The organism is Enterococcus sp. M-BR2 (assembly GCF_056612775.1).
This window is the reverse complement of the sequence record NZ_JBWQXK010000001.1, coordinates 57,672-115,342: the sequence shown is the minus strand read 5'-3', so window position 1 is coordinate 115,342 and position 57,671 is coordinate 57,672. Positions and strand designations below refer to the sequence as shown.

50 protein-coding genes and 8 pseudogenes (1 of these 58 only partly in view) are annotated in these 57,671 nt (G+C 34.7%); 11 read left to right on the top strand and 47 right to left on the bottom strand.

The features are described from left to right. The 10 genes and pseudogenes from AC1F25_RS12930 to AC1F25_RS12885 form a co-directional block, all read right to left on the bottom strand. Positions 1-819: the 5' portion of an extracellular solute-binding protein gene (locus tag AC1F25_RS12930; protein WP_002290371.1), read on the bottom strand. The gene continues 441 nt to the left of window position 1, outside the view; the window shows 819 of its 1,260 coding nt (coding positions 1-819); its start codon is at positions 817-819; its stop codon lies beyond the left edge, outside the window. Positions 820-966: 147 nt separating this feature from the next. Next, positions 967-2,277, bottom strand: coding sequence for an alpha-glucosidase/alpha-galactosidase (gene melA, locus AC1F25_RS12925; protein ID WP_002329911.1), 1,311 nt, complete (start codon positions 2,275-2,277; stop codon positions 967-969). A 31-nt stretch (positions 2,278-2,308) separates the two neighbouring features. Next, entirely contained in the window at positions 2,309-3,133 is an 825-nt protein-coding gene (locus tag AC1F25_RS12920) for a carbohydrate ABC transporter permease (RefSeq protein WP_002290373.1), read from the bottom strand. 15 nt (positions 3,134-3,148) lie between these two features. Next, a pseudogene (locus AC1F25_RS12915) lies at positions 3,149-4,045 on the bottom strand (carbohydrate ABC transporter permease). An 82-nt stretch (positions 4,046-4,127) separates the two neighbouring features. Beyond that, the gene (locus tag AC1F25_RS12910; RefSeq protein ID WP_239658567.1) at positions 4,128-4,289 is read right to left on the bottom strand and encodes a hypothetical protein; all 162 of its coding nucleotides are present in this window, start codon (positions 4,287-4,289) and stop codon (positions 4,128-4,130) included. A 62-nt stretch (positions 4,290-4,351) separates the two neighbouring features. Continuing rightward, positions 4,352-5,392 carry an extracellular solute-binding protein gene (locus AC1F25_RS12905; protein WP_239658566.1) on the bottom strand — a complete coding sequence of 347 codons (1,041 nt, stop codon included), beginning with the start codon at positions 5,390-5,392 and terminating at the stop codon, positions 4,352-4,354. A gap of 137 nt (positions 5,393-5,529) precedes the next feature. Then, positions 5,530-6,555 (bottom strand): LacI family DNA-binding transcriptional regulator, encoded by a 1,026-nt coding sequence (locus AC1F25_RS12900; RefSeq protein ID WP_002338088.1) that lies wholly within the window; start codon positions 6,553-6,555, stop codon positions 5,530-5,532. 244 nt (positions 6,556-6,799) lie between these two features. After that, a complete protein-coding gene (locus AC1F25_RS12895) occupies positions 6,800-7,633 on the bottom strand; it encodes a LacI family DNA-binding transcriptional regulator (protein ID WP_306297425.1) in 834 nt (277 codons plus the stop codon). Positions 7,634-7,636: 3 nt separating this feature from the next. Beyond that, positions 7,637-8,084, bottom strand: a pseudogene (locus tag AC1F25_RS12890) (P-loop NTPase family protein); the annotation flags it as partial. 270 nt (positions 8,085-8,354) lie between these two features. Beyond that, entirely contained in the window at positions 8,355-9,302 is a 948-nt protein-coding gene (locus AC1F25_RS12885) for a VOC family protein (RefSeq protein WP_104879219.1), read from the bottom strand. A gap of 2 nt (positions 9,303-9,304) precedes the next feature. Between AC1F25_RS12885 and AC1F25_RS12880 the strand changes: the two are divergent. Next, positions 9,305-9,787 (top strand): annotated as a pseudogene (locus AC1F25_RS12880) (tyrosine-type recombinase/integrase); the annotation flags it as partial. A gap of 172 nt (positions 9,788-9,959) precedes the next feature. Here AC1F25_RS12880 and AC1F25_RS12875 read toward each other — a convergent pair. Then, positions 9,960-10,514 (bottom strand): tyrosine-type recombinase/integrase, encoded by a 555-nt coding sequence (locus tag AC1F25_RS12875; protein WP_002290383.1) that lies wholly within the window; start codon positions 10,512-10,514, stop codon positions 9,960-9,962. A gap of 1,229 nt (positions 10,515-11,743) precedes the next feature. Between AC1F25_RS12875 and AC1F25_RS12870 the strand changes: the two genes are divergently transcribed. Continuing rightward, positions 11,744-12,703: an IS30-like element IS6770 family transposase gene (locus AC1F25_RS12870; RefSeq protein WP_002293280.1), complete on the top strand. Its 960-nt coding sequence runs from the start codon at positions 11,744-11,746 to the stop codon at positions 12,701-12,703. Between the two features lie 203 nt (positions 12,704-12,906). On the opposite strand, the gene AC1F25_RS12865 is transcribed toward AC1F25_RS12870, so the two are convergent. The 4 genes from AC1F25_RS12865 to AC1F25_RS12850 all read right to left on the bottom strand — a co-directional run bounded on the left by AC1F25_RS12865 (position 12,907) and on the right by AC1F25_RS12850 (position 15,152). Then, positions 12,907-13,446, bottom strand: coding sequence for a hypothetical protein (locus tag AC1F25_RS12865; RefSeq protein WP_010728942.1), 540 nt, complete (start codon positions 13,444-13,446; stop codon positions 12,907-12,909). A 139-nt stretch (positions 13,447-13,585) separates the two neighbouring features. Then, on the bottom strand, positions 13,586-14,266 hold the full coding sequence (locus tag AC1F25_RS12860; protein ID WP_060789901.1) for an IS6-like element ISS1N family transposase: 681 nt from the start codon (positions 14,264-14,266) through the stop codon (positions 13,586-13,588). Between the two features lie 321 nt (positions 14,267-14,587). Continuing rightward, positions 14,588-14,809, bottom strand: coding sequence for a hypothetical protein (locus AC1F25_RS12855; protein ID WP_002311006.1), 222 nt, complete (start codon positions 14,807-14,809; stop codon positions 14,588-14,590). Between the two features lie 97 nt (positions 14,810-14,906). Then, entirely contained in the window at positions 14,907-15,152 is a 246-nt protein-coding gene (locus AC1F25_RS12850; RefSeq protein ID WP_008271463.1) for a hypothetical protein, read from the bottom strand. A 72-nt stretch (positions 15,153-15,224) separates the two neighbouring features. Between AC1F25_RS12850 and AC1F25_RS12845 the strand changes: the two genes are divergently transcribed. Then, positions 15,225-16,366 (top strand): IS3 family transposase gene (locus tag AC1F25_RS12845; protein WP_100970418.1). Its coding sequence is split into 2 segments (ribosomal slippage): positions 15,225-15,453 and positions 15,453-16,366, totalling 1,143 coding nucleotides; the frame shifts between segments, so codons are not numbered across the junction. 414 nt (positions 16,367-16,780) lie between these two features. Next, positions 16,781-17,395, top strand: a complete 615-nt coding sequence (locus tag AC1F25_RS12840; RefSeq protein WP_016627744.1) for a recombinase family protein — start codon at positions 16,781-16,783, stop codon at positions 17,393-17,395. A gap of 369 nt (positions 17,396-17,764) precedes the next feature. Here the strand turns inward: AC1F25_RS12840 and AC1F25_RS12835 are convergent, their stop codons facing one another. The 3 genes from AC1F25_RS12835 to AC1F25_RS12825 form a co-directional block, all read right to left on the bottom strand. Continuing rightward, complete coding sequence (locus AC1F25_RS12835) at positions 17,765-18,766, bottom strand: DUF4062 domain-containing protein (RefSeq protein WP_002344895.1); 1,002 nt, start codon at positions 18,764-18,766, stop codon at positions 17,765-17,767. A 158-nt stretch (positions 18,767-18,924) separates the two neighbouring features. After that, positions 18,925-19,191, bottom strand: coding sequence for a helix-turn-helix domain-containing protein (locus tag AC1F25_RS12830; protein ID WP_002344896.1), 267 nt, complete (start codon positions 19,189-19,191; stop codon positions 18,925-18,927). After that, positions 19,181-19,537, bottom strand: a complete 357-nt coding sequence (locus AC1F25_RS12825; RefSeq protein ID WP_002344897.1) for a type II toxin-antitoxin system RelE/ParE family toxin — start codon at positions 19,535-19,537, stop codon at positions 19,181-19,183. The genes AC1F25_RS12830 and AC1F25_RS12825 overlap by 11 nt, the downstream gene beginning before the upstream one ends. 134 nt (positions 19,538-19,671) lie before the next feature. Between AC1F25_RS12825 and AC1F25_RS12820 the strand changes: the two genes are divergently transcribed. Further along, on the top strand, positions 19,672-20,352 hold the full coding sequence (locus tag AC1F25_RS12820) for an IS6-like element IS1216 family transposase (RefSeq protein WP_039098859.1): 681 nt from the start codon (positions 19,672-19,674) through the stop codon (positions 20,350-20,352). A 90-nt stretch (positions 20,353-20,442) separates the two neighbouring features. Here the strand turns inward: AC1F25_RS12820 and AC1F25_RS12815 are convergent, their stop codons facing one another. The 3 genes from AC1F25_RS12815 to AC1F25_RS12805 are packed head-to-tail and all read right to left on the bottom strand — an operon-like array spanning position 20,443 to position 26,423. Then, positions 20,443-23,592 carry a type I restriction endonuclease subunit R gene (locus AC1F25_RS12815; RefSeq protein ID WP_375812026.1) on the bottom strand — a complete coding sequence of 1,050 codons (3,150 nt, stop codon included), beginning with the start codon at positions 23,590-23,592 and terminating at the stop codon, positions 20,443-20,445. Between the two features lie 13 nt (positions 23,593-23,605). Further along, positions 23,606-24,838 (bottom strand): restriction endonuclease subunit S, encoded by a 1,233-nt coding sequence (locus tag AC1F25_RS12810; protein ID WP_375812028.1) that lies wholly within the window; start codon positions 24,836-24,838, stop codon positions 23,606-23,608. Then, positions 24,828-26,423 carry a type I restriction-modification system subunit M gene (locus tag AC1F25_RS12805; protein ID WP_192960880.1) on the bottom strand — a complete coding sequence of 532 codons (1,596 nt, stop codon included), beginning with the start codon at positions 26,421-26,423 and terminating at the stop codon, positions 24,828-24,830. The genes AC1F25_RS12810 and AC1F25_RS12805 overlap by 11 nt, the downstream gene beginning before the upstream one ends. Before the next feature lie 320 nt (positions 26,424-26,743). Between AC1F25_RS12805 and AC1F25_RS12800 the strand changes: the two genes are divergently transcribed. Further along, the gene (locus AC1F25_RS12800) at positions 26,744-26,890 is read left to right on the top strand and encodes a hypothetical protein (protein ID WP_010731430.1); all 147 of its coding nucleotides are present in this window, start codon (positions 26,744-26,746) and stop codon (positions 26,888-26,890) included. A gap of 54 nt (positions 26,891-26,944) precedes the next feature. Continuing rightward, a pseudogene (locus AC1F25_RS12795) lies at positions 26,945-27,430 on the top strand (ISL3 family transposase); the annotation flags it as partial. A gap of 177 nt (positions 27,431-27,607) precedes the next feature. Here AC1F25_RS12795 and AC1F25_RS12790 read toward each other — a convergent pair. Both AC1F25_RS12790 and AC1F25_RS12785 read right to left on the bottom strand, forming a co-directional pair. After that, entirely contained in the window at positions 27,608-28,210 is a 603-nt protein-coding gene (locus AC1F25_RS12790; RefSeq protein ID WP_002405179.1) for a hypothetical protein, read from the bottom strand. A gap of 30 nt (positions 28,211-28,240) precedes the next feature. Further along, entirely contained in the window at positions 28,241-30,016 is a 1,776-nt protein-coding gene (locus tag AC1F25_RS12785) for a DUF262 domain-containing protein (RefSeq protein WP_129150482.1), read from the bottom strand. Positions 30,017-30,231: 215 nt separating this feature from the next. On the opposite strand from AC1F25_RS12785, the gene AC1F25_RS12780 reads away from it, so the two are divergent. Further along, positions 30,232-31,358 (top strand): IS3 family transposase gene (locus tag AC1F25_RS12780; RefSeq protein WP_143163675.1). Its coding sequence is split into 2 segments (ribosomal slippage): positions 30,232-30,460 and positions 30,460-31,358, totalling 1,128 coding nucleotides; the frame shifts between segments, so codons are not numbered across the junction. A gap of 181 nt (positions 31,359-31,539) precedes the next feature. Here the strand turns inward: AC1F25_RS12780 and AC1F25_RS12775 are convergent. From AC1F25_RS12775 to AC1F25_RS12735, 9 genes and pseudogenes are all read right to left on the bottom strand, one after another. Then, positions 31,540-32,236, bottom strand: a pseudogene (locus AC1F25_RS12775) (Fic family protein). A 48-nt stretch (positions 32,237-32,284) separates the two neighbouring features. Then, the gene (locus AC1F25_RS12770; RefSeq protein ID WP_073490868.1) at positions 32,285-32,884 is read right to left on the bottom strand and encodes a tyrosine-type recombinase/integrase; all 600 of its coding nucleotides are present in this window, start codon (positions 32,882-32,884) and stop codon (positions 32,285-32,287) included. A 494-nt stretch (positions 32,885-33,378) separates the two neighbouring features. Further along, positions 33,379-34,494: an IS256 family transposase gene (locus AC1F25_RS12765; RefSeq protein ID WP_479994380.1), complete on the bottom strand. Its 1,116-nt coding sequence runs from the start codon at positions 34,492-34,494 to the stop codon at positions 33,379-33,381. A 168-nt stretch (positions 34,495-34,662) separates the two neighbouring features. After that, positions 34,663-35,538, bottom strand: coding sequence for an ROK family protein (locus AC1F25_RS12760; protein ID WP_216387788.1), 876 nt, complete (start codon positions 35,536-35,538; stop codon positions 34,663-34,665). A 15-nt stretch (positions 35,539-35,553) separates the two neighbouring features. Next, the gene (locus AC1F25_RS12755) at positions 35,554-36,990 is read right to left on the bottom strand and encodes a glycoside hydrolase family 32 protein (protein WP_235042930.1); all 1,437 of its coding nucleotides are present in this window, start codon (positions 36,988-36,990) and stop codon (positions 35,554-35,556) included. An 18-nt stretch (positions 36,991-37,008) separates the two neighbouring features. Then, the gene (locus AC1F25_RS12750; protein ID WP_260458257.1) at positions 37,009-37,863 is read right to left on the bottom strand and encodes a carbohydrate ABC transporter permease; all 855 of its coding nucleotides are present in this window, start codon (positions 37,861-37,863) and stop codon (positions 37,009-37,011) included. 11 nt (positions 37,864-37,874) lie between these two features. Next, positions 37,875-38,741 (bottom strand): carbohydrate ABC transporter permease, encoded by an 867-nt coding sequence (locus tag AC1F25_RS12745; RefSeq protein ID WP_235042931.1) that lies wholly within the window; start codon positions 38,739-38,741, stop codon positions 37,875-37,877. Positions 38,742-38,827: 86 nt separating this feature from the next. Continuing rightward, on the bottom strand, positions 38,828-40,099 hold the full coding sequence (locus tag AC1F25_RS12740; RefSeq protein ID WP_260458258.1) for an ABC transporter substrate-binding protein: 1,272 nt from the start codon (positions 40,097-40,099) through the stop codon (positions 38,828-38,830). 38 nt (positions 40,100-40,137) lie between these two features. Beyond that, entirely contained in the window at positions 40,138-41,481 is a 1,344-nt protein-coding gene (locus tag AC1F25_RS12735; protein ID WP_413122504.1) for a NosD domain-containing protein, read from the bottom strand. A gap of 572 nt (positions 41,482-42,053) precedes the next feature. Between AC1F25_RS12735 and AC1F25_RS12730 the strand changes: the two genes are divergently transcribed. Next, positions 42,054-43,034, top strand: a complete 981-nt coding sequence (locus AC1F25_RS12730) for a LacI family DNA-binding transcriptional regulator (protein ID WP_479994379.1) — start codon at positions 42,054-42,056, stop codon at positions 43,032-43,034. Between the two features lie 93 nt (positions 43,035-43,127). On the opposite strand, the gene AC1F25_RS12725 is transcribed toward AC1F25_RS12730, so the two are convergent. From AC1F25_RS12725 to AC1F25_RS12655, 15 genes and pseudogenes are all read right to left on the bottom strand, one after another. Further along, entirely contained in the window at positions 43,128-45,248 is a 2,121-nt protein-coding gene (locus AC1F25_RS12725; RefSeq protein WP_479994378.1) for a type IA DNA topoisomerase, read from the bottom strand. 22 nt (positions 45,249-45,270) lie between these two features. Beyond that, the gene (locus AC1F25_RS12720; RefSeq protein WP_413122505.1) at positions 45,271-45,627 is read right to left on the bottom strand and encodes a hypothetical protein; all 357 of its coding nucleotides are present in this window, start codon (positions 45,625-45,627) and stop codon (positions 45,271-45,273) included. 17 nt (positions 45,628-45,644) lie between these two features. Continuing rightward, positions 45,645-46,484: a conjugal transfer protein TrbL family protein gene (locus AC1F25_RS12715; protein ID WP_413122506.1), complete on the bottom strand. Its 840-nt coding sequence runs from the start codon at positions 46,482-46,484 to the stop codon at positions 45,645-45,647. A gap of 16 nt (positions 46,485-46,500) precedes the next feature. Continuing rightward, positions 46,501-47,808 (bottom strand): VirD4-like conjugal transfer protein, CD1115 family, encoded by a 1,308-nt coding sequence (locus AC1F25_RS12710; protein ID WP_479994382.1) that lies wholly within the window; start codon positions 47,806-47,808, stop codon positions 46,501-46,503. Positions 47,809-47,832: 24 nt separating this feature from the next. Continuing rightward, positions 47,833-48,513, bottom strand: a pseudogene (locus AC1F25_RS12705) (IS6-like element IS1216 family transposase). A gap of 53 nt (positions 48,514-48,566) precedes the next feature. After that, complete coding sequence (locus tag AC1F25_RS12700; RefSeq protein WP_413122518.1) at positions 48,567-48,866, bottom strand: hypothetical protein; 300 nt, start codon at positions 48,864-48,866, stop codon at positions 48,567-48,569. A gap of 259 nt (positions 48,867-49,125) precedes the next feature. After that, complete coding sequence (locus AC1F25_RS12695; RefSeq protein ID WP_002292681.1) at positions 49,126-49,674, bottom strand: hypothetical protein; 549 nt, start codon at positions 49,672-49,674, stop codon at positions 49,126-49,128. After that, complete coding sequence (locus tag AC1F25_RS12690) at positions 49,675-50,532, bottom strand: ParA family protein (protein WP_002292680.1); 858 nt, start codon at positions 50,530-50,532, stop codon at positions 49,675-49,677. It abuts the gene before it with no gap. 285 nt (positions 50,533-50,817) lie between these two features. Beyond that, positions 50,818-51,105, bottom strand: coding sequence for a type II toxin-antitoxin system RelE/ParE family toxin (locus AC1F25_RS12685; RefSeq protein WP_002300557.1), 288 nt, complete (start codon positions 51,103-51,105; stop codon positions 50,818-50,820). After that, positions 51,095-51,424 (bottom strand): AbrB/MazE/SpoVT family DNA-binding domain-containing protein, encoded by a 330-nt coding sequence (locus AC1F25_RS12680; protein WP_002292678.1) that lies wholly within the window; start codon positions 51,422-51,424, stop codon positions 51,095-51,097. The genes AC1F25_RS12685 and AC1F25_RS12680 overlap by 11 nt, the downstream gene beginning before the upstream one ends. 76 nt (positions 51,425-51,500) lie before the next feature. Next, positions 51,501-51,566: pseudogene (locus AC1F25_RS12675) on the bottom strand (Txe/YoeB family addiction module toxin); the annotation flags it as partial. A 53-nt stretch (positions 51,567-51,619) separates the two neighbouring features. After that, complete coding sequence (locus AC1F25_RS12670; RefSeq protein ID WP_002335393.1) at positions 51,620-52,300, bottom strand: IS6-like element IS1216 family transposase; 681 nt, start codon at positions 52,298-52,300, stop codon at positions 51,620-51,622. Positions 52,301-52,375: 75 nt separating this feature from the next. Next, positions 52,376-53,304, bottom strand: a pseudogene (locus tag AC1F25_RS12665) (IS3-like element IS1485 family transposase); the annotation flags it as partial. A 510-nt stretch (positions 53,305-53,814) separates the two neighbouring features. After that, complete coding sequence (locus AC1F25_RS12660; RefSeq protein ID WP_002301358.1) at positions 53,815-54,357, bottom strand: PBECR4 domain-containing protein; 543 nt, start codon at positions 54,355-54,357, stop codon at positions 53,815-53,817. A 312-nt stretch (positions 54,358-54,669) separates the two neighbouring features. Further along, positions 54,670-55,221, bottom strand: a complete 552-nt coding sequence (locus AC1F25_RS12655; protein ID WP_002307628.1) for a tyrosine-type recombinase/integrase — start codon at positions 55,219-55,221, stop codon at positions 54,670-54,672. 316 nt (positions 55,222-55,537) lie between these two features. On the opposite strand from AC1F25_RS12655, the gene merR reads away from it, so the two are divergent. Then, entirely contained in the window at positions 55,538-55,936 is a 399-nt protein-coding gene (gene merR, locus AC1F25_RS12650; RefSeq protein ID WP_002301360.1) for an Hg(II)-responsive transcriptional regulator, read from the top strand. A gap of 13 nt (positions 55,937-55,949) precedes the next feature. Then, complete coding sequence (merA, locus tag AC1F25_RS12645) at positions 55,950-57,590, top strand: mercury(II) reductase (RefSeq protein ID WP_002316044.1); 1,641 nt, start codon at positions 55,950-55,952, stop codon at positions 57,588-57,590. Positions 57,591-57,671 lie beyond the last annotated feature (81 nt).

Here is a 57,671-nt window from a genome sequence, read left to right as displayed (position 1 = left end):
TGAACCATTCGGCATAATCAACGCATCACCTTTTGTAAAAGTAACTACTGTATCGTTATAACCGGCACCTTGCCAGTTGTTTTGCAAAGCTTTTGGTTCTCTTAACAAATCTAATCGATTAAAATCTTTTTGCATTTCTTTGCTTTCAGCATTAATTCCATTAACTTCTGAGAAACGCCAAACATTGTTCGCTTCCTCTTCACCACCAGCAGCAGTCGCTATAGCTAGTTGGTGATAACCATTTAAAGTCCAGCCTTCTGCTCCTGCAATCGCAAACGGTACTTTGTTTTGATCTTTAATCTCAGCTACTATTTTTTCAAATTCTGCCCAAGTTTCTGGTGCTTGAATCCCCATTTCCTCAAAAGCAGTTTTGTTATAGTAAAAACCATAGACATTAGCGGTTAATGGTATGCTATATACACGATCCTCAATAGCAAAACGTTGTGCATATCCATTTTTGATATTCTCTAAATACGGTTCTTCGGTTAAGTCCTCTAAATAACCAGCTTTCGCCCATTCTTTCAATTCTATACTTTGAGGATAAAGATTAATGACATCTGGTACATCGCCTGCAAGCATACGTGTTTTAATTACTTCACCAGCATTCGGTACATCCACAACTTTTACATGAATATCAGGGTTTTTTGCTTCAAAATCTTTAGCAATCTCCTGAATCGTTTGAGTCATTTCTTTTTTTTGATTAAAAAACTCTATTTCTACCTTACCGCTTGCATCTTCCTGATTTTTTCCACAAGCAGTCAAAGAGATCGTTGCTCCTAGTGCTATACAAGCTAAAATAATTTTTTTAGACCACTTCATTTTATGCTCCTCCTTATACAATTTGAATGCGTTTTCTTTTTGTTAACACTAATGTAACTGTTTACTAAGTGTTTTGTCAATATTTTTACTAAATTTAACTAAGAAAAGAGTAAGGAATTGAAAATTCCTTACTCTTTCAGCTTCTTTTTAATTATATTCAGGTAAATAGTCCCCATGTGCTTCGATTAAATCATCCACTAAATTTTTGATATCTGTTAAAGACAATTCAGATGATAGATGTGGATCTAAATACGCTGCTTGATAAATTTTTGATTTATCTAGTGTTAAAGCGGCTTCTACTGTCAGTTCTTGAACATTGATATTCGTCCGATTTAAAGCAGCTAATTGTGTTGGCAATTCACCGACATAGGTTGGTTGCACGCCATTTTTATCGACTAAACAAGGTACTTCCACACAAACATCTGTCGGTAAGTTTGTGATTAAGCCTTTATTTAAGACATTTCCTGCAATCACTGACGGAGTTCCTGTCGTAATAGAATCCATGATATATGAAGCATATTCACGGCTTCTCGTATGTGTTAACTCCCCATTATTTACAATGTCCTCTCGCATGCTTTCCCAATCATTAATTTGTTGTTCACAACGACGTAAGTATTCATCCAACGGAATCCCTAATTCGTCAATCAATTCTGGGTATTTTGATTTAATAAAGTATGGATGGTATTCTGCATTGTGTTCACTTGATTCTGTAATATAGTAACCAAAACGTTTCAACAATTCAAAACGTACAGAATCTGGATGTGGATTTGGTTTTTCTGCAGCTAACTGACGAATTGTTGGATAGAAATCTTCCCCATTTTTTGTAATTTCCAACAAGAATGCCATATGATTAATGCCTGCAATTTTCCATTGAAAGTCATTTAAGTCATATTGATCGGCTATTCCTAAATGCTCAAACAATTCTGGTACGCATACTTGAACGCTATGACATAAACCAACAGTCTTAATACTCGTCGCTTTTAAAACACCCATGGTTAACATCGCCATCGGATTTGTATAGTTCAATAACCAAGCATTTGGACAAACTTCTTCCATTTCTTTAGCAAAGTCTAACATTACTGGTAGTGTCCGTAGGGTTCTAAAAATCCCACCAATCCCCATGGTGTCACCAATAGTTTGTCGCAACCCATATTTTTTAGGAATATCAAAATCAATCACTGTTGAAGGTTTATAACCACCCACTTGAATAGCATTGATAACAAAATCAGCCTCTCTTAACGCTTCTTTGCGATCATAATAAGAAACAATATCAGCACGATTTTCATTCGAATTTTTATTAATATTTTTAAGCATTAAATTTGATTCTTTTAGTCGTTTTTCATCAATATCGTACAATGCAATATGTGCATCTTGTAGACTTGGAGTTAACATCGCATCGCCTAATACGTTTTTTGCAAAAATAGTACTTCCTGCACCAATAAATGTAATTTTTGTCATGTACTTACTCTCCAATCACTAATTAATAGTTTTATAATTTACCACCTGTTGTAGCAATTCCTTCAATGAATTTTCTTTGGAAAACGATGAATATCACAACTATTGGCCAAATTGCTAATAACGAACCTGCCATTAATTGTGGGAAGTTCGTGGCATATTGTCCTTGTAAGTTTGCTAATCCCGGAGCTAAAGGCATCTTATCAATTGAAGTATTGACAATCAATGGCCACATTAAATCTTTAAATGCAAACAACGCTGTGAATATTCCAAGTGCAACCAATCCTGATTTAGCAAGCGGCAACATAATTTTGAAAAAGATCGTCCAAATATTGGCACCTTCTAAATAGGCCGCTTCCTCCAATTCATCAGGTAAACCTAAGAAAAATTGTCTTAATAAAAACGTACCAAACGCACTAACTACCCCTGGTAATATTAATGCTGGAATTGTATTTAAAATACCCAATTTTTGTGCTAATAAATACTGTGGAGTAATAAAAATGGAACCGGGAATCATCATTTGAATAAGTACTAAGCTGAAAAGGATATTTTTCCCTGGAAAACTTAGACGCGCACAAGCATATGCAGCCATTGCTGAAAATAAAACCGAGCCAATCACTCGTCCAACAACCATTAAAAATGTATTGATATAAAAAGCCATGAATGGTAATAAATCAAGTACTTGTTGATAGTTACTTAGCTGAAATTTCTCAGGGAAAATTGTAGGTGGAATTTGGGTAGATTCAACCAACGTTTTCCCTGAAGTTAAAATCATCCAAATAAAAGGTAATGCCATTGCAATACCACCTAAAATAAGCATGATATGGATTGGCGCATTTGAAAAAAATTTATTTTTCATAATTTGATAGCCTCCTTAATAGTTTACCCACTTTTTCTGCAACTTCATTTGAATTGCAGTAATAATTAATATAATCACTAAAAGGAACATAACGATTGCCGAACCATATCCCTTGTCATTTAAAATAAATGAATGTTTATAGAATAAATAGGCTAATGATTGTGATTTAAACATGGCGGTACTATTAGGGGTAATCATCATAAAAATAACATCAAATACTTGGAAAGCATTGATAACTGTTGTTACAACTACAAAAAATAATGTTGGTGTAACTAATGGTAACGTAATGTTGAAAAACTGCTGGATTGGACTAGCACCATCAATTTCCGCTGCTTCATAATAATCTTTAGGAATTTCTTATAAGCCGGCTAGTAATAACACCATGTTATAACCAATAGCACTCCAAACTCCTACAATGATAATAGAATAAATCGCAATCGATGGATCCGTTAACCATGCTGGTCCATCGAGACCTATTTTAGCCAACATGTTATTAATCAGTCCATAATCATTATTGAACATCCAGCGCCAAATCATTGCGACTGCGGATGGTGCAGCAACGACTGGTAGAAAATAAATTGTCCGATAAATCGACAACCCTTTAACTTTTCTATTCATTAAAACTGCCACCAACAAGGATAATACAACAATACTAGGTATCGAAACCACTGCATAAATTAATGTGTTTAATAAAGACTGAAAAACTTCACCGTCTGCAAACATTTTTTGGTAATTTCTTAATCCGACCCATTCAGTATCACCGAACCCTACCGTTTTTTGAAAACTTAAAATTGCTGTTTGAATTGCTGGCCATATATTTAATAAAATTAATCCTAATGCCGTTGGAAAAATAAAAATATAGCCCCATATCACTTGATCTTTACGATATTTTCCAAAAATTCGATTTTTCATAATATCCCCCTTTTTGGTATTCATCCATTAATATACAGACGAAATAGAATCCTTTCGCCTGTATATTGTATAATTAACTAATTTAATTTCCGCTCAATATCGCATTGACTTCTTTTTCAATTTGAGCGGTTCCATCTTCAACAGTTACTTCACCAGACAGAATACGGTTAATAATTTGAACTTCTGCTTGTTCAGCTCGTAATCCATCTTTATTGTATGGACGAGGGACTCCATACTCCAACATTTTTCCAAAAGCACTCAAATCAATTGTATCTGAAGAAGCAGCCCACTCGTCTTCAAAGCCTTTTAGTGCTGGGATTGATGCCCCGTTTCCGCTTGGATTTTATTGGCGTCCTCACTAGCTAAAAATGCCATTAGTTTTTTCACTTCTTCTGGGTATTTTGTATTCGCACTGGCAGCCCAACCAAGTCCATTTGTAATTGTTGCATTAACTTTTCCCTTAGGTAACACGGCAGAAGCAACATTTTCAACTAGATAGTCATTTTTCAAAAATCCCGGTGCAAACCAGTTTCCTTCAATCATCATTGCTAATCTACCTGATTGAAAACGACTTAACTTATCAGGATCTTGTAATTCTGTAATTGTTGGTGAAGCATGATCAACAAGTGCAATATCTCGATAAAAAGCTAAAGCTTCTTGTGCTTCTGGGGTATTCAAACCTGATTTTGTATTGTCATCGGCAAATACTTCTCCCCCATTTTGATAAATAAATGGCCAGTAGCCAGTCTCTGTTCCAATATGTGATGCAAAACCATAGATGCCTTTTGATTCATCTGTTAAATCAATTGCAGCTTGTCTGAGTGTTTCCCATGTCCATGTTTCATCTGGATAATCGACACCTGCATTATCAAATAATTCTTTGTTGTACCATAGCCCCACTACAGAAGCATCTTTAGGGATTGCGTATAGTTCGTCTTCAAGCGTATAGAAATCAGCAATTCCTTCAGTAAAGTTTCCCATGTCAATATCATTTTCTTTGATAACATCATCAAGTCCCATCAAAGCATTCTGTGACATATATTTATAGGATTCGCTAGAGTGCATGGTTACTACATCTGGCATATTACCTCCCGTTGTTGCAGCTTCTAATTTAACCCAATATTGATCCCAAGGCGTTGTCTCCATTTCTACTTTGATATCAGGATTTTGTTTTTCAAATTCATCTAACATTTTTCTTAGTCCTGGAGCTTGGTCAGTATCCCAACTCGCATAGCTTAAAGTTACTTGCCCGTCTTTAGAATTACTATCTCCCCCACCACATGCTGCGAGTAATGTCCCAGTTAAAACAGCTATCCCTGTTAAAGCTATTTTTTTGAAATGTTTCATCTTAATTCCTCCTGTTTTGAATGCGTTTTCTTTTTGTTAACAACACCATAACTGTTTACTTAATGTTTTGTCGAGATTTTTTACTAAAAATATTAGTAAACAAAAAAGTAAACACCCTTTTTTGGATGTTTACTTTTTTAATCGATATTTTTTTCACTTTCTCTAACAATAATATTATTAGAAACAATCACTTTGATCGAAACATTTCTAACTTCTTTTATTCGTTCATTAACCATGCGAACTGCTAGTTTTCCAATTTCTTCTGTATTCACATTCACCGTATTTAATGCAGGTGTTAAAAATTCAGCAACTTCAATATTATCAAAACTCACAATCGAAATATCTTCTGGAATATGTAGACCATTTTTTTGAAGTGAACGATAAACCCCCACAGCAATAGGATCATTTCCTACCATGATAGCAGTCGGCAACTTATCTTTAGCATGTTTTTTCAAAAGTAAATCTGCTGCCTGCATTCCGTCAAGTGTGGTCCAGCCTTCTAAATAAATTTGACTATATTTTTCTAATCCTTTTTGTTTCATCCACGTCTCATAGGCTATTTTTCGATAATCATCATCTGACACGTGTTTATTTCCTTGGCTATCTAAACGAACACGTCCTCCTCCGATAAACGCAATGTTTCGGTGTCCTTTTTTATACAATCGATCTAAATGCTGATTCGTTGCTTTTGTTAAATCAGTATAAACTGCATCTACTTCAGCTTCAATACTAGGGTCATCAATCACTACGACATTCGAATTAATTGCTGATACTTCTTCAATCACAGAAGATAGCACCTGCCCAATAATCAACACACCTTGACATTTTAGCAAATCGTCTTGCTCCAACGGTGTTTCTGACAAACGAATAATTTTCTTCAAATTGACTTTGCTTTGTTCTGCTTCGACTTGAATCCCTCTGCGAATCGTTCGAAAATAGGGATCTTCCAACTCATCTACTTCAGAAACTGTCGTTATTAATGCAATATTTGTTAAATTTTTTGCAACGGGACTTTTTTTGACATAATGATAAAAATTAACCGATTCTGCAATCTTTCGTTTGGTTTCATCGGTTACTGAAAGTGTCGGATCCTCATTTAGCACGCGCGATACTGTTGCAATGGACACACCCGCCCGTTTTGCAACATCCCTAATTCCTACCATAATAGCTCCTCTTTTCATATTTGAAAGTGTTTACTAACATATAATCATACATTTTGAAAATAAGCAAATTTCGTTAAAAATAGGCACTGTAATCATAATTAAAAACAAGAAAAAATATCCGAACAATTTAGAGTAAATAATGCTAATTCTAGTGAATTTGCGACGAGGAACTGCTAGATCACAGTTCATTCTCTCTATCGTTCGGATATTTTATTGTTAACTATACTTATTTCACAGAGCTTTTTTATTTGATTTTGTGAACAGAGTCTCGAGAAATCAATTCTCCCTCTAATAGTAGTACTTGATTTTTTATTTCTTCTTGTTTGGCCAGTCCAATCAGTTGGTGAAAAGCAATCGCCCCCTTGTTACCTGGATTTAGTCGTATTGTTGTCAACGCAGGATCCATTAATTCTGCAAAAGTAATATCATCAAATCCAATAATCGATAATTGTTCCATCACTCGTTTATTCTTATTTTTTAAAAATTTTACTAATTTAGCCGCTAAATAATCTCCAGTAACAACAATTGCAGTAAATTCAGCTAATTCTTGATAAATTCGCTCAAATTCAGAGTTGTTATATATCCAATGCGATTTAAAGGTTAAATGATATTTCTTTAATGTATCGATATAAGCTTGATGTCGTTCTTGAATAACACTTGGTTCACCTACAATGTAGTCAAAAGAAAGAAACGCTATTTTCTCATGACCATAATGAATCAAATGTTCCACTGCCAATGTACTAGCTTGGTAATCATTTGTATTTACAAATAAACGATTCATTTGTTGTTCAAGTTCTCTTAATGTCTCTTTTGAAAGATGCGTATCAATATAAACAACAGGACCATCAAAAACGTTATTTAATTCCAAAAATTCTTTTACACGTACACCAACAACAATGAACCCCTCAAAACGCCAATTTCTCTGAATAGTTTTAACATCTTCTGCTGAATTAACATTATGCACCAATACAAAATAACCATGATTCTTTGCCTGTTCCTCAATTCCAGACAAAACTTCTGCGGTAAATGGATCAGAAAATACAAAATCAGCATTATCAATAGCCGAAAAATAAAGCAATCCTATTAAAAATGCAATCGTCTTACCGATTCCCTGACAGACAGAACACATTCCACTAGGATCATTAAATGAATAAGCATTTGCATATCCTAAACTAGGTGTTGCAAAACATGAAAACAACACACGAAATAACGCATTGATGTTAGTAATCGTCCCTAACGTTGAGCGCGCACTGCCACCAATCTTCTTTTGATTGACCACAATCGCCGTAGAAAGATTATCAATCTCATCAACCTCTGGACGACTGTATTTAGGTAAAAATAAACGGGTAAAACTATCATAGGTGTCATTCAGTTGACGACCAGCTTCTTGGGTAATAGTATCAAAAACAATCGATGATTTTCCTGAACCAGATACGCTGGTAAAAATACTAATTTTATTTTTGGGAATTTTGAGACTGACATTTTTAAGTTGTTTCTCTTGCGTGGATAATTTCAATATACTCGTTCATTTGGTACTCCCCTTTATTTTGAAATAGTTGAGAATGTTTCAATGAGACACGGTATTTTTGGCAGATGTTTAGTTTACCTAGAAAGAGGTATAAAAATCAAGAAAAAAAGAGAGGCTGACTCATAAGTAGTTTTATTAGTCGAAAATGATAGTTTATAAAAATAGGAACCGCATCAAATCAACATTCTTTAGAATGGATTTGATGCGTTTTTCTTTATTTTTTGACTTATGAGTCAACCTCTTACTCTTCGTCATGGATTTGATTAGCTAATTATTGCTCCACTTGTTCACGAATGAAATTTAAGTACTGCGGTAAAAATAAAGGAATTTCTTCAAAGCGTGGACTTTGATTTTCATACGCTTTTGCATCTAGGTTTCCTTCCCCTGTAGCAATTTCAATCAATAATTGATTTGGGTCACGATAATAAAGTGATACAAAAAATTCACGATCTTTTATTCCTGAATTTATAAAATTGCACTCTTGTAATTGTTTGTCGATGCGTTGTAAATCAGATTTATTTTCTACGCCAAACGCAACATGATGGACGCTACCAATCCCTTCAATGGCAACTGGATTCTCACGATCTTGAATAATCTGAACTTCTTGATAGAACTGAGTGTCTTGATTTTCTAAGATTGTCACTCGTTGATGACCCGAAAAGAAACTGACGTATTCTTTGTGCTGCCAGCCTACCGACAATAACTCTCGTTCAGTCGCATCGGAATATTGTACGCGTAGTTGAATGGCATCAATTCCTAAAATGGCATGCTCTGTAGGGATCTGGTCTGTGACATACGGGAAATAATCATCAATATCTTCAAATTCGCGTAAGGGAACTAAAGCTAATTGTGTTGCATCTGGCCCTTCAAAACGTAAGATAGGTCGTCCAGAAAATGATTCGATTCCATAATGGCAAACGCCTTGTATTTCAAAATATATTTCCCAAAAATGCAATGATGCTTCGGAAGGAACTTTTAGTATCGTTCGTTCAATCGTATTGGTTCCAAAAAACTGGTTGTTCCCTTCTTGTACTTCAAAAAAAGTCAGTTCAGTTCCCACACGGTGGTGATTATCTGAAAAAAACAGGTGATACATGGTATGATCGTCTTGATTAATTGTTTTCATTAGTAATTTTAAACCGAGTATATTATGATAAAAGTCAAATGTCGGTCGAATAAAGCGATTCACAATAGAAATGTGATGAATACGTGCGGGCATAATATCTAAAAATGAGAATCAAACCTATAAAAGATGGTGAACAACTTTTGTTTTCATCAGAAGAAAATAAGCCCCTTTATTTAGACTATGTAAATCACAATTTGAAAATCATCATTAAAGAGAATAACTTAAAACATATCACACTTCATGGTTTTCGTCATACCCATTGTAGTCTGCTCTTTGAATCTGGTGCGTCTGTCAAAGAAGTGTACGTTCGACTTGGACATACAGATATTAAAACCACTATGGATGATATATACACCCATATCGCGAAAAAGCAGACAGAGGAAACGGCAATTCGTTTTGCAGATTTCATGAGTTCTACAGAGGAAAAGCAAGGAAGTTTGCAGAAGGTCAAAAGTATGGTCAAAAACGAAAAAAGCAGACTATCCCTATTAGATAGTCTGCTAAACGTTGAGTTATCAGTATTTTTCTTATTCCGCAGCGTTTGCGTTTTTGAGACCGTATTGATTCTCTTTTTTTAATTTCATCCTTTTCCAACCTAAAAATGTTATTTAATTACTTAGTTTATATAACACGAACCTATACCAAGTACCAGTAACCCCAGCTTTTATTCCGCGAACTTTATGAAATAAAATCGTTCTAGATAAAAATAGCTTTTAATCTTTGTCTTTACTGTTTATAAAAATTTTTAAATTATACACCTAGTTTAAATCCACGAAGTGATGCTCCTATTTCATCTTCAGTTATACCAATGTACCTTTTTGTAATTGCTTGCGAGCTATGATTAAAAATAAACATTAAGGTAGCAATGTCTCTAGTTTTCTTGTAGTAGTGATACCCAAAAGTTTTTCTTAATGTATGTGTTCCTATATCATCTCGTCCTAATTTTTCTGCTATATCTGCATATATCTGATAGACACGATCCCTTGTTATATGTCGACCTTGTTGCCGACTCGGAAATAACCAATCATTTTCTTCTTTACCTTCAGTATATAATAAAATTTCTTCTCTCAAATTATCTATAAAAATCGGTTTTCGCTTACCTGTTTTATGTTCAACAATAATAGGCTTACTTTTGCCTCGTATATCTCCAACTTTTAATCCTATAATATCTGACATACGTAACCCATTATTGATTCCAAACAAAAATAAAAAACTATCTCTTTCCGGATTACTTGTTCTTCTTAGCCAAAACTGAAAATCTTGTATCTCTTCATTTGTCCTTAACGGTTGTACATTATAGCTCACTATTGTTTCCCTTCTTAAAAATATTCTGAGTTAATGATTATGTATATATTTTACCATAATCATTAACTTATATATATAAACTTTTGAAAGTCAATAAAATCAAGGGATTTAGTTTATGATTTTATATCATTTCAGTAACTCAGAATATTCCGACTTTTTTGTACAAAAAAATTAACCTTACTTATATGAAGATTCTAAGCTCTTATTTAAATTTTAGACGGGCAGTTATCCGTAGAAGTTCTTAGAATAGCTAATTTACATAATTAAATTATATGAAATTTAAGTTTGAACAATATACTAAGAACTCCCCTTACTATAAAGTGAAATAAATTAGCATATGAATAACCGTGCTACCAAGCTTTTCATTAATAAAATATTTTTATTAATATTTTATAACTTTACGCAAGATCATAATTTTGTCTGTGTAGATATTTCGTTATATCACTAAAGATAATAAGATTTAATGACCTCATTAATATTGTTTGCTAGGTCCAAACTCTTATTAAACTTTCTTTGCTATAAAACCCAAACATAGTAATAAAAGAATAACTTATTACCTTTAAATTATACTACCAACAAATGGTAGTATATTATTAATTTATATAATATGAAACCTAAAATATAGTAGTATGTTAATTTATACTAAATTAAATAAAGTACTACCTTTAATAGGTAGTACTTTATTATCAAGCCATTATTCCTTCTTCTACTAGTTCTTTTTGTCACATAATTTTGCAATCAATAAATGTTGCGCAATAAGTATAAGAATTCCATTTTCTAAATTTGAAAGGTGATCCATAATTTCATGTTCAAGTAGTTTATTAATTGTCCACTTGTCGCTTCATCTAAAAATTTTATAGGTTTTAGGAATGCTATTCGCTTATTTTAGGAAGATTTTAACTGTTTGCTATAGATATATATCATACTAGTATCGTAATAAAAGTACTCTAAAAGAAGAATTTTCAAATACGCAAAATTAAGTACGAAAGAGTTGAAACAAATTTGGAGAAAAATGAGCATAGAATGTCTGATGAGTTAAATAGACCTAAAAATTATCTAAAAGTGGAGTAAAATTAGGAATTACAAACAAAACACTAAATTAGTTTATATAATTTTCCGTAATATTTAATATACGCGAATTGTAAAATTAAGTTAGAAAAATAAAAAGGCATTTATGGTACACTCAAATTGTATTTCCGACGAAAGAAAACAAAGGAGTGTAACCATAAATGACCTACAAACATCTTACCATAGACGAACTGACAATGATAGAATCATATTATCTTCAACATAATAAGCCGGTTGAAATCGCTAACCGAATGGGACGTGCTATACAAACTATTTATAATGTAGTCAATAAGTTCAAGCAAGGTAAGACTGCTCTTGATTATTGGCACCAGTATAAAGAAAATAAGAAAAAATGTGGTAGAAAAGTCATTCAATTACCTGCTCATGAAGTAGATTACATTAAAGAGAAAGTCACTCTTGGTTGGACGCCTGACGTCATTATCGGGCGAAAAGAAAGGCCTGTTTCATGCGGTATGAGAACACTTTATCGTTTATTTTCTAAAGGAATATTTGATATTGACACACTACCGATGAAAGGTAAAAGAAAACCCAATGGCCATCAGGAAAAACGGGGAAAACAACAGTATCAGCGCTCAATCCATGATCGACCTGATAATTATCCTGATTTCAATTCTGAGTTTGGTCACCTTGAAGGTGATACGATCGTTGGCATTCATCATAAAAGTGCCGTCATTACTTTAGTTGAAAGATTATCTAAAGTCATTATCACGATTAAACCCAACGGCCGTAAGGCATTAGATATTGAAACTGCCCTTAATCAATGGTTTTCTCGCTTCCCTAAAAACTTCTTTAAATCTATTACGTTTGACTGTGGAAAAGAATTTTCTAACTGGAAAGCCATTAGTAACCAACATGATATTGATATATATTTTGCGGACCCTGGAACACCTTCTCAACGCCCATTAAACGAGAATTCTAACGGGATTCTGCGTCGTAATGGACTGCCGAAATCAATGGATTTTAGAGAAGTGAATCAGACATTTATTTCCAGTGTCAGCAATCAACGTAATCATATTCCAAGAAAATCATTGAATTACAGAACACCAATCGAAATATTTTTGAGCTATGTACAAGAAGCATTTTATTCTAGCTTAATTTGACAAATCATAATATATGAAAAGGAAAACGTAGAAAATTACGTCTACGTTTTCCTATTTAGTTCTATATTTTCATTAAATTTTATATTTGCTCTTTTCACTTTTCGGAATAAATTCACTGTGACTCTTGATACCTTCTTTTATATATTGCTAATGTATTTTCTCCATTGCTATGAAAATAGAATCAACATATTTATAATATCTATCTAATCTATTTTCATTTCACCGCAGCATCTTATTAAATAACGTGTAAATAAGAATATAAAAGTTATTGAACTAATTAATAAAGATAGAATCATCGTAGTTGGATACGTAGATGAAACCTCAACTATAGTTCTTTTCCCCGTACCTTTAATAGACACTAAACCATTGTCATTTTCTATAGTGCTCTTTTTCCCATTTACTTTCACAACTGTTCCCCAATAATTGAATACAGGTAATGTGATATTTTGCTCATCGGCATCTTCTACTGTATAGACTATTTTGGAATTATATGCTTTATGAGATGCATTCTCCCACCGATCACCAACTTTTACTTCATGTTTCTTTAAATGATCTTTATATTTCAATGCATCTAATGGTGCATAGTCATATAGGCCTCCAGTTCTTGAGGATGTATAACGTGTAACATCTTTTTTGGTCATAACTAAACGACCTTTATACGACTGAATTTTATGCGAATAATTTGCTTCTGTTGCTGCAGTCACAGTAAAAATAATAAGAACTATTCCTACAAGGCTCCACATACTTTTTTTGTTGCTTGTTTTCCACTTTAAAAACACTATGGTTAAGATTAATGAACCAAAAAGCACTTGAAAACCCAAGGTTCTCGGTTCTGTTGCGAAGTTTGAAAATCAAACGCGCCCTCTCTGAACTCCAAATATCTTAGGCTGTTATTCCCATTAATACCTTGATTTCAGTAGACACCGAAAAGCCGAAGAGCGTTCCATTTCTTCGGTTCTTTTTATATATTCCTCGAATGGTCTCCATGCCCTTAATCGTGGAAGAGGCTGTACGGAGACTTTGATAAAATTTATTTCGTCGTTTAATAGGTCGATGGTCTTGTTCTATTAAATTGTTAAGATACTTCACAGTTCGGTGCTCTGTCTTAGTATATAAACCCACACTCTGTAACTTTCTAAAGGCGGAGCCAAGAGAAGGTGCTTTATCGGTCACAATTGCTTTCGGCTCACCAAACTGTTTATGGAGTCGTTTTAAGAAAGTATAGGCTGCTTGCGTATCCCGTTTTTTTCGTAACCAGATATCTAAGGTTAAGCCGTCCGCATCAATTGCACGATAAAGATAATGCCAACGTCCCTTAATTTTGATATAGGTTTCGTCCATTTTCCATGAATAGAAGGATTGTCTATTTTTCTTCTTCCAAAGATAATAGAGGACTTTGCTGTACTCTTGTACCCAACGATAAATCGTAGTATGACAAACATTTATTCCACGATCATATAACAATTCCTGAACTTCACGATAGCTTAGATTGTAACGCAGGTAGTAACCAACAGCGACAATAATGACGTCTTTTTTGAATTGTTTGCCTTTAAAATGATTCATTACTCTGTCCTCTCTGTCTTTTTTCTCAATTTTACACTAAAATAGATTTTTTGGAAAACTTTGCAACAGAACCGTTTTTACTATATACTTCTTCCCAGAACTTGTCCGTCTCCTTCAAATTATCTCTACCTCTCGAGTTCATTGGGTGGTTTGCCCATTTATTAAACATGGAATCACCTTTCTCATACTCATATATTTATGTCCCATTTCAATTATATTTATATATGCTTAAATAAATTTGTATCCTGAAATTTATTGTAATATGAAGCTGTATTTTACATATAGTAACCAAAGAGTTAATAAAATAAAAAGAGCGAACCATTATAGATCAGCTCTTTTTTCATTGCTGTTTTTAATCTTATCTAGAATCACTTCAAATGTTTCAAAGGTATTTACATCTAACTGACATAACCAAAGCAAGTACTTCTTTTCTTTGTAAGTCCAATCAATATTACGGTAAGAGGACATTAGATTATGGTACCTTGCTCTTTGTTCAACTGAAGCCAATTCCCAGCGTTTTTCAAATATTTTTTCTTCTTCCATTATTGATCCCTCGCAAGACGCTACCTCAAACTTAAATAATGGGCAGCGAAAGTCTAATTCCTTAGATCTAAGTATAGCAAACAAATATGAAAAAAACTTAGAAGGTAGTAAAAGTTCTTCCGTCTTTTGCTTTGCTTCTATTCTTAATGTGTTTCGTTATCGGTGCCCTACAAAGATTTTCATTAATTACACACTCATTTATTGTTGTGTATTTTCTGACATTTCTCTCTTGATCAATTATTTTAATTCCATGGGCATCCTGATAGTTCATAGGAGAGGAGCGGCTATCAGAAATAGTTGCACCTATCTCTTGAACTTCTTTTACAACTTCTGGAAAATCCATCCATTGATGTTAGGATGATTTCATGGACACGATTTGGTAGAATCTAACTACTAAGAAAAGGACGTGTCCACGATGGCAAAAGCCAAGAAAAAATTTGATGAAGACTTTAAGAAGATGATCTTAGATTTAAACCAGTCTGGCCAATCGGTCGAGGAACTGGCAGCGCAATATGGTATCGCTACACAAACGATTTATCGTTGGAAGAAGCTTCATACAAAGAATGTAGCAACCGGCATGACTGAGGCAGAAATCCTAGCGATGAAAAAGGAAATGGCCCGCATGCAGGAGGAAAACACTATCCTAAAAAAGGCTTTAACCATATTCGCTCAAAAGTAAAAATGAGTGATGTCTTCGAATTTATTCAATCAAATGTTCATGATCATGACGTAAAACAAATGTGTACCGTTTTGGAAGCACCGAAATCCAGCTACTATGACTGGAAGAAAAAGAAACCTTCCAAGCGCCAATCAGAAAACAAACGCTTAAACCGCTTGATTTCAGGAATCTACTTTGAAAACAAGGGAATCTATGGTGCGCCTAAAATTCATAAGATTCTTGTTGGCCGTGGCGAGACCTTGTCCTTAAAGAAAGTACAAATACTGATGAGAAAATTAGGCTTGCGTTCAGTCACCCTCAAGAAGTACAAGCCTGGCAAACAAGCGAAAGTTAAAAGTGAAGGACGTAAAAACCTGTTAAACCAAGATTTTACCACTACGTCGATCAATCAAAAATGGGTGACAGATATTACCTATATTCATACCCTAAAAGATGGCTGGACCTACCTCTCCACTATCCAAGACCTCCACACAAAGAAAGTCATCGGTTGGAAGTTTGGCAAGCAGATGACGAAAGAATTGGTTATCGAAACCCTTGACAATGCGCTCTTAAACCAAACACCCTCCGAGAACTTGATCATCCACTCAGATTTGGGTTCTCAGTACACTAGCGAAGCCTATGAGGCAAAGCTGAATGAATTGAACATTCGGCACTCCTTCAGTCGTAAGGGCTGTCCCTACGATAATGCCGGCATCGAATCGTTTCACGCCTCACTCAAAAAAGAAGAAGTCTATCCATCAAAAGCGTATGAAAACTTTGAAGCTGCTCATTTAGCGTTATTTCAATACATTGAAGGATTTTACAATCGCAAGCGAATCCATAGCAGTATCAACTATTTAACACCAAATCAGATGGAGGAGTTGGCATTGCAAGCTTAGTTCCTAGCTACCACCTACATTTTTTTGGCGAGATTTCCACAGGGCTTCAACTTCATCGCTTCGATCAGCGGTCAAACGGTTTTGGTTTGACGGCTGGTCGAAACGATGAGATACTCACCCGCTGGAATCTCGAAAAAATTCTCACAAATCGTGTCCGAGGTATTGACTCAAATCCACATCCTGCTTCAGCTGTCAAAAGTAATAATCTATAATATTTATCTTTCCTTTTCAATCTAAGAAATCGTCACCCCATTCTTTTTCTTCTATTATAAACTATTTAACTTTTAGAATTCAAAAACCGTTTGTCTATGTAGAGTTTACCCTAAATAGACAAAAATATAACATTGAAAAATTTAGAGTTCCAACGTATGATTAGGGTGTATTATAAACGTTATAGAAAAGTAGGGAATAAATTTGAAAATTGCTTATATTAGAGTTTCATCCATCGATCAAAATGAACAACGTCAAATTGAAGAAATGAAAAAGTTTGGCGCTGAAAAAATTTTTATCGAAAAACAATCTGGAGCGACGATTAGTCATCGGCCGATTTTCCAGGAAGCTTTAGATTTTGTCAGAGAGCAAGATATTTTTATTGTAGAAGCCATTGATCGACTTGGACGCAATTATGACGAGATTATCGATTCAGTGAATTATCTAAAGAAGAAGAATGTGCGACTTATTATCACCAGTTTACCGATCATGGCTGAAGCAATTGGAAATCCTCTCCTAGATAAATTCATCAAAGACTTAATCATTCAAATCTTAGCCATGATTGCTGAACAAGAACGTACTGAATCGAAACGACGCCAGGCACAAGGAATTAAAATCGCTAAAGCAAACGGCGTCTATAAAGGTCGTCCTAAGTTATACAGTGCAGACACCAAAGATCCTCAACGTCGCCTTGTCTATAGGAGTATCGTTCAGGATCTTGAGAATGGGGTTGCTATCTCAAAGATTGCAACAGACTACAATGTGACTAGGCAAACAATTTACCGAATAAAAAAAGAAATCGACCAACTAATTGTATGATTTCTTTTTTGAATCACGTAATTATTAATTAGCTTTGTCATCAATACAGACAATCATTTTAGATTCATCTAGCTAAGTTGATTATATTTATGTTAAAAAGAATTTAGTTAACATAAATATAATTGATGCATAAATCGTCCTTATTTAAAGGCATTTAACATTGACAACTTAGTATAATGTATCTTATGTAAACTAATAAGATTTGAATTTTATTTTATACACACTCGATAATAGATCAATTTTATGGTCCTCCGCATTTACGATTGCACAAGAGAAACATAAAGTCGACCTATTAGCATTTCTTTTCAATTCAAACATTAAAAAAGTTTATACCTCTGCTACTAAAAAATGAAATTATCTATTTAAAATTTAAAACGGTAAATCTGATTCATCCAAATTGGAAAATGGATCAGCCTGTATTGGAGCTTTGTATTTCTCCATAATAACAGATATCTTTTTTTCATTTTTTAAAAAATACCTTTTAAATTTCTTATAGTCCTCTGAAATCAAAATATAGCGTGATGGATACTCATCAAAAGAAGAATCGTATTCTTCCTTTAAAATTCCCGATTTACTTAATTTTTCTAGTACATCAAATACTCTATCACTCAAGTAACTCCTTAAATTGTTATCACTTTCCCATTGAACTACTTTTCTATAAGTTGAATTATCAGTTGAAAAGATAGAATTTTCATCCATAAACGCATATATTAGCAGCAATCTTTCATCATTGTCAAATTCTATTGGATCAAAAATATCTAAGTTGTCATCAAAATCTTTATCAGTTCCGGTAACTTTTTTGTTAATTACTGAAGGTGTCTTGTAAGAAATAGAATCTAAATCAAAGCGTTTTGATTCTAAATTATTTTGTGCTTTCTCAATTAAATAATTCACTTTTTTTGTGAGAAACCTTCTGATATTGTCTTTGCTATATGTTCCATAAAAACCCTTATCTTCTAAAGAGTCCCTGTACTTCTTAACTTCTATATACTCTTCAGCCAAAACTTGTGGAACTGGTTCATCTAAGAAAAAAACCCCTACCTCGCCTTTGCTATTTTTATAAAAGTAATCAATTTCTGCTATAGTTCCCGATCTATAATTATCAACTGGAGAACCCAACTTATGGCCAAAAATCGCTAATAATATATCACTATTTTCTACAATTTGTTTATTAATAACACTTTGCCCAGAGCTATTATTTATATAAGTAGGAATCGCATTCGTTTCCCATCGAATTGGCATCAAAATTACTTTTGTATTATCTGTATTTTCTATATTCCATCTATATATGGTTTCTTCTACTTCATTCCTCTTTGCTGCTATATCACCTGGTGATGCTATAAATACTTTTATTAGATTTATGGTTTTCATTTATTGTACCTTTCTCTTTATGTCTCTTTAAAGTAATTTTTGTATAAAATTTATTGACTTTTACACTATAGGACAACTTTTATCTATTTAGTACAAAAAGGCCCACTAAACTAATTGATTAGTTAGGAGCCTATTACAGGTATATTTTCAACTCGCTTTTAAGCAAATTCTACTACCAGCTTTTTGCCTAATGCCCTAGCGATATCATCAAGTTTATCGAAAGATACGTTATCCCCTCTCTCAATTCGAGCAATAGTAGATTGAGTTGTATGTGCTTTTTGTGCAAGCTCCGCTTGAGTTAGGCCTGCTTCCTCCCGTGCATGATAAAGAGCAACCGCAGTTTCGAGTTTTCTTCCTTCACGGTCATATGCTTCTGCAAAATCTTTGTCTTTTTGCTTTTCTTCAATCAATTTTTTAATCATCATTTGTGAACCACTCCTCTCTAAGTTCTTTTGCATGTTTAAGTTCACTTATTGGTGTTTTCTCCGTTTTTTTAGTAAATCCATGGGTAATGACATACCTTCCATTGACCACATGGAAATAGATAGCTCTTTGGATGTTTGATCCTACCTTACTTCTTAATTCGTACAAATTAGTGTCTAATTTTTTCACCCATTTCAACCGTTGAGCTACTAGCATCCCATTCTTTTCTGTTTCTTCTATTGTACGTAAAAGCTTCGCACTATCTTTTTTTGGTAATGTTTCCAACCATTCTAAAAATTCATCATGACCATTAGGTCTTTTAAATGTTTCAAAAGATATTTTTTCCATACCCAATTATATCATATATTGATTTTATATTATAGTATATAACATAAAAATTCGAATTATGGTTCTGTTGCAAAGTTTTAAATCTACTATCAAATAAGGTAGAATAATAGAAAAAGATAGTAAGAGGAATGACGATGAATCATTTTAAAGGAAAGCAATTTCAGCAGGATGTGATTATTGTAGCCGTGGGCTACTATCTTCGTTATAACCTTAGCTATCGTGAAGTTCAAGAAATCTTATATGATCGTGGCATTAACGTTTCTCATACGACGATTTATCGTTGGGTGCAAGAATATGGCAAACTACTCTATCAAATTTGGAAAAAGAAAAATAAAAAATCCTTTTATTCATGGAAAATGGATGAAACGTACATCAAAATTAAAGGAAAATGGCATTATTTGTATCGAGCCATCGATGCAGATGGTTTAACCTTGGATATTTGGTTACGTAAAAAACGGGACACACAAGCAGCCTATGCTTTTCTTAAGCGGTTAGTGAAGCAGTTTGATGAACCGAAGGTTGTAGTCACAGATAAAGCCCCCTCTATTACAAGTGCCTTTAAGAAACTAAAAGAATACGGCTTTTATCAAGGGACAGAACATCGTACCATTAAATACCTGAATAATTTGATTGAACAAGACCATCGTCCAGTAAAGAGACGCAATAAATTCTATCGAAGTTTACGCACTGCCTCTACCACGATTAAAGGCATGGAAGCCATCCGAGGATTATATAAGAAAACCCGAAAAGAAGGCACTCTCTTCGGGTTTTCGGTCTATACTGAAATCAAGGTATTATTGGGAATCCCAGCTTAAATCATAGATACCGTAAGGGATTTTATTCTTTATTTAAAACTTTGCAACAGAACCAACATGTTTATCATACAATTTCTTCAATTTTCTCGTTTACCTCAATTCATTCTCAAGTGGAATCAACTCATCATCTAACATTTTACGCCAGGCTCGCTTCATTTCTTGTGGGTATTTAAATGGCTTGGCTTCTGGATGTTTGGCTTTATATCCTTCGTAATCCTTACTGTTGATAATTGCTTTCATATTAGGAATTGGATCTTCACCTGGCATATATTGCAGATTAGAAGCATGTAATTCTTTCTCAGAAACAAACCACTCATTGGAAAAGGCATGAATCAAATCATCACTTGCTTGTGTAAAATAGCGACGTTTAATGACAAAGATATCTTCATTACTATCTAAAGTCCCCATATCAAATGCATTTAAGATTTGTCGGTAAACTTCTTTGACTCCTTCTGTTTTATTCAATTTAGCCAAAGCTTTTTCAATTTCTTCTCGTGCATCTGAACTATTCGCAGCATAAGTTCCTAGTAATTGATCAATATAAGTAGAATCAATATCATACAACTTAGTGGTATTTTCACTATAAAATTCGATCGTTGAAAAATCTTCTCCCTCTTTTTCTGGTTCTTCCTCCATCAATGAACCCTTCACGGTCTCGTACACGCCAATTTGTTCTTCCAAAAGTTGAATTTGATTGTTCAAAGTTGAAGATTGCACCATGTCATCATTGTAATCATCATAAGTCACTAACGATTCATACGCACGATTCAATTCTTGAAATGCTTTGACATATTCGATACGAGTTTCAAGTGGCGTATGTTCATCAATGGATTCCATGGATGAAACCTCTTTTAACTTACCATATGCTTGCTTGAATCTTTTTTTGGATTCTTGGTAACTTGGATAAATCAAACCCGATTCTTCTTTAGCTTCTGAATACAATTTTGTCGCATCCTCGACATTCTTCTCCATTGTCGCTGGCTTTCGGAAAGTAACAATTAGTCCTTTTGTTTTTTCAGGATACGTACGGTTCGTACGTGAAAAGGCTTGGATCAATCCTGCATACTCTAGATTACGATCCACAAATAGGGTTTGAATCGTAGGGGCGTCAAAACCTGTCAATAGACGATCCACTACGATTACTAAATCGATTTGTTTCCCAAATTGTTTGAATTCCGCTCTTTTTCGTGCCAAACGATTATTGATGTCTCCGTTATAACGCTCAATGTCTGCTAGTGACCAGGCAGTATCATAATACTGATTGTATTCATCAATAATGTTTTGCATTTCTTCTTGTTGGACACTTGAATCTCGGCTATTTTCTTCTAATGAATAGGTAATAGCGATTCGTGGAAAATCAGGATCCTCCATCGTTCGTCCTTCACGGATAGGCTGATTGGGAAACTCTTTTATTAACCAATCAGATTCTTTCGTCATCTCTTTGATGGCCCGATAATACTTTTTGGCCATATCAATGGAACTCGTGGTTAAGATCGCAGACTTCGTTGGACGGCCATTTCGAAAATCAAATTTTGTATAGGCATTGTCTGGACGGAACATTTTATGAATGACTTTTTGGATATGTTCCTCTGCTTCAAAAACAGTAGGGTCCAAATAACTTTCTTTTTTGACAGACTCCATTTGATCGATCATACGATTGATCTGTTCCGGTGAATACTCTGCATATGTTTCTACTTCTTTTAATTTCCGATAGATTTTATTCTCTAATGAAGTCGGCTCCACGGTGTTTTCATGCTCTACTTGAAATCCTAAAACCGAGCCATCTTCTAGTGCATTCTTGATGGTATAGGTGTGCAAGACCTCTCCATACTGATCATGGGTCGTACGTGCCAATTGCCCTTTGGCTTGTTTCCGATTCTCAGGGAAAATCGGTGTACCTGTAAAGCCAAACCAAGTGGATTTCGGAAACATTTTTTTGATTTCTTCCATATTTTCAGCACTTAACGCTCGATGACACTCATCGACTACAAACACGATATGTTGCCCCATTAATTTTTGGAAGCGATTGGTTCCTTTTTTCTCTTCCTGTTTCTTTGCATATTTCAACGCCGCATCTAGTTTTTGACGGGTTGTAATGATCACAACATTCGCATTGGCATCTGCCAACAGAGTTTCACTTAACTCTTTGGCACTTCCTGTTCCCACGATCAAGCTATTCGCTTTGGCATTACCAGAAGAAACCCCAGTATTAAACTCCGAAGCAAATTTCGTAAACTCTGTGGTGGTCTGATTATCTAAATCTTTGCGGTCCACTAACATGATCGTTCGATCGATCCCCGATTTTCGTGCTAAAAGCTTAGTAGATACAAAACTAGTCAACGTCTTTCCTGAACCAGTCGCATGCCACACATACCCTGATTGATGTTTATTTGCGGCAATAAACAAGGCTTGAATCGCATGCACTTGATAAGGATGTAACACCATGAGGGTTTTATTGTCTTGATCTTCACTGACAATCGTATAATCCGCAATCAAGCGATGGGCATCCGGGATATTTAGCACTTGTTTGCAAAACTCATATAAGTTTTCTACCTTTTTATTATCTTTCGTTCGCCAACTAAATAAAAACTTAGGATGCAAATCCTTCGGTAAGGCATTTGCAAAATACCGGGTCGTTTGTTCATTGGAAACCACAAACAACTGTAAGGTCGAAAAGATATTGTTCCGAAACATGCCTTCTTCTGCATATTTTTTGATTTGATTAAACGCCTGATAAAAACCATCTTTTGCGGTTACTTGTTTCAACTCGATTTGAACAATCGGTAATCCATTGATCAATAAGGTGACGTCAAAACGTCGATCCCGTGCTTCTATGTTACTTCCACGTTTTGCAATTTGATGGACCACTTCATAGGTAGAGATTCCTCCACCAATGTCTTGATTGGAATAAAGAATGAGCGAGACAGAACCCAATTGCGGATCTTCCCGTTCAATCGTGATCCGAGCCATTCCATTTTCACCTTTTAACCATTTCGCAGCATCAAAGGGGGTTTTCGTTCGTAGCAATAATTCGGTTTTGATCGTTTCAAACTCTTTATCGGTCAAAGGAGAATCATTCAGTTCTGCTTGATTATTTGAGATGATTTTTTGGCGTAAATTAACCCAAAGATCTTCTTCTGATTTTAGATCCGGACGATACGTCCACTGATTATGTCCTTCCCCGAGGACACGAATCAACTGTTCTTCGACTTCCGCTTCCTCACGGTGACTAATTTTCATTCTTCTTCCCTCCCTAAACAAACATCTTTTGCAAGAAGCCTTTTTTCGTTTCCTTCAGCAAATCTAACTTACGTTGATGAAGAGCGATCGTATCATCTAGCTGCTTGAAGAAGGCACCAATTTTTTGTTGTTCTTCAAAGTTAACTGGTATAGGAACAGAAATATCCATCATTTTTGTTTTTGAGATATTATATCTCGAAATACCTTGTGCCAAGTATATAATTTTCTTTCTCACAGATTGCGATCTTAACATAAATGCTAAGTAATCCAAATCAAACTTTATTGTTGGACGATATGCAAAAGTAAAACTATTTAAATATATATTATTGATATCATGAGTCCATACTGACGACATCCCAACCTCTTCAGGTGTTTCAGAAGAGGTTGTAAAGAAAACATCCCCTTTTTTCACTTCATTTTGTCTGGGGTCAATCTCCACGTTTTCTAGTTGTTCAAGTGTAGCTTTTGGATTTTGGAAAACGTTCATATAAGTGACAAACTTAGCATCACCATGTCCGAAATCTTCTTTACTTTTTCCTGTTAAACCTGTGTATGTTTTACCAATCCCCCCCAACTTACGCTCTTCCCAATCTCCCGTAAATCCTGGAAAACGAATTTCTGGCACTTTTGCTCCGTTTTTAGGGAACATTTTTTGTAAGAAGCCTTTTTTCGTTTCCTTTAATAAATCTAGCTTACGTTGATGAAGAGCGATCGTGTCGTCAAGTTTTTTGAAGAAAGCACTAATACAATTTTGCTCATCAATATTCGGACACAAAAAGTTGAAGTCTCTAACTTTACTTAAGGATAGAAACTTTTGAGTACCGCCAGCATTTTCATTCTTAATATATTTATCAAATACTGGTGATTTAAGGATCTGTATCAAAAAACTATTTAATATTTTCTTCTGTTCTTTGATAAGCGCCACATTCTTGATTGCAAAATCAGCTCTATCAACTAATACTGGATTTCCTATAGTACCAATCATGCCAAATAAAATATCTCCAATATCAACTTTTGATCTTTTATTTATAACTTCAAAATCCTCATCAGAAATAAAAGATACATTTGATAAATCTAACCCAAAATCTTTTAAATTTTTAGAAGTTACAAGTGGGTACCCTTTATCATAATATTTAGGAGAATCATGTGTTCCATCCCTAACATCGCTTTCGTCTCCCAACTTACGCTCTTCCCAATCTTCCGTAAATCCTGGAAAACGAATTTCTGGTTGTATATCATTGCTCATGTTTAAACACCTCCAACGCACCTTGTAACCACGCTTCATTTTCAGGTGTTGTTTGCAGGGAAGAGATCGCTTCTAAAAGTTCTTTTTCTAGCACTTGCTGTTCTTGTCGTATCTTCTTGATGTCATTTCCGACATGAACCATATCAATTGGTTCTTCTTCTTCAAACGTATCTACATAGCGTGGGATATTTAAGTTATAGTCATTTTCTTTGATTTCATCAAAGGTTGCCAAATGAGCGTATTTCTCAACATCTTTTCTTTCAGCGTAGGTTTCGAGGATTTTTTGAATGTTTTCTTCCGATAATTTATTCTGATTTTTTCCTTTGACAAATTCTCGACTAGCGTCAATGAATAATACATCTCGAGTTTGGCGGTTCTTTTTCAATACAATCACCGTCGTTGGAATCGATGTCCCGAAGAACAAGTTCGCAGGCATACCGATCACAGCATAAATACTGCCGTCTTCTAGTAATTTTTGACGAATGCCCCCTTCTGCAGCACCACGGAATAAAACTCCGTGTGGCAAGACGATGGCCATAGTCCCTGTTTCCTTCAAATGATAGAAACCATGAAGAAGAAACGCAAAATCTGCTTTGGATTTTGGCGCTAATTTCCCGTAGCGATTAAACCGAGAATCATCTAAGAAGGTCGTATCTGCTGACCAGTTAGCCGAATAAGGTGGGTTCATCACTACTGCATCAAATGTGTAAGGCTCATCTGTTGGCCAGTCCTTATTCAACGTATCCCCATTGCGGAGATTCATTTCTTCGGCATCTACCCCATGTAAAATCAAGTTCATTTTTGCTAGATTGTATGTCGTTGTATTTAATTCTTGCCCATGATATTTAACGTTATCTGGGTGAGTTAAGTAGTTACGTACGTTTAACATCAATGAACCTGAACCCATCGTTGGATCAAAAACACTAAAGAATCGTCGTTCTTTTTGATCCAGTGTCACGATTTGTGCCATCATATCAGAAACCATATGAGGCGTATAAAATTCTCCGGCTTTCTTCCCTGCTTCTGAAGCAAATTGACTGATCAAAAATTCATACGCATCCCCGATCACGTCCCCATCGTGACCTAAAACTTCCACGTCATTCAATTTCTTAATGACTTCGGTAATCGTCACGTTTCGTTGTTGCTCATCTGTTCCTAGTTTTTTTGATTGGAGATCCACATCATCAAATAACCCATTAAATTGATTGTAGGTAGATGCCAATTGCACAAAGGCTTTATTTAAATCATTCAATTGAAACGTTGCTTGTTTTGCTTGATCCGCTAAGACGTTGAAAAGATACTCTGGTGCAATTGCATATCCCAAAATATCAACGATTGTGGCAATCAGATCTTCTTTTGATTCTTCATCTGAAAGTAATTCACGATACAACATTGTTTGTTTGCTTACCGTATCATATTCCTCTAAGGATTCATCTGCTAAAAGAACCACTTGTTCCAACAAACGATCGGATAAATATTTATAGAAAATCAACCCCAACAAATAATTTTTATATTCTGACGCATCCATTTTGCTACGGAGATTATCTGCCGCACTAAATAATTTTTGATTTAATTCTGCACCCAAAAAGATACACTCCTATCTCTTATTTAAATTGCTATATACCCTCTTATTTTAGCATACTCCCTTTTAGAAAAAGAAAAAAACTTATTCTTGCTAATAAACCACGTGAGAGGAAACTAACGTTGCTTGACATAACTTAAACTAGATCGTTAATTTATTTATATTTCTACATAGTTATCTTTAGAACCATTTAGATACATATGAAACAATTACATATGATTTTTTCCATCGTCGATTGTAAAATTAAGCTAGACAAATAAATAAGCCATTCGTGGTACACTCAAAATGTAATTCCGCCAAAGAATACATAGGAGTGATCACGAATGACCTACACCCATCTTAACACGGATGAACGAGTGATGATAGAGGCTGTGGATTACCAATATACAAAAATTGCCCCTATTGCATCGTCACTGAAGCGTGGACGTTCACCCATTTACAATATCATCTACTTTTTGAAACCGAAGTAACCTACTCTTCATTACTACAAGTAATGCAAAGCTACCAGAAAATGCTGCGAGGGAAAGAAAAACAATCCTAAAGCAATGAAAGATTATCGTAAATTAAAAAAATACTGGCGAACGATCTTGAAGAAAGAAACAAAAATCAACTATACTTCTCTTCGACAATTTCCGCTTTTCCAACGGAAATACGTGACCGAATCAGACGTCCTAGACTATCTGCTCTCAATCGATAAGCACTTACGTGAAAGTTATGAAGTCTATCAGGAATTGTTGGCTGCTTTGGAAACAAAAGATTTTACTGCCTTCTTCGAGTTGATCGACACATTACCAGTATCATTGGATAAAGGATTTAAAAAAGCGATTCTTTCGTTAAACAAATATAAAAAAGGCATCATCAATGCTTTGAAATATCCCTATTCTAATGGCAAATTGGAAGGGAAAAACAATTTAATCAAGGTCATTAAACGCATCGCGTTTGGCTTTCGGACGTTTCGACATCTGCGTATGCGAGTCTTGATCCAACAAAATCTCTGTGAGATTATTTAATAACAAAAAAAAGAGGAAACGCCGAAACGTTTCCTCAAGGTGATTTAATTAAAACAACACCATTTGACAATGAGCCAAAAGGAATCATACCTGCAAGGTTTGGGCTTGCTAGGTTGATTCCTTTTATTCACGCTTACTTGTGAATAACGAAGTTTGGTTCGAAAATCGCACACCACTCTATCTTCGTGACTCTCTTTCCTTCACGATAAGCGATACGGCTAGTCGATGATAGTTCGAATAATTGTCTGCTGTAACCTCACTACCTTTGATTTCAACAATAAGCTGACCCAGCTCCTCCTTCGTACCGGCACTAACTTGCGAAAGAACATTTTCAATGTTCAGCACTAACTTTTCCAAAGCTTTCTTAGTGGACTCGTAATTCAGAGCATCCTTTTTAGCTTTTTCAGCCGCAATTTTATTTCTCTCATCATCTTGTTTTTTCTTTTCAAGATTTCCCTGAGCCTTCAGTAGTATTTCATAGTTCACATTATTGGAAGCCAAATCCTGTACAAATTTATCTATGAGTGATTTTGTTATCTTCTGCCTTTGATAATAGTCCCTTACCAGACTTGTAACATCAACCCAATTACCATCATCAACTTCTAATTCAATCTTGGTTTTTTTGTAGGCAATCCAGTTCCCACTGCCTCCACCCCAATCTTTAATTTGATAGCCTTTTTTCTTGTAGGCAATCCAATTCTGCTTCCCCTGAAATGTGATACTCTCAGATCTAGTATATCTGACACCTACTGCTTTGTATTCAAACTCGTTATCTGCCAAATGCCTGTCTCCTTATAAAATACTTTGATATCACTCGAACAAGAAGTCAGAAATTCTATGTGCAGCTTTCTCAGTGGCAATCTTGATATCGTCTTTCACCCACTTATCTTTATGGTAACCAACTAAAGCTTGCGCTATTTTGTATTGGCTACCAATGAAACCGTGGTGGCTTGTGATAGTATTTTCCTTTTTAGTTCTAAACCAAGCATCACCAATACCACGATTGATTTCTGATTCAAGTAGTATCTTATTTCCAAGTTTCTCAGCATATTCATGGAATTCTTCTGGTTCAGTGAAACCTGCATCTGCCATGATATTTTCTCTATTCAGACCACTTTGTGGCATCACGTGTTCAATATCAACGTTACCGTAAATATTAAACTCTTGATCATGTTGCTTACAATATACATATTCATTCAAGAAAATAATAGAATTTGGTACGCCACTTTCCATAAGAGTCTGAAGGATGTCTTCCTTATTAAAGGCCGTAGAAATGTGTTTCTTTATTTCTTCAATTAGTTCTTCATCACTAACTATATCAACCTGACTGTACTTCAAGTTGATGCGTTCCAAAAATCCTTTGAAATTACGGTTTGCGTAGGCAAAATCGGTTAACTCAAGAATTGCTCCAAGTCGTAATAAGTAAGTCAGGTACTCTTGATTCATCGGTCTAAAATATAAATAGCTTGAAACAAATGGTTTGAGGTTACTGTTAAACTGATTCAGAATCTTTCCTAACTCAGTTCTTTCAAAATCACCTAAGTTATCCAAAATTGTATTCAACGAATTTGTAAATTCCACATCATGCTTCAATAATTCTTTATTCTTAGCAAAGAATGCACGAATCCCAGGATTCCTTGTGATAGCCCCATGTTGTTGCGATAATTGGACGAAAATATAATGCGTCATCAATAAATTCAAATTCAGTGAGGAGTGATCCGTTTTATTTACTATCGCTTGCCAATTGGATTCAAAAGTTTTTCTCTCAGCTGCGTTGGCAGTTGCTTTGGAAACGATTACCTCAATTGGTGTTAGTGGAACACCAGTGCCATTCAATGAGTTAAAGATGTTTATTGCTTGATCGGTATTGAAGCTCGTGATGGTGATAACCTGACAATATTTGATAAAATGCTCTGCAAACTCAGCAACTTGAAAATTCGTTAGCTCATCACAATATTTCCAGAAGTATCGAAAATTCTTATAGAAGTTAGTAAAACGATTGTCTTTTTGACGTCTGTATATTTGCGTAACTGAACCAGCGATATCTTCAAAGCTCTCACCAATTAGAATCTTCTCCATATCGGCTGCATACAACTCAGAAATAGATTCATTCAGGTACTTAATATCAGTAGGCTGCAATTTATAATCGCCTTTTCGATAATAAAAAGAGTTGTCCTCATTTAAGTTATACAGCATCGAAATAATGCTACTCTTGAGTCTGTTCAGCTTTTCGATCAATTTAGCGTTTTCCAACGTTTCATCCGATAGTTTAGCTGACTCCTTATTTATCTTGAGTAAGAGAGCTTTAAGTAAAAGCATGAAGGTGGATGTGCGTTGTTGACCATCAATAAGGGTTACTTCGTGATCCTCTCCAGATTCTTGAGCAATCAAGATAGCACCAAAAAAATAATTATCTTGGCTCTCTTGGTCGAAATTTTCTTGATGGGTCTCGATATCTTCTATGAGCTGCTCACATTGGGCAACTTGCCAAGCATATGGACGCTGGTAACTTGGAATATAAAATTCTTTACGATTAAAATATTGCTCAATCGTTTGTAAGTCGGGTTGGATATCATTTCTTATCATCAGCGTAACTCCCCTTTCAAAGTTGTCAGATATATTATAACATAAGAACGTTTTCTTTCGTTGATAACTTAATAAGGTCTCAGAGGTTAACTGAGACCTTATCATGGATGTGTTGAAATCAACCTTTAAACACTACTGGTGTTAGTATCAAATCTTAGACAGCTTTTCGTAGAGACAAGAATAAATTAAACTTATCTACGAGAGGATGAATTTTTATGACCCGATATAAAGAAAATTTTAAACAGATGATTGTTGAACTGAATCAAACTGGACGTTCTGTTCGAGGGTTGGCGAAAGAATATGGCTTATCTGAAGCAACGATTTACAAATGGAAGAATTTATATTTACCTAATCAGTCCACAGGACTGACTGGAAAAGAAGTGGCTGAACTGAGAAAAGAAAATGCTCGTTTGAAAGAGGAACTTGAAATCTTAAAAAAAGCCGTAGCCATATTCTCTCGAAAAACCTAAATTCGCTTGTTCAATTTATTGAAAAGTGGTGTAAGGATTACACTGTTTCTTTGTTGTGTCGGTTATTAGAAATCCCTAGAAGTGTCTATTATTTTTATAAGAACAAACCATTGACAGTTACAGAAATCAGAAATAATACGTTGAAAAAGAAGATTTCAACTATTTTTTTTACGAATAAACAACGCTATGGCGCCACAAAGATCCATCAAGTTTTATTAAAAGAAGGTATTTCAGTGTCTCTTAAACATGTCCAAAAGCTAATGAAACAATTAAATTTAAGGTCGATTGTAGTTAAAAAATATAGACCTCAAAGATCTAATAGACCGATTATTTCAAAAGAGAACCTCTTAAATCAGGACTTTTCTACTAAGACTATCTGTGAGAAATGGGCAGCTGACATTACTTACATTCCTACTAAGAAAAATGGTTGGTGTTACTTATCTTCAATCATGGATTTACACACGAAAAAGATTATTAGCTATACATTTTCAAAACGAATGACTGTGAATTGTGTCATTCAAACGCTGAACAAAGCAAAAATGCATTATGACATTCCAGAAGGAATGATTCTACACACTGACTTGGGTAGCCAATACACAGCCATAGAAGTGGAACAATGGCTTGAAACCAACAAAATAAGGCATTCTTATAGTAGAAAGGGAATACCTTATGATAATGCTGGAATCGAATCTTTCCATGCTTCATTGAAAAAGGAAGAAGTCTACACGACTAGCTACTCAGATTTTGAAGAAGCAAATCGAGCACTATTTAGCTACATTAAAGGGTTTTATAACCGAAATCGAATCCATAGCTCGATTCACTATCTAACCCCACAGGAGTTTGAAGAGTTGGCAAAAGCAAAAATGACGTAACAGTCTCTACTAAAATATGTCCAAGCTATTGACTCAAATCCATATCTCAAATCGTAACAAGTTTACTATTGATTCTTCCACAGTTACATTATATACAGCATATCCAAAATAATTTATTGACATTAATGACATTACATACTCTCCTTTTTATTGGCTTATTGTAATTCAGTACTATTGTTTACTATAAATAACGAATACCATAAATACATTCTTCATGTATAAATGATAAAATTTTTGATTCATTGCTAGATTGGTTGCTATTATCATACATAGATAGCAGTTCATTAAATTTTGCAAATACACTTTCAGGAACGGATAACAATCCCAAGCCGTGGCTAAACATGATTTTATTAGCAGTTAACAATGCTGTTCGCTTATTGCCATCCCAAAATATTTGATTTTTCGAAATGAATAGAAACAGTCGCAATGCCTTTTCTGTCTCTGATATCTCTTGATTCATTATCTCACCATATTGATTGTTTACCTCGTCTTCAGTTAACATTGGTGGCACATATCTTCCTTGAATCGTCGATACTTCTACCCCACCGTTTCTTATTTCACCAGGAAAAAAGGGCATCTTCCGCTGCAACTATCCGATTAATACGCTTACTTGTTTCTATCAGGGGCTCCTGTATGTCATTTAAAAGCATTTCAAAGCCTCTTTTTAAGTTAACGACGGTCAGGACATCATCTACAGCCACGTTATTGGCTCGATTGTACTTAATAATCTCTTCTGTTTGTAATAACGTTGTATTCAATCCTTCAAATTTCCCCGCATTATACACCAATTCCACAATATTTTTCTTCAATAAGTACACCGACTCTTTGCGAGATAAGTGGTATTTATCAGGAAATGTAGGCCGTTTTTCTTCGTTCATTTTCTCACCTCTTGAATTTTTCCTTCTATTATATAGGGCATTATTCTGTCATAGATCCAAACTCTTTACTGCGGTATCTTTGTCTTCCTGGGTGATTCCAATATAGCGTAAGGTCTCCCGTTGCGAAGAATGGTTGAGCAGCGACTGAATGATCTCTGTTTTGGTTCCTTGCTTGTACAAAAAATAGCCAAAAGTCTTACGCATCGAATGGGGACCAATTTCTTTCAACCCAACCGCCATTCCTGCTTCATGAATGATCCGCCAAAGGCTTTGTCGGGTCAAAGGCGTATCTGCTCCCTTTCGACTTGGAAACAAATACCTGCTGAAGTCTTGTACTTGCAGCTGCTCAGAAAATTCGGATTGAGCATAGTCAAGAATCACTTTTCGTAATTTGTTCGAAATGAAGACCGAATTGTGTTTAGCTGTTTTTTGTTCCTTCATGGCCAGACGTTCTTTGACAATCACCCGTCCACGAGAAATTTCTAATACATCACTTAATTTCAACTGTCTTAAATCGGAGATTCGATACGCCGTATTGATTCCAATCGAAAAAAGCACCAAATTTCGTTGCCCATATTTTCCGGAAGCTAAAATTGCCTTCATGGCATCGATCTTTTTTTTGTCGCGAATCGGTTCTACGCTCTTCATTTTTAGCCGCCTCTCAAATGTTACTTAATATGATTATAGCAAATAATAAGTCACATTTAAACAAGCTATAGAAAAAAGGCCCTAAAAGAAAAGTGATTTCCTCTTAGAGCCTCTAAGGATGGAGCGATTTTAACGAATGTGACAGAATCAGATTGTGTCACATTAGGGTTTTGATATTTTCGGTAAGATTTGATTATCTCAGAACATTAATATTGCCCCTTTAAAAAATTTTGTCAGTACTTTTAAGTTATTCTATTCTGAAAATTCAAAATTTTCAGTCTATATAATTAACTTATATTCAGTTTTACCAAATGATAAGCTTTAAAAAGTATTCAGAATTTAGTCATGTTATGGATCTCATAAAGTAGATATGGAATATTTATTTTCTCTTGTCTAATTTATAAGAACTAAATGATTTCATCATTGTTTTGACACTTTTAGTTGGGAGCGTCAATAATTTTGTGTAAATGATTCTTCCCTACTGCAGATTGTTTCTAATTCTCAATCAGTTGGCTTAGCATTTGTTCAAGTTCGCCTTCGGCCTGTTGAAAGCCTTTATGACTGCGACCTAGGAATTTTTGGTTGTAAGTATCAAAAGACGAGACTAAGAAACGTTCCATCGACTCTTCGTTTTGGAACTGTTCCTTGCGGTGGCTGTATTTCTTGATTTGCTTATTAAAGGATTCAATCAAGTTCGTAGAATAAATACTCTTGCGTATGGCCAAGGGGAAATCATAGAAAGTGAGCAAGTGATCGTTCGAAAGAATCGATTCAACCACTTTTGGATAGCTGGTTTTCCATTTTTCCGCAAAAGCACCACGTGCTTCCAACGCCACCTCTTTAGATGAGGCTTGATACACCATTTTAAAATCATCACAGACTTCCTTACGATCATCGACACGCACTTTGTGACTGATATTACGGGAAACGTGTACACAACAATGTTGAAAACGAGCTTTGGGATAGAACCGACTAATCGCTCCTACCATCCCCTTTAAGCCATCCGTGATGAACAGGAGGACATTTTTCAAACCGCGCTCTTGAAGGTCCAATAAAATTTCCTCCCAAATCGTGATGGATTCAGTCGGTGCAATCGCATAGCTCAATACTTCCTTTGATCCGTCCGGGCGAATGCCAACTGCGATATGAATAGCTTCCTTGGCGACGGTTTTCCGCTTTAACGGAATATACGTTGCGTCCATATAAATAGCAGCATAACGGTCATGAAGCTCCCGCCCTTTAAACGCCGTTACCTCTTCTGTAAATGATTTTGTTATATTGGACATGGTTTGGGGCGTGTAGTGATGCCCATACATCTTTTCAATTAAATCAGCGATTTCAGACATCGTAACGCCTTTTTCGAACAAATGGATGATGGTGGTTTCCAATGTTAATTCACCATATTCGGTTTTGATGGATCGAGAATAAGAACCGTTCCTCGAATTACCTGAATTAAAACCAGTGCGGTCATATTTTTCATACTCTAAGAAAGCCGTTAATTCAGTCCGTAGGAGGGTGTTTACCGCTCTTTCTAAGTGTGAACGGAATAATTCATTTAAATCGCCTTTAGTGACTAGAGTTTGCACAATTTCTGTAGTAAAATCATTCATAGGGAAGTCCTCTTTTCTGTGAATTGGTTGTCGTTAACTTTATTCTACAGAAGGGACTTCCTTTTTTGTATGGATTTTATTCATTTACAAAAAATATTTTACACTCTCTATGAATTATTCAGGTGTTCTAAAATATTAACTATTTAGAAGATTAAAGATACAAGTTTTCTATAGACGATGGCGTTCCTTTAATTCTTTTTCAGCTAAAAGCAAACAACCGGTGATTCCTGACTGATCCCCCAAGCCACAGCCTACGATGTATTCTTCCATAGTTGGTAATTTTACATAGTTTGCAAGCTGTTCTTCTAGTGATTGTCGAATCATTGGAAATAAATGCTCTTGATGCATTACTCCACCACCCAAAATAATAATTTCTGGGGATAGGACAACTGTATAATTCATAATCGCTTGTGCAATATAGTAGGCCTCGATTTCCCAAAAAGGATCTGACGGAGATAAATTTTGAGCTTTTCTCTTCAATCGATTCTCAATCGCTGGTCCTGAGGCTAGTCCTTCGAAGCAATCGGAATGATATATACAATTTCCTTCATAAGAATCATCCGGATGAAGTTTTAATTTGATATGCCCCATTTCAGGATGATTTATTCCTTCAAGTAATTGATTATTTACTACTGCACCAGCTCCAACACCAGTTCCTATCGTGATATATAAACAGCTATCTTTTCCAACTGCTATACCTTTTTTGAATTCCCCGTAAGCTGCAGCATTAACATCTGTTGTCCAACCAACAGGAATATTATAACGAGTTTTTATAGCAGATAAGACATCAACGTTACTCCATCCTTTTTTTGGAGTTGTTGTGATATAGCCGTAGTTATCGAGTTTTTTGTTAATACAAATCGGACCAAATGAACCGATTCCCATCGCAGCCAATTTGTATTGATCAAAGAATTCATACACCTGTTGAAATGTATCTTCAGGTGTTGTAGTTGGAATGGATAATTTAGAAATAATTTCTGCGTTCTCATTCCCTACGGCACAAACAAATTTTGTTCCACCAGCTTCTATTCCACCAAATAACATGTACTCTCCTCCAGTTTAAATTCTAATCTCTCTCACTTCAATGTACGGGATGGTCACTAACTTTTGACTCATAATTTCAATTGTTCGTTTTCCTCTTCCCATAAAATTATTTATGCTCACATTTCTTCCATCACTAGTTACAATTTCCAATGAGCAACTGTCTGAGTAAATTTCAATAAACTCAACATTTTTATTTAAGTGCATGCGACATTCTGCTTTGCCAAAGGTGTTTTTGTCAGCATTGTATACAATGCTATCATTCTCCAATGTAATTTCATCACTGTCTCCATTAAGTGTAGAAATAATTAATTTAAAATCTACATTAGGATTTCGATCAACTTTCAACACAAAGCTTTCGTTCACTTGATTGGTTAATAGTTGTTTTTTTTGATTAGTCTTTTTATCCTTGAAGAGGAGTATATCGGCTTCATATTTTTTTAATTCTTCGATTGGAAATAAACAAATATTATTCTCCTTATCTAAACGCATTACTTTTGGGAGACTCATAGAACCACACCAACCATCAATTTCGGTGGGGCCAAAATCTTTCCACCAAGGCATCCAGGCCCAACTATTTTGCCAAGCAACAACTAATCTGCGGTTTTTGTTATCTATCGTTGTTTGTGGCGCGTAATAATCATATCCAAAATCAAGTCTGCCTTCTTTTTCAAATTCAAATTGACCTGTTTTATAATTCAACTCTCCAATTAGATAAACTGTTGTTTTTTCGCTATAGCCCATTGGAGAAAAAATCAAAACTGTCTTATTATCTAAATCAAAAATATCTGGGCATTCCCACATCGTTCCTAGGTCGTTATCATAACTCACTAACGGGCCCCGCAGCTCCCAATTGTATAAATCTGCTGATTGATACAACATTGCATTTCCCTTATTTGAAATACTCACGCCGATAATCATGTAATACATGCCATCTTTTTCCCAAACTTTAGGATCTCTAAACATGTCATTTTTCACATTAGGAGTACTATTTTTTACAATCGGATTGTTCTCATACTTTTCAAAATTTATTCCATCTTCACTTGTAGCTAAACACTGGGTTTGTATAAATTCACCATTTCGAAAAGATGTTCCTGTATAAAAAGCAAATAGTTTTCCATCTTTTTCAATCGTTGTCCCAGAGAAACATCCGCCTGCTTCATGATCATCGTACCATTCACTTGGAGCAAGTGCTGTCGGTAATTCTTCCCACGTAACTAAATCCTTACTTTTTGCATGTCCCCAATGCATTGCCCCCCATTGAGCTTTATATGGATAAAACTGATAGAATAAATGGTATTCACCGCGAAAGAAAATGAATCCATTAGGATCGTTCAACCAACCAACCGGTGTTGAAAAATGAAAACGCGGCCGATAAAAGCTGTTAGTAATGCTATCTTTATTGTTTTTTATAAATAAATCAACTTCTCTAATTTTCTCTTTATGTGTAGTCAAATCTACTCCTCCAAATAATTATTCTTTTACTGATCCGGCCATCATCCCAGAGACCAAGTAACGTTGTAGAAAGAACGAAATAGCAATCACTGGGAAACTAAACAATATCGCTCCAGAAGTCATTGGTCCCATATCCAAACTATAAGCAGTTAAGAACTCTGATAACGCTACTGGAACAGTTTTTGCTTCGTTACTCGTTAGTAACAAAGCTAATAGAAAATCATTCCATGATAATAAGAATGTAAAAATACCTGTAGAAATCATACCTGGAATAACTACGGGAAAAATAACTTTTGAAAAGGTCTGAAAAGGAGTTGCCCCATCAATAGAGGCAGCTTCATCTAAATCAAATGGAATTGCTTTAAAGAAACTAATCATCATCCATAATACAAAAGGCATATTTACTGCTGCATAAACAACTACTAAAGCAGGTAAGAAATCATACATTCCTAGTTTTTGGACAAATGAGTAGATAGGCACAGCAATACTTGATAATGGAATCATTTTAAGACAAAGAACGACTACTAAAAAGAAACTACTAAACTTAGAAGCTACAGTTCTTGAAATTGCATAAGATGCTAAGGAGCCTAAAAATAAACAAATAATTGTACTGAATGTTGCAGCAATTAAACTATTTCTAAAAAAATGTAGTAAATCTGTATTCATCAATAAATTTTTATAGTTTTCTAATGAAAATGATTTAGGAAGCAATGTTGGATTAGTTGATATGACTTCATTTGAAGGTTTAAAAGATGACAACAGTATATAAACGTATGGGAACAAAATTAGAATAAGAAATACTGCTGCAAACAAGTACATTAATACCATCCAAGTATTATCAAATCTGTTTTTCCCAAATTTTTCTGAGAACATTATATTCCCTCCTAATCATTAATTTTTTTTCTAAAAACTAGTGTGATAGACACTAACACAACAATAAATATAACAGCCATCGCACTTGAAAGTCCTATATCACTGTAACGCTGTAACATTTTATAAATATGGACACTTAATAATTCTGAAGAATTATTAGGTCCTCCTTGTGTCATAGCCCAAATGATATCAAATGAACGCGCAGCGTCTATAATACGAACTACTAACGCACTAAATAATACAGGTTTGATATTAGGTATAATGATTTTGAAAATCATTTGAAATTTTGAAGCACCTTCCATAACTGCTGCTTCGTACAGTCCATCTGATATTCCTTGTATTCCTGCTAAAAACATTAACATCATAAACGGTGTGGTCAGCCAAACATCTGCAATAACTACAGAAATTAATGTAATCTTAGGATCTGCTAGCCATAAAATACTACTAGTTGACTCAATTAATCCAAGCTTCACCAATAACGTATTAATAATTCCAAACTGATTACTTAACATAAATTTCCAAATTAATCCGGCTACAATAGGCGCAATCATCAAAGGAGATAACATTAAAGTCCTTAATGCAGTAAATCCTTTATACTTATGGGTTAAAACAATTGACAAAAATAATCCTAAAACTGTCTCTAAAGCAACCGCTAAAAATACATAGATAATTGTATTCTTAAAAGATTTCAAAAAAGTAGCTGAAGAAAAAGCTTTAATATAATTGTTTAAACCTGCAAATTCTCGGCTACCATCGTTCAAAATCGTAGAAAAACTATCAACGAATAGAGTTATTAAAGGATATAGTAGGAATACCAGCATAAAAATTGCAGCTGGTAAAAAGAAATACAGCATCGTTTTTTTATTAATTGTATTCACTTTTTCAGTCCTTTCTTAGAAAAAGACTATATAAACTATAAACAATTAATAGGTTATATAGTCTTTAAACTTTTCGCACCAATTTATTAATTACTCATTATATTTTCAATTTCAGTTTTAGCTGCATCTAATTCTTTTTGAGCATCTTCTCCTGATAACACACGTTGTAACATTGGAGACAGTACTTCATTTTCAATTTGTGTCCATTCTGCGATCTTCGGACGATTCTGAGTTTGAGGTCCGTCTAATGTTTCAGAAATGGCATCAATATGAGCATAATCTTCGTTATTAGCATATTTTTCAAATACTGATTTTCTACCTGCAATCCCTAGAGCATCCATATACAATTCGTTTTTATCATACATAAATGCTAAATATTCTTCAGCAACATCTTTTTTCTTAGAATCTTTCAAAATTACTTGATACCATGGTCCAGGAACTGCACCAACACCTGCTGAACCTGATAATGCTGGTGCTGCGCCAACTTTCCCAGGTAATGCTTCTTCTGATGTTAAATAAAAGTGTCCCCAAGCAATTTGCATTGCCAATTTTTGGTTATTAAACAATTCAGCAGTTTCAGTACTAGCAATAGATAAATAATCTTCTGGTACAGATTTATTTTTAATTAAGCTTTGTAAATATTCTAAAGATTCTACATAAGGTTTTTCATTGATTAAAATTTTGTTATTGTCATCCATAATTAAAGGTTTTGCGCCTGCCTGTGCTGCTAAATCTAACCAACTGCTGACTGCATCTCCACCCGTTTGGCCAAAAACAGAAGTTCCATACATGTCATCTTTTGTGAAAAATTCTGCTGCATCTTTATACTCTTGCCATGTTTTTGGAACTGTTAAATCATAACCATATTTCTCAGAAAATGCTTTTTTATTCGCTTCGTCTTCGAATAAGTCTTTTCTATACAATAAAATTTTTGAGTTCGTCCATGTAGGTAAGCCCAATAACTCCCCATCAATCGTAGCGCTATCATCTAACTGTGGTAAAAAATCATCCATTTGTTCTTGAGTAATGACATCAGAAACTGGAGATAATCCTTTAGCTAGTGCTGGAAACCATAAAACGTCAATAATTGCAGCATCGTGTGTCGCTTTTTTTGCATCAATCTCTGCTTTTAACTTGTCATAAACGCCTGAGTAAGGAACTGAATCAATTTTAACTTCATAGCCAGATTCTTTTTTAAATTCAGCAGCAGTTTCTTTTGCTACTTTTTCAGCAGGGCTCCCGCCTTCTACTAAAACAGTTAATGTTTTATCACTTTCACTACTCTCACTATTATTACCACATCCTCCTAAAACCATTAATGCTGCTGCCATTATTGATATTTTTGCAATTTTTTTCATCATAATCCCTCCTTGATTTAATTTCGCTTTTTATTTTTTTATAGTAATAAAGTAGGTGTTGCTCTGAATGCATTTACTGTTTTATCCATATCAACCTGTTCATCACTTCCAGAGTCAAGAATCGTATTTCCAAATGAATTGCTTTCTACTAATACTGTTTTTATGTTAAGCAATCTTGATGCATCTGTCGTTAGTAATGCTCCTACTTGTGCAGAGAAACATGACTCACTACTTTTCATATGAGCCTCCTTAGCAACAATATGATTATTTGAAATATAATTTTCACTACCAGAAACAATACGTATAATTACGGGTATTGAGCCAGGCGGCATGATATGATCTTTGTCTATTACTTCAGAAAAATGATTTCCAATCACAGAATTATTATTGCCGCTAATATATAGCAGCCCATATAAGTCATCTAAACCATTATTACGTTTTTGCAATGGTAACCAAGGCTCGTGGTCACGTAAAAAGTGGTTTGAAGAAACTAAATTTTCTGAAGAGTCTTTGTTGAGTACTACCATTCCAGGATAAAATGCGTGCAACCTATTATTAGTAATGAGAGAACGCGTTACCCTATCAAAATAAACACTGCTAGCTCCTCGTGGGAAAATATTATTTGCTGTAATCAAAAGGCCGCCAAAATTTTGAGCGAAAATAGAATAGCCTTTAAATCCAGCTCCTATCAAATTATCAGTTATTTTTGAAGCTTGTCCCCATCCTCTCAACTCAATGCAATTACCACACTCAGCGATAAAGTTATCATGGATCGAAAGTGCGTCTGCATGATAAATCGTAATGCCATGCTCTAAGTATACAAATCCCATCTCTGTAATTCGAAATGAATCTTGAGCACTCGCAACATAAATACCTGTTTTTCCGTTGGTATAGGTATTTTCTGGATTTGTTTCCCCAGAGCCATCATCTACAAAATGTAATCCATCTATACAGAAGTTTGAAAATTCTACTGAACTTATGCGTGGACTTCCACTTCGAGCCACATAAAAAGCTGCACCGCAATCCTCAGAATTATTTGTTTCTGGAGAAATATCTACAAGTATTCGACTTCCTCCTGGCCATAATTCATGCAAGTTTGGCCATTCATTTTCTGGGACATTAAATCTAATGCTAGAAGATGTAAATCCATGTCCAGAACCTACAATCTTAAGATAACTGATATCAATAACTACTTGAGTAACTAAATGATAATCGCCAGGCGGAATGTATATAACTGCACCAGGCTTTCCTCCACTACTTAAATCAGTATTAATTTGTCTACTTTTAATATCTGATATGATACTGTTAATTACCTCTCCGATATCTTCATATGGATTTCCAATCTGCCACTCGGTTACATCATAAAAATTATTACTAGCCATATTTCCTCCTACTTGATCGTGTTTTCATTTTTTTCTAAGTTGCCTTATTTATTCTCTTGGATTCCATTGTTTTTGAAACTCAAATTAGTTAACTTTTAATGCTCTGTCTTTATTTTATAACGTTAGATCTGATTATATTACCAACAATAACTTATCTGACGACTTTTTATAAAAAAGTATTTTCTCCTTTCCTATTTTTAGTAAACCCTTTCATATTTTTTATTATAGTAAATGAAATTTTTAATGTCAACCGCTTTCAGTTGAAATTTCACTTTTAAAGAAGATGTTCTTTTCTATTTTAACTTCGATGAGTTATAAAAGATAATAAGCTTAACATTCTTCTAGTATACTTTTTAATGATGACGAATATAAAATAGCTGAACTGATAGCATATTTACATTTTTTGAAAGTTTTAATATGAATTTATAAAAGTTTTTTCATTTTTATTTGAAATACCTTATACTGGAGTGTATGATACATATACAATATTAATTCAATTACCCAATGAAGTTACCTCACTAGAATAGCAATTTTTAATGAGGAAATATATTGGGATCAGAGAGGTTACTAATATGGATAAAATTGGAATAAAAGAAATAGCTGAAAAAAGTGGCTATTCCTTGGCTACCGTTTCTAGATATTTCAATAAACCTGATTTATTGTCAAAAAAAACAAGAGAAAAAATACAAGTTGCTATCCAAGAGCTTAATTATAGCCAAGATAATGTTGCTCGAATATTAGCAACTGGAAAATCAAACCTTGTAGGAATTATTTTTCCACAGTTACATCTTAGCTTTTATACAGAATTGTTGAATCAACTCATTCAATATGGTGAAGAGAAAGATTATAGTTTTATTGTATATACTTCACGAAATACAAAAGAAGAAGAACTAAAAATGATTGATAGGTTAAAATCTTACCGAGTGAAAGGCATCATACTGCTTAGTCATATTTTAAGTCCTAAAACTATTGAACAACTTGATGTTCCAGTCATTGCTATTGAACGTACAGGTGGAAATTACTGTCAAATAAATAGTGATAATTATATTGGTGGCAAAATTGCTGGAGAAAAGTTGATAAAGGATGGATGTGAAGCATTAATACACATAAATAATGGGTATTACGAAGATTGGCCTTCTTTTAAACGTATTATAGGTTTTGAGTTTTCGGTAAAAAACATGCCTAATGAAACAGTTATTAATGAAAATTTAACTGATCCATATTCTGAATCTGCATCAAAGGCAATATCATTAATCGTAGACAGTCTACTTAAAAAATATCCTAATAAAAAGCTAGGTTTTTTTTGCTCCAATGATGATATTGCAAATATGCTTCAAAGAGAGCTTATTCGAAAAGGGCTCAAGATACCCAAAAACGCTGAAATAATTGGATATGACAACTCTCCTGTTTCTGATCATGCCATTTATCCTATTACATCAATTGATCAAAATATCCCATTAATGGCAAAAATAGCAGTAAATTCGCTAGATGCGTACATTGCTCATGAGAATGTGGTATCCGCAAAATTAATAAAAAAAAGTACAACTCTATAGTATGTGATATGCTCCCAATAAAGTAGACAGTAGAAATATAAAAATTCTACTGTCTACTTTATTGGGAGCATATCATTCTGCTAGCTTTTTGATTTATTTAGTCTCAGAAAAATCAAATTCTAATTTATTATTGTTTATCTTCAATTTCGCATTAAAGATATAGCCTTTTTTGCTTTTAAATCCTTTTATCAAGCTTGTTTCTTGCTTCAATAAAAGATCTTTTACATTTGTCTTGGTCAATGTTTTGCTGCTCCATTTTTTAGGTAGAGAAAACTTACAGCCGTTACTATACCCTGTACAACCATAAAATTTTCCTTTGTCGACAATATTACTATTACACGAAGGACACTTTCCTATGACGTTAACTTGATCAATATTTTTATCCTGTTTTTTGATATGGCTATGCTCGAATGTTTCGGGAACTTTTTCGACCAAATGAGTAATAAATTTTTGAATACTCTTTAAGAAAGCTTCTTGTGTACCTTGTTTATGGCGAATATTTTTGAGGCATTTCTCCCATTTAGCAGTCATTTCAGAATTCGCTATTTCATCATTTTGAATAACTTCGCAAAGAGCCGTACCTTTTTGCGTAACATAAATCTTATTTTTTTGAGTTTTGATATATTCTTGTTTTTTTAGCGTTTCAATGATATTAGCTCTGGTGGCTTCTGTTCCAATCCCCTCAGTTTCTTTTAGTATGTCTTTGTTATCTTCATCTTCAATGGTTCGCCCTACGTTTTTCATAGCTGTGATAAGAGTACCTTCTGTATAGTAACTTGGAGGTTTTGTTGCACCTTTTTTATGAAACGGGTCTGTTCGAAAGAGTTCTCCAGCTTCAACTGAAGGCAAAAGTTGTTCACTTTCGCCATCCTTACTTTCTTTGCTTGTTATTGTATATAATTGTTTCCAACCTAAACTTTTCTCCACTTTTCCAGTGGATTTAAATAAAACACCACTCGCTTTAGTTAAAATAGTTGTTTCGTCATAGATATAGGGTCCTTCAAAAATAGCCAAGGTACGGTAAAGAACGAGCTGATAAATATTCCGTTCTTTTTCAGGTAAACTCTCTAATTTAGGGAGTGTTTTTGTTGGAATAATGGCGTAATGCTCTTGGACCTTCTTTCCATTCACATATCGCTTATTTTCATTCAATTGCGGATCTTTAATCTCTTCTCCTACTAAATTTAAATAGTTAACTAACTGCGCTTTTAAATAACTGAATTCTGGTTTTCCAATATAATTCATGTCCGTTCTAGGATAAGAGAGGTATTTTTTTTCGTAGAGATTTTGAACGATAGCTAAAGATTCTGAAGCTCCATAACCGTATTTTTTATTGGCTGCTGCTTGCAAGTCTGATAAGCTAAAAAGTTTTGGCGCATACTTTTTCTTTTCTTCAATTTTTACATCTTCTACCACACTATTAACGTCTTTTGTCAATCCATGATTTTCTTTAAACTGCTGTAAATCATCTATAGTATCAAATCGTACTTTATACTTCCCTTGGTATTGTCTATCTTCATTACTGAACGTAGCATATAATTCAAAAAATGGTTTGGTGACAAAATGCTCTACTTCTTGATTTCGTTGGTAGATTAAGTATAGCGTGGGCGTTTGAACACGCCCAATACTAAAAACGCCCTGTAAGCCATTTTTTTGCATATATAAGGTGTACAAACGCGAAAGATTAATTCCTACTAACCAATCAGCAATTTGTCTGGTTTCTGCTTCTTTATAGGTAGAATAGAAATCGGCCCCATCTTTTAAGTGCTTAAATCCATTTTTAATCTCGCTTGTTTCTAAAGAGTTAATCCATAGTCTTTTAATCGGCTTATGGTTATTCCCAGACAGATTAATAATTAGACGAGCAATCGCTTCTCCTTCTCGATCACTATCCGTTGCGATTATGATTTTATCTGCTTTATCAAGTAGTCCTTTAACAATTTTGTATTGCTTTGATTTTCCTGCAGCTACTTGAAACTGATAGTGTTCAGGAAAAAGTGGCAATTCGTCTAATTGCCACTTTTTCCAAACTGCATTATATTCTTCAGGTTCAGACAAAGATACTAAATGTCCGTAACCGTAAGTAATGGTTGCATTTGGCAGTTCGTTATCTGAAACATTGTAGTACCCATCTTTTTTCTCTACTTTAGCAAAAGCTTCTGTATAAGCTTTTGCTTGACTTGGCTTTTCCGCTAGGATAACTGTATTGCCCATCAACTCACTCCCTTCTCAATGCTTATTTATTTACTCGTGGCAAAAGAGTTAAATCTCCATTTTCTTTCTTAACATCTTCATTAGCTGCTTTCAATTGATAATCATCTTCATTTTCTGTTATTTCGAAAGAAAATGAATCTTCTTCACCATTTTCTTGAAAAGTAATTACGTTATCTACGATTTTATAAGTATATCCAAGTTGGAATCCTAACATTTCAAAAGTAACAGTTTCTTCTCCAAATTGAGCAGTATAAGCTTCGCCATTGGTTGAAACAACATTCCATTCTTTTGATTGTAAATCACTTTGAATGTCTGTACCACACCCTTCTAAAGTAATTAATGCTATTAGAGTAAGCAAAATAAATAAAATATTTTTCATAATATTTCCTCTCCTTTTTAACGCAACATGCGGTGAACTACGGCTCTTGCCATTCCTGAACCTGCTCGACCTGCTCCACTTGAATACCAAATACTTTTCACAATAGATGGACCACTAATGACTAATGCACCGCTACCGATTAAGGCTGGTAATTTACCCCAAACCGTATCTGTTTGCATAGTGATTGCCTCTGTAAAGAGTAGCATGGACAAAGTTAACACAATGATTGTAACGGTATGAGATAAAATATCTCGCCACCAATTCTCCATAAAATTATAATTTTCTGTTACAACGGATATAGCACATAGAGGTGATAAAATTTCATCTATTAGGAGTTGAGCTTGTTCAATAAACAGTTTTATGACGAAAAAACCTATAACAACAAATATAAAAAGCCAAATAACAACTTGTGTAATACCTGCACTAAAAACGTCCGGTAAATTTTCAGCTTGTAAAGTATTAACTAAACTACTTGTCGTCAGTTCACCCATATTTCCAATAAAGTAATTCCCTATTGGCTGTACAATATAATTCATAGTTAACGAAATAACTAAAGGCATAATGACAAGTAAAGCACTCGCTTTAACTGATCTGACAATTGTCCACCAGATATTTGCTTCTTCGCTTCCCTCTGATTCTGATAAAAGTTGAGTAATAACTTTTCCTAAACAAACGGATACAAGTAGAATACCGCCAAAGAAGACAAATAAATTATAAGCGTCTAAAGCGTATCCTGCTAAACCATCATAATTAAATAAGGAATTTTGTAGAAATTCAATAAAGAGGTTAATTAAATCTTTTAGCCAGTCTACAAATATCTCTGTAATTTTATCGCCAATATTGTCGAAACTAGGCATATATTAATCACTCCTTTTACTCTTCAAATGCTGAAAAATCACTTTCTCCGTTACTAAATTCTGCCATTGTTTGTTCCATTGCTTTTTGTTTCCGTCTTTCTTTTTCTGCTTGCTCTTTTTCTTCTTTTTCTTTGGATTTTTCAGCTAATCTATTCTTTTTATTTTCTTCTCGTTCTATGTGCTCACGTTCAAATTCAGCCTGCTTTTCGTTTAAACGTTCAATCTGTGCAGGATTGGTATTTTTTTCATATTCAGTTTGATTTAGCAATCGTTCAGGCTTTGGAAATAGTTCGAATTGATAGGCTTTTTTAACCTTCATGGGTGGCCGGTTTGCAAAGATAATCAGCTCTGTATCATCTGCCATACTTTTTACTTCGCCTGCGGTCATTAAATCACGAGCGGTGTACGACTCATTGTCTGAATGACTGGTACTGCTTCCCTCTTGTTTAGAGTTTTTTGAAGCACTCTTGTTACTTGTGGCTACTTTAACAGTCGCCTTACCTAGTAAATCGGAAAAATATTTGGCTGTAGTGTTATTCGCAGCGTTCATACAAATTTGAATCGAACAATTCCCTAAAATACTTTCAGCTTTCTCTTTATTGTACTTATCTTGTAATTGTGTCAGAGTTTGAATAATTGTTGATACTCCAATGCCATAACCACGACAAGTGGCCAAAAACTCTTCATAATTCGTAAATTTCCCTAAGTTAACAAACTCATCTAAGATGAAATTGACGGGTACAGGCAATTTCGAGTGGTGATTAGAAGCTAATTCATATAACTGATCAAACAGTTGTGAGAAGAAAATGTTGGTTAGGCCTTCCCAACTGGTATCCATAACTGGAATAATGACATAAAGCATGGTTTTCTTTTTACCTATATCTTGTAAGTTGAAATCACTAAAACTGGTAAATTCAGCGACAGTATTATTAATGTAATCCGAGATAGACGTTAGCAAGGAAACAATAATGGAGCCTTTCATATCCCCACGAGATTTTTTATAACCTAATTCATATAATTTCCGTGCTGGGTGATTTAGTTCAAGAGCTGAAAAAGCTTTGTCTAGATCACTTTCTTCGTCATCTGAATCGGATTCATTTTTTTCTTGCAAGAAATTAACCAGTCCTGCCATATTACGGTTTTTAGGTTCTAATTCATATTTTACATAAAGAATTAACGCTGAGAGCAAAGATCGTTGCGAGTAATACCACACATCTTTTTTACCATCCTTATTGGAGCTATCCACGATTTTTGTGGCTACATTCGTTGCATTGACATCACTATTAACATAATCGGTTCTGTTGCAAAGTTTTAAATAAAGAATAAAATCCCTTACGGTATCTATGATTTAAGCTGGGATTCCCAATAATACCTTGATTTCAGTACAGACCGAAAACCCGAAGAGAGTGCCTTCTTTTCGGGTTTTCTTATATAATCCTCGAATGGCTTCCATGCCTTTAATCGTGGTAGAGGCAGTGCGTAAACTTCGATAGAATTTATTGCGTCTCTTTACTGGACGATGGTCTTGTTCAATCAAATTATTCAGGTATTTAATGGTACGATGTTCTGTCCCTTGATAAAAGCCGTATTCTTTTAGTTTCTTAAAGGCACTTGTAATAGAGGGGGCTTTATATGTGACCACAACCTTCGGTTCATCAAACTGCTTCACTAACCGCTTAAGAAAAGCATACGCTGCTTGTGTGTCCCGTTTTTTACGTAACCAAATATCCAAGGTTAAACCATCTGCATCGATGGCTCGATACAAATAATGCCATTTTCCTTTAATTTTGATGTACGTTTCATCCATTTTCCATGAATAAAAGGATTTTTTATTTTTCTTTTTCCAAATTTGATAGAGTAGTTTGCCGTATTCTTGCACTCAACGATAAATCGTTGTATGAGAAACGTTAATGCCACGATCATATAAGATTTCTTGAACTTCACGATAGCTAAGGTTATAACGAAGATAGTAGCCCACGGCTACAATAATCACATCCTGCTGAAATTGCTTTCCTTTAAAATGATTCATCGTCATTCCTCCTGCTATCTTTTTCTATTATTCTACCTTATTTGATAGTAGATTTAAAACTTTGCAACAGAACCATCGCTTTCATTTGTCCTAAGAGTCAAATCTTTTTCCACCATAACTTTTACACCCAATAAATTTTGCGGTTTATTTTTCTCTGTTGAAATTCTTTGTGTAGCCTTTAAACTGACAATTAGCTCATTGGGTACATACTCTATTTGAGAGTCATCTAATTGGCTCATAATCCTTTCTTTTTGGTTAGTATCTGCAGTTACTTGTTTAGTATGAGCCATGAACCCAAACATACTCACCCCAACAACCAATCCTAAATATATTTTCTTTTTAAACTTTTTCATCTACATCTCCTCCTAATAGTTTTATTTTAGAGTTAGCTCTATTACTTATTTACTAACTCAACAACAGATTATCATACACTTGTTAATGAAATCACAATATCTCATTAAAACACACCCTAAAATCATAACCGTTCCTATGCTCATTTTTTGGATTTTTTAACCACGTAACCAGAAAAATAAATCCCCTCTATTTCACGCAAATCAAAGAAGAACTAAGTAACTACCGTTTAAAGGTAGTTACTTAGTTCTTCTTTGATTATTATCTAACTTTATTATTCATTCCCCACCCTTTGCGCAGTGAGTCTTCGGTATCTTGTTTTATCTGACTGGTAGTTCTTATTATTTCTCCACGATCATCTAATTCTGGAACAATTGGATATTTTTCTCTGAACAAGTCTAGTTCTTTCACCACATCATTAAACAAATCTTGCTTATCTTCTTGCGTAAGATTCTGTTTAATATACTCATCTAAAGCTTTTCTAAGCAATTCATCTCTTGTCATATTAGTCTCATACTTTTCTACTAAAACTCTGGAAGTCGCATTTAACAAAGTCGACAGTTTTAAAGGATGCTTGGTGGAATAAACCTTATCAAACTTTCTGATTGGTGCGCCAACTTTTTTTGTTCTTCCTCTACTCTGTCTTTCAACATTGGAGGAAGTTTTTATTTCTTGAACTTGGTGCACTTCTAATTGCTTATTTTCAGATGGTGTAATTGCTTGCTGCTTTTTCTTTGCTTCTGCTTCTTTTTTTATTTTGGCGAGTCCTTTGTTGTTCCCAAAAATATCAAGTCCTTTGATGTCAGCCAATTACTCCACCTCCGCATACCAATTCTCGTGTTCTTCCAATTCTTTCAAAATACTGATAAATAATTCGTGGCTTTTGCGATCCCATTGTTTTAAGAGACCTTTCTTTGTCTTCTCCATCGTAATACCTGATCCGTCGTATCGTTTTAAGCGCGCATTTTTGAGTACAACATTTTTAATCAAATGTTCCCCATAAATCTCTTGGGCTTGTTTATACATTTCCTGATCTACTGCGTCACCGCTTTCCAACATGAAAGGAATAACACCAGCAACATATAAATTTGTATCAAATTCTTTCACAAAAAAGTCCATATACTCAAGATATTGCATCGCATTTCTCATCGATTTTACTTGGGTCTGTAAGACGACGATTGCCCAGTCCGCAATGTACATCGCGGATTTACTATATACAGAAATAGAAGGTGGGACATCTAAATAAATGACGTCAAACTCATCAAATAATGGTTCTAGCTTTTCTTTCATATATTTGAATTGGGATAATGAATCATTATATTGGTCTTTGATCCAATCATCATACATTTCAAAGGACATGTCTGCTGGAAGTATATAGAGGTTATTGATTACTTTATAGACAGCCTCTTTAGGTGGAAGATTGTTTATCAACACGTCAGTCACAGTATTTTCGTAAACAATCGGTTCACCTTCTCCGCCTCCTTCTTCGTTAGTGAAGTTCATATGCGTTAAGTTCATCACATCAGAAGTATTTCCTTGCATATCCAAGTCAATTATCAAGGTTCTTTTTCCTTCATTAACTGCTGATTCAAACCCTAACATTTGCGCGCACGTACTTTTACCTACGCCACCTTTAAAATTACCGATTACATATTTCTTCGCTACCACGTTCCTACCTCTTTTCTTTTAGCAATATTCATTTGATACTATTATAACATATTTATTTTTAGTTACTACCAAAAAAAAGATATATATGTACTACCTTATAATTAATAAGTAAAAGGTAGTACATAAATAAGGAAAAGCTGAAATATATTGATTTATAGCTTTCCTCAAAGTAATGACGTTATTTAATTTATCGAGAAGCAGAGAATACTCGCGACTTTAGTCATGTAGACGAATCAGATTTTCGATAAAAAAGAAGCCGTCCTTCTTAAGAACGACAACAAATCACTAGATTAATTTTTTCAACTGTTCATAAAAGTTTTCATGCGTTCCACATAACAATACTGGAATAACCTTGTTTTCTATAATCTCGTAAGCTACTCTATATGTTGTGCCCGCATATTTGAACCCACTAGACCAAATACCTGATAAATCCCCAGTTTTTTGTTCACCCTTATATGGATCAATCGCAATTTCATCATAAATTAAATTCAAAAATTTTTCTTTCAATGGCTTCTCTTTTAGCTTTTTTAAATACTTAATGACATGTTTTGAAGGAACGATTTCATAAGCCAATTTCTGTTGCCAACTCCTCTTTAGTCATTACTTTAGAATTAGTAAGTGTATCTTCAGCAATATCTCTAAAGGAAGAATGCATTTTGTTTTTTCTATTCTTAAATTCTACAAGAATCTCATCTTTATCGTAGCCTTCTGCAATTATATCAGACAAAATATCTTCGCTAAAATCATAAAATTCTTTTTGTGGTTCAACAAATTCATAAAGAATACCATTCTCTACCAACTTTGCTTCAACTTCGACTCCATTAGGAACATTAAAATCTTTAGGTACTGTCAACATGATTGAATTGCCTTGTTTTCTTGTTTTTGTAATCATTTAAATCCCTCATTTCTAACAGTATGTAATTACTTAGTAAATACATTATACCACGAGATAATGTATTTACAAGTAATTACTGTGACTCGTAATGCGTCCTTGCTGAATAAATTTCAACCACGTGTTCATCTTCATCTACCTGGTTCTGTTGCAAAGTTTTAAATAAAGAATAAAATCCCTTACGGTATCTATGATTTAAGCTGGGATTCCCAATAATACCTTGATTTCAGTACAGACCGAAAACCCGAAGAGAGTGCCTTCTTTTCGGGTTTTCTTATATAATCCTCGAATGGCTTCCATGCCTTTAATCGTGGTAGAGGCAGTGCGTAAACTTCGATAGAATTTATTGCGTTTCTTTACTGGACGATGGTCTTGTTCAATCAAATTATTCAGGTATTTAATGGTACGATGTTCTGTCCCTTGATAAAAGCCGTATTCTTTTAGTTTCTTAAAGGCACTTGTAATAGAGGGGGCTTTATCTGTGACTACAACCTTCGGTTCATCAAACTGCTTCACTAACCGCTTAAGAAAAGCATAGGCTGCTTGTGTGTCCCGTTTTTTACGTAACCAAATATCCAAGGTTAAACCATCTGCACCGATGGCTCGATACAAATAATACCATTTTCCTTTAATTTTGATGTACGTTTCATCCATTTTCCATGAATAAAAGGATTTTTTATTTTTCTTTTTCCAAATTTGATAGAGTAGTTTGCCATATTCTTGCACCCAACGATAAATCGTCGTATGAGAAACGTTAATGCCACGATCATATAAGATTTCTTGAACTTCACGATAGCTAAGGTTATAACGAAGATAGTAGCCCACGGCTACAATAATCACATCCTGCTGAAATTGCTTTCCTTTAAAATGATTCATCGTCATTCCTCCTGCTATCTTTTTCTATTATTCTACCTTATTTGATAGTAGATTTAAAACTTTGCAACAGAACCCATTATCAAAAGGACAGCCTTTATGACTCAATGATCGATTGATGTCAAAAGTTGTTAATAATTCATCAATAGCTTGGTTATCAAACTCTTTTCCACGATCAGTATGAAAAATCTCAACCTCTGTCAGAGGTTGTTTGATACGGCTAAATGCTTTTTTTACTAGAACGGCATCTTTATGTTCTCCACAAGAATAGCCGAGAATTTCTCGATTGAACAGATCCAAAATGAAACAGACATAATTCCATTTTTTCCCGACTCGTACATAAGTCAAGTCTGTTACGATCGCTTCTAATGGGTTGTCTCTTAAGAATTTACGATTCAATACGTTTGTCGTTTTGGCTTCATTGCAAGTAGAATGATGTACTTTAAAATAAGCAACAGTATAGCTCGATTTTAATCCTCTATTTTTCATGATTCTACTAATTTTTCGTCGGCTGATCTGAATGCCTCGTTTTGATAAGGCTTTTTTTATTTTTCTTGAGCCGTGGGCCTTTCGGCTGCGGATAAATTCTTCAGCGACTGCTTCTTCAAGTTCTGATTCGTCTTTCTTTGGTTTTGATTGATAATAATAGGACTGACGTGATAGACCTAATATTCTGCACATCGCTGATATAGGGTAAAGATGCTTATTCGCATCGATTACTTGTCTCTTCGTCCGAATATCAGCGCTGCTTGCTTTAAAATATCATTTTCCATTTCTAATTGCTGGTTTCTTTTACGTAGTTCTAACAATTCTTTTTGTTCAGGCGTAGGATTATCTTTTTCTTTGAATGAACCACTCGTTTTAGATTGCTTTACCCATTTGTCAAATGCTGAAGCCGTTAGTTCATATTCTCGAATGATTTCTACACGTGGCTTTCCAGCTAAGTAAAGATTGACGATTTGTTGCTTGAATTCTTGTGAAAAAGTTCTTCGTGTTCTCTTAGACATAAAAATTCCTCCTGGTATGTTTTCTTCTAGTCTACACACCTTAATTTTTCTGTCTAGTTAATTGTAGCCTATCCAACTTAAGATTAATGACACTAAATTAACAGACTATACGTAGTATCTATTTGCTATGACCATATCTTATATCCATAAGTCAACTCAGCCGGACTAAAAGGGCTAATCTTACTAGAACACAAGCTGCACTTGATATGCAAATTAACCCTGAATCGGAAAGGTGCTTAAATTGGATATTAACGGAGGGATAAAGTAAAATTTATCTCTAGGGAATGTTTAGAAAGGATCCAAGTTCCTTAACAAGTGACAATTAGTAATGTAGTAACAACGATAGATTGTATGCCGAACATTTCAATTTGATACGTATAAAAGACGATTTCAAGCTCATCCGTGATAAATAACCCACATGAATGATTTGAAATCGTCTTAAAATGCTTTATTTTATAACCCAAAATAGAATAATTACTTCAAAATGACGTCGCATATCACTATTAATGATTAATCGATGACTTCCATAATCATTTTAAGTTCCCCGGATGTTAAATCCTCGCTAAAAATGCCAGTAACTTTTTGTCCAGGTCCAATTTCCTTTGATGATAGGTTTAACAAAGAGATAGGGATATAGATTAATCCGTTTTGTTTCAAAGACAGAGCCAATATTTTTTTCCTTGTTCGAATAGCTGCATCATAGCGAAGAGAAGAGTAAACACCTCTGCCAACAATAGAAATATGCTTCCCCAATAATAAATCAAGGCTACCTATTACTTGTAATTTCTGAAAGGTCGTCCCATCCGTTTTGATTTGAATATCCTGTAAATTTATTTTCCTGTCTAAGGCATCTTGAAAAAACAAGTGTGTGCCTCTGCGATAATCAATGCCACAGAGGTGCATAAAATTAGTTGTCGAAAAAATAATCGCTACCGTTGAGACTTCTCCGACAAAGGATACTTTTTTATCTACAAAATGTTCTTGTAAGAGATGAGCAGCCTTATAAATCGCGTTTAACTGTCTGGTAATTTGGGTTGTCTCTTTTATAGACATGCGTTTGTATTCTTTTTTTGCCGCGTGCGAAGAATGCTCCTTTTTCCCAATAAAAAAAGCTGCTCAAAAGAGCAGCCTTTTGTACAGGTTTAGTTTTGGTGCTTGCCACCCGCCGGACCCTTACGTTCCGGATTTGTATCGAGTTTAGTTTTGGTGCTCGCCACCCGCCGGACCCTTATGTTCCGGATTTATATCAAGTTGACTATGAGCCTGCTCTCATTTGTATATATAATATACCAAAAAAAGGTTGATTTGTCCAATACTGTGGGTGATTATAACCGTCTTACTGTGCTTATCTATTATATAATACAATCAAAAACCTAACCGAAAATTTAATAACGTTTCACTGATTTCATCTTCATTAATTCCGATGTAGCGTTTGGTAATCTTCTCGCTGCTGTGACCAAAGATTTCCATTAAGGTGGCCACGTCTTTGGTTTTCTTGTAATAGTGGTAACCAAAGGTTTTTCGTAGGGTGTGGGTGCCGATATCGTCCCTTCCTAACAGCTTCGCGACCTTTTGAAACATCTGGTAGACCGTATTGACTTCTAAATGGCCGCCCTTAGTACTGGGAAACAAGTAAGCCTCCGGATCTAAGGGTGCGGTATAGCCGTGAATCAAGTCCTGTAAGCTGCTTAAGTATAAAATGCGTGTTTTCCCTGTCTTTTGCTCCACGATGCGCGGGTTTTTTGAGGTAATCACGTCTTTTTTCTTGAGTTTAACGATGTCGGACATGCGCAGACCGCTGTTAATTCCAATTAGAAACAAGAAAACGTCACGTTCCGCATTTTTATTCCGTCGCAGGCAAAATAAAAAATCATTAATCTCCTGTTGCGACCGTAGTGGCTGAACATTATAGCCCATGACAATCCCTCCTTTTTAGTCTGTTCGAATACATGATTATAGTTATTACAACACGAAATCGTGTGTTTAGGGGGAGTAAAAAAAAAGAACCCTATAAGGATAGGATTCTTGATACATGATTTTATGTAATTTCATGTATTTAGGTCCGATATTATTTATTATAAAAGAAGTCTCAAAATTTATTGGTACCACATTTAATTTTCACTTCATTTTTGAAAGTAAATAAGAAGGAAAATGATATTCCCCCCTTCGTATTATTTTTGGTTGGACATGTACCTAAGTACATGGTTTATAATTAAAAAAAGGATGTGATAGCATGGCTTATTTTATTAGCTCCTTCTCTGAAAAATGTGGTGTAAATAAGGAATCCATTCGATATTACGAACGAAAAAACTTACTACCAGAACCCGATCGGACTAATTCCGGTTATCGAGTTTATTCAGAGGAAGATGTAAAACGAGTAAAATTCATTAAACACCTACAAGAAATTGGCTTTTCTTTAAATGAAATTTATAAATTACTTGGTGTTGTAGATAAAGACAACATTCGTTGTGAAGGTATGTTTGAATTTGTCTCTAAGAAAGAAAGAGAAATTCAAAAAAAAATCGAGAATTTGAATAGAATAGAATATATGCTAAAAGATTTACGAGCAAGATGTCCAGATGAAAAAGAACTATACGCGTGTCCTATCATAGAAGTATTAATAGAAAATTAACGGGGGTAGGAAAATGAATCAATTTAGAATGCGCATTCAAGGAATGACCTGTACTGGCTGTGAAAAACATATAGAAAAAGCGCTTGAGAGCATGGGAGCTCTCAACGCTAAAGCAGATTTCAGTCAAAGCGAAGCGGTATTTCAATTACCAGACGACTATGCAATAGAAAACGCGATAGAAGCAGTTAAAAAAATAAATTATCAGCCCGAAGAAGTAGAAAAGTTACCTGTTCAAAAACGCGTGATGACTAATAACAAGGAAGATTATGATTTGCTCATTATCGGTTCTGGTGGAGCAGCTTTTTCAGCAGCTATAAAAGCAGTCGAGTATGGATCAAAGGTGGGCATGATTGAACGCGGAACTGTAGGCGGAACCTGTGTGAACATTGGTTGTATCCCTTCAAAAACGCTGCTTCGAGCTGGAGAAATCAATCAATCAGCACATGTAAATATTTTTGAAGGATTGCACACTTCTACGGGAGAAGTAGAATTAGACCGCTTAGTCGATCAAAAAAATGAACTAGTTGATGATTTACGCAAACAAAAATACACTAATTTAATTGACGACTATGGTTTTGATTTAATTAAAGGAGAAGCAAAATTCATTGACGAAAACACTGTGACAGTTAGTGGGCAAACATATTCTGCCCAACGGTTTTTAATCGCAACGGGTGCTTCTCCACTCTTACCTCGTATTACTGGACTTAAAGAAGTAGATTATTTAACTAGCACAACCCTCCTTGAACTAAGAAAAGTACCAAAACGATTAACAATTATTGGATCGGGTTATATTGGAAGAGAACTGGGACAGCTCTTCCACAATCTGGGTTCTGAGGTTACCCTTATTCAAAGAAGCAAACGACTTTTAAAAGAGTATGATCCAGAGATTTCTGAAGCAATGGAGAAAGCTTTAATCGAACAAGGAATAAAGCTCATTTCCGGAGCAACTTATGAACGAGTAGAGCAAGACGGAAATATTAAAAAAGTTCATATTATTGTAAACGGCAAAAATAAGGTCATTGAGTCAGACGAGCTACTAGTTGGAACAGGAAGAAAACCGAATACAGAAGTATTGAACTTGAGCGCAGCAGGCGTTCAAGTTGGGCCAAACAATGAAATCAAGATAAATGCTTTTGCTCAGACAAGTAATAGAAAAATTTATGCAGCAGGAGACGTGACATTAGGACCTCAGTTTGTCTATGTAGCAGCCTATGAAGGAGGAATTGCAGCAGGAAATGCAATTGGTGGGTTAAATAAAGCAATCGATTTATCGGTAGTTCCTGGAGTATCATTTACCAGTCCGCAATTTGCAACTGTTGGGTTAACACAACAACAAGCGAAAGAAAAAGGATACGAAGTAAAAAAAGCGGTATTGTCATTAGAAAATGTTCCTAGAGCGATTGTCAATCATAATACGACAGGGGTGTTTAAACTTGTGGTTGATAGAAAAACACAGAAGATTTTGGGAGTTCATATCGTTTCTGAAAATGCAGGAGAAGTTATTTATGGAGCATCCTTAGCCGTTAAATTTGGATTGACCGTAGCTGATTTAAAAGATACTTTAGCGCCTTATCTAACAATGTCAGAAGGCTTAAAGTTAGCAGCTCTAGCCTTTGATAAAGATATTTCGAAATTATCTTGTTGTGCAGGTTAATATTTCTATTTAGTTTCTTGTAGTAGCTGGTAACACCTTGGTTTATCTTTCGTTATTATCTATAACGATAGGAGTTGAAGA

Bases quoted from the DNA above. Each gene is read 5' to 3' on its own strand.
- melA (WP_002329911.1), bottom strand. From the start codon at position 2,277: ATGACAAAAATTACATTTATTGGTGCAGGAAGTACTATTTTTGCAAAA.
- AC1F25_RS12920 (WP_002290373.1), bottom strand. From the start codon at position 3,133: ATGAAAAATAAATTTTTTTCAAATGCGCCAATCCATATCATGCTTATT.
- AC1F25_RS12910 (WP_239658567.1), bottom strand. From the start codon at position 4,289: ATGTTGGAGTATGGAGTCCCTCGTCCATACAATAAAGATGGATTACGA.
- AC1F25_RS12905 (WP_239658566.1), bottom strand. From the start codon at position 5,392: ATGAAACATTTCAAAAAAATAGCTTTAACAGGGATAGCTGTTTTAACT.
- AC1F25_RS12900 (WP_002338088.1), bottom strand. From the start codon at position 6,555: ATGGTAGGAATTAGGGATGTTGCAAAACGGGCGGGTGTGTCCATTGCA.
- AC1F25_RS12885 (WP_104879219.1), bottom strand. From the start codon at position 9,302: ATGCCCGCACGTATTCATCACATTTCTATTGTGAATCGCTTTATTCGA.
- AC1F25_RS12870 (WP_002293280.1), top strand. From the start codon at position 11,744: ATGACCTACAAACATCTTACCATAGACGAACTGACAATGATAGAATCA.
- AC1F25_RS12865 (WP_010728942.1), bottom strand. From the start codon at position 13,446: ATGTGGAGCCTTGTAGGAATAGTTCTTATTATTTTTACTGTGACTGCA.
- AC1F25_RS12860 (WP_060789901.1), bottom strand. From the start codon at position 14,266: ATGAATCATTTTAAAGGCAAACAATTCAAAAAAGACGTCATTATTGTC.
- AC1F25_RS12855 (WP_002311006.1), bottom strand. From the start codon at position 14,809: ATGGAAGAAGAAAAAATATTTGAAAAACGCTGGGAATTGGCTTCAGTT.
- AC1F25_RS12850 (WP_008271463.1), bottom strand. From the start codon at position 15,152: ATGGATTTTCCAGAAGTTGTAAAAGAAGTTCAAGAGATAGGTGCAACT.
- AC1F25_RS12835 (WP_002344895.1), bottom strand. From the start codon at position 18,766: ATGAAAACCATAAATCTAATAAAAGTATTTATAGCATCACCAGGTGAT.
- AC1F25_RS12830 (WP_002344896.1), bottom strand. From the start codon at position 19,191: ATGATGATTAAAAAATTGATTGAAGAAAAGCAAAAAGACAAAGATTTT.
- AC1F25_RS12825 (WP_002344897.1), bottom strand. From the start codon at position 19,537: ATGGAAAAAATATCTTTTGAAACATTTAAAAGACCTAATGGTCATGAT.
- AC1F25_RS12820 (WP_039098859.1), top strand. From the start codon at position 19,672: ATGAATCATTTTAAAGGAAAGCAATTTCAGCAGGATGTGATTATTGTA.
- AC1F25_RS12815 (WP_375812026.1), bottom strand. From the start codon at position 23,592: ATGAAAATTAGTCACCGTGAGGAAGCGGAAGTCGAAGAACAGTTGATT.
- AC1F25_RS12810 (WP_375812028.1), bottom strand. From the start codon at position 24,838: ATGAGCAATGATATACAACCAGAAATTCGTTTTCCAGGATTTACGGAA.
- AC1F25_RS12800 (WP_010731430.1), top strand. From the start codon at position 26,744: ATGACCTACACCCATCTTAACACGGATGAACGAGTGATGATAGAGGCT.
- AC1F25_RS12785 (WP_129150482.1), bottom strand. From the start codon at position 30,016: ATGATAAGAAATGATATCCAACCCGACTTACAAACGATTGAGCAATAT.
- AC1F25_RS12770 (WP_073490868.1), bottom strand. From the start codon at position 32,884: ATGAAGAGCGTAGAACCGATTCGCGACAAAAAAAAGATCGATGCCATG.
- AC1F25_RS12765 (WP_479994380.1), bottom strand. From the start codon at position 34,494: ATGAATGATTTTACTACAGAAATTGTGCAAACTCTAGTCACTAAAGGC.
- AC1F25_RS12760 (WP_216387788.1), bottom strand. From the start codon at position 35,538: ATGTTATTTGGTGGAATAGAAGCTGGTGGAACAAAATTTGTTTGTGCC.
- AC1F25_RS12750 (WP_260458257.1), bottom strand. From the start codon at position 37,863: ATGTTCTCAGAAAAATTTGGGAAAAACAGATTTGATAATACTTGGATG.
- AC1F25_RS12740 (WP_260458258.1), bottom strand. From the start codon at position 40,099: ATGAAAAAAATTGCAAAAATATCAATAATGGCAGCAGCATTAATGGTT.
- AC1F25_RS12735 (WP_413122504.1), bottom strand. From the start codon at position 41,481: ATGGCTAGTAATAATTTTTATGATGTAACCGAGTGGCAGATTGGAAAT.
- AC1F25_RS12730 (WP_479994379.1), top strand. From the start codon at position 42,054: ATGGATAAAATTGGAATAAAAGAAATAGCTGAAAAAAGTGGCTATTCC.
- AC1F25_RS12725 (WP_479994378.1), bottom strand. From the start codon at position 45,248: ATGGGCAATACAGTTATCCTAGCGGAAAAGCCAAGTCAAGCAAAAGCT.
- AC1F25_RS12720 (WP_413122505.1), bottom strand. From the start codon at position 45,627: ATGAAAAATATTTTATTTATTTTGCTTACTCTAATAGCATTAATTACT.
- AC1F25_RS12715 (WP_413122506.1), bottom strand. From the start codon at position 46,484: ATGCCTAGTTTCGACAATATTGGCGATAAAATTACAGAGATATTTGTA.
- AC1F25_RS12700 (WP_413122518.1), bottom strand. From the start codon at position 48,866: ATGAAAAAGTTTAAAAAGAAAATATATTTAGGATTGGTTGTTGGGGTG.
- AC1F25_RS12680 (WP_002292678.1), bottom strand. From the start codon at position 51,424: ATGATTACAAAAACAAGAAAACAAGGCAATTCAATCATGTTGACAGTA.
- AC1F25_RS12670 (WP_002335393.1), bottom strand. From the start codon at position 52,300: ATGAATCATTTTAAAGGAAAGCAATTTCAGCAGGATGTGATTATTGTA.
- AC1F25_RS12660 (WP_002301358.1), bottom strand. From the start codon at position 54,357: ATGTCTATAAAAGAGACAACCCAAATTACCAGACAGTTAAACGCGATT.
- AC1F25_RS12655 (WP_002307628.1), bottom strand. From the start codon at position 55,221: ATGGGCTATAATGTTCAGCCACTACGGTCGCAACAGGAGATTAATGAT.
- merR (WP_002301360.1), top strand. From the start codon at position 55,538: ATGGCTTATTTTATTAGCTCCTTCTCTGAAAAATGTGGTGTAAATAAG.
- merA (WP_002316044.1), top strand. From the start codon at position 55,950: ATGAATCAATTTAGAATGCGCATTCAAGGAATGACCTGTACTGGCTGT.